General features: G+C 72.1%; 51 protein-coding genes. 24 read left to right on the forward strand and 27 right to left on the reverse strand.

The genetic code is table 11. The features are described 5' to 3' along the window. The 3 genes from AB0E88_RS31825 to AB0E88_RS31835 all read right to left on the reverse strand — a co-directional run. The coding region (locus AB0E88_RS31825; RefSeq protein WP_361637857.1) for a DUF2637 domain-containing protein at positions 1-365 on the reverse strand (365 nt) is incomplete at its 3' end. Positions 366-536: 171 nt separating this feature from the next. Continuing rightward, positions 537-1,460, reverse strand: coding sequence for a DUF3558 family protein (locus AB0E88_RS31830; RefSeq protein WP_361637859.1), 924 nt, complete (start codon positions 1,458-1,460; stop codon positions 537-539). A 118-nt stretch (positions 1,461-1,578) separates the two neighbouring features. Next, entirely contained in the window at positions 1,579-2,430 is an 852-nt protein-coding gene (locus tag AB0E88_RS31835; RefSeq protein ID WP_361637861.1) for a DUF3558 domain-containing protein, read from the reverse strand. 201 nt (positions 2,431-2,631) lie between these two features. Here AB0E88_RS31835 and AB0E88_RS31840 point away from each other — a divergent pair, with 201 nt between their 5' ends. Next, positions 2,632-3,825: an RtcB family protein gene (locus AB0E88_RS31840; RefSeq protein ID WP_361637863.1), complete on the forward strand. Its 1,194-nt coding sequence runs from the start codon at positions 2,632-2,634 to the stop codon at positions 3,823-3,825. Here AB0E88_RS31840 and AB0E88_RS31845 read toward each other — a convergent pair. The 4 genes from AB0E88_RS31845 to AB0E88_RS31860 form a co-directional block, all read right to left on the reverse strand. After that, positions 3,815-5,086 carry a GNAT family N-acetyltransferase gene (locus tag AB0E88_RS31845; protein ID WP_361637865.1) on the reverse strand — a complete coding sequence of 424 codons (1,272 nt, stop codon included), beginning with the start codon at positions 5,084-5,086 and terminating at the stop codon, positions 3,815-3,817. The genes AB0E88_RS31840 and AB0E88_RS31845 overlap by 11 nt on opposite strands. A 14-nt stretch (positions 5,087-5,100) precedes the next feature. Continuing rightward, complete coding sequence (locus AB0E88_RS31850) at positions 5,101-5,256, reverse strand: hypothetical protein (RefSeq protein ID WP_361637867.1); 156 nt, start codon at positions 5,254-5,256, stop codon at positions 5,101-5,103. Further along, on the reverse strand, positions 5,256-6,032 hold the full coding sequence (locus AB0E88_RS31855; RefSeq protein ID WP_361637869.1) for an SDR family NAD(P)-dependent oxidoreductase: 777 nt from the start codon (positions 6,030-6,032) through the stop codon (positions 5,256-5,258). Before AB0E88_RS31855 ends, AB0E88_RS31850 begins: the two co-directional genes overlap by 1 nt. Before the next feature lie 74 nt (positions 6,033-6,106). Beyond that, on the reverse strand, positions 6,107-6,445 hold the full coding sequence (locus tag AB0E88_RS31860; RefSeq protein WP_361637871.1) for a YnfA family protein: 339 nt from the start codon (positions 6,443-6,445) through the stop codon (positions 6,107-6,109). Between the two features lie 254 nt (positions 6,446-6,699). Here AB0E88_RS31860 and AB0E88_RS31865 point away from each other — a divergent pair, with 254 nt between their 5' ends. After that, positions 6,700-7,257 (forward strand): hypothetical protein, encoded by a 558-nt coding sequence (locus AB0E88_RS31865; protein WP_361637873.1) that lies wholly within the window; start codon positions 6,700-6,702, stop codon positions 7,255-7,257. A gap of 109 nt (positions 7,258-7,366) precedes the next feature. Next, positions 7,367-7,840 (forward strand): MarR family transcriptional regulator, encoded by a 474-nt coding sequence (locus AB0E88_RS31870; RefSeq protein ID WP_361637875.1) that lies wholly within the window; start codon positions 7,367-7,369, stop codon positions 7,838-7,840. Between the two features lie 12 nt (positions 7,841-7,852). Here AB0E88_RS31870 and AB0E88_RS31875 read toward each other — a convergent pair whose 3' ends face one another. The 3 genes from AB0E88_RS31875 to AB0E88_RS31885 form a co-directional block, all read right to left on the reverse strand. Continuing rightward, positions 7,853-8,557 carry a class F sortase gene (locus tag AB0E88_RS31875; protein WP_361637876.1) on the reverse strand — a complete coding sequence of 235 codons (705 nt, stop codon included), beginning with the start codon at positions 8,555-8,557 and terminating at the stop codon, positions 7,853-7,855. A 101-nt stretch (positions 8,558-8,658) separates the two neighbouring features. Continuing rightward, on the reverse strand, positions 8,659-9,750 hold the full coding sequence (locus AB0E88_RS31880; RefSeq protein ID WP_361637878.1) for a hypothetical protein: 1,092 nt from the start codon (positions 9,748-9,750) through the stop codon (positions 8,659-8,661). A 171-nt stretch (positions 9,751-9,921) separates the two neighbouring features. Next, positions 9,922-10,338 carry a helix-turn-helix domain-containing protein gene (locus tag AB0E88_RS31885; protein WP_361637880.1) on the reverse strand — a complete coding sequence of 139 codons (417 nt, stop codon included), beginning with the start codon at positions 10,336-10,338 and terminating at the stop codon, positions 9,922-9,924. 124 nt (positions 10,339-10,462) lie between these two features. On the opposite strand from AB0E88_RS31885, the gene AB0E88_RS31890 reads away from it, so the two are divergent. The 9 genes from AB0E88_RS31890 to AB0E88_RS31930 all read left to right on the forward strand — a co-directional run bounded on the left by AB0E88_RS31890 (position 10,463) and on the right by AB0E88_RS31930 (position 20,406). Continuing rightward, positions 10,463-11,347 carry an NADP-dependent oxidoreductase gene (locus tag AB0E88_RS31890; RefSeq protein WP_361637882.1) on the forward strand — a complete coding sequence of 295 codons (885 nt, stop codon included), beginning with the start codon at positions 10,463-10,465 and terminating at the stop codon, positions 11,345-11,347. Positions 11,348-11,487: 140 nt separating this feature from the next. Further along, a complete protein-coding gene (locus AB0E88_RS31895) occupies positions 11,488-12,825 on the forward strand; it encodes an MFS transporter (protein ID WP_361637884.1) in 1,338 nt (445 codons plus the stop codon). Positions 12,826-12,836: 11 nt separating this feature from the next. After that, positions 12,837-13,499, forward strand: a complete 663-nt coding sequence (locus AB0E88_RS31900; protein ID WP_361637886.1) for a response regulator transcription factor — start codon at positions 12,837-12,839, stop codon at positions 13,497-13,499. Positions 13,500-13,515: 16 nt separating this feature from the next. Next, positions 13,516-14,919 carry a HAMP domain-containing sensor histidine kinase gene (locus AB0E88_RS31905; RefSeq protein ID WP_361637888.1) on the forward strand — a complete coding sequence of 468 codons (1,404 nt, stop codon included), beginning with the start codon at positions 13,516-13,518 and terminating at the stop codon, positions 14,917-14,919. Next, entirely contained in the window at positions 14,916-15,962 is a 1,047-nt protein-coding gene (locus AB0E88_RS31910; RefSeq protein WP_361637889.1) for a TAXI family TRAP transporter solute-binding subunit, read from the forward strand. The genes AB0E88_RS31905 and AB0E88_RS31910 overlap by 4 nt, the downstream gene beginning before the upstream one ends. A gap of 261 nt (positions 15,963-16,223) precedes the next feature. Next, complete coding sequence (locus AB0E88_RS31915; RefSeq protein WP_361637891.1) at positions 16,224-17,336, forward strand: LLM class flavin-dependent oxidoreductase; 1,113 nt, start codon at positions 16,224-16,226, stop codon at positions 17,334-17,336. Then, the gene (locus AB0E88_RS31920) at positions 17,333-17,938 is read left to right on the forward strand and encodes an FMN reductase (RefSeq protein ID WP_361637893.1); all 606 of its coding nucleotides are present in this window, start codon (positions 17,333-17,335) and stop codon (positions 17,936-17,938) included. The genes AB0E88_RS31915 and AB0E88_RS31920 overlap by 4 nt, the downstream gene beginning before the upstream one ends. Before the next feature lie 289 nt (positions 17,939-18,227). Next, on the forward strand, positions 18,228-18,938 hold the full coding sequence (locus AB0E88_RS31925) for a response regulator transcription factor (protein ID WP_361637949.1): 711 nt from the start codon (positions 18,228-18,230) through the stop codon (positions 18,936-18,938). A 1-nt stretch (position 18,939) separates the two neighbouring features. Then, complete coding sequence (locus AB0E88_RS31930; protein ID WP_361637895.1) at positions 18,940-20,406, forward strand: HAMP domain-containing sensor histidine kinase; 1,467 nt, start codon at positions 18,940-18,942, stop codon at positions 20,404-20,406. Here the strand turns inward: AB0E88_RS31930 and AB0E88_RS31935 are convergent. Then, the gene (locus AB0E88_RS31935) at positions 20,397-21,017 is read right to left on the reverse strand and encodes a CGNR zinc finger domain-containing protein (protein ID WP_361637897.1); all 621 of its coding nucleotides are present in this window, start codon (positions 21,015-21,017) and stop codon (positions 20,397-20,399) included. The two genes, AB0E88_RS31930 and AB0E88_RS31935, sit on opposite strands and share 10 nt — an antisense overlap. A 93-nt stretch (positions 21,018-21,110) precedes the next feature. Between AB0E88_RS31935 and AB0E88_RS31940 the strand changes: the two genes are divergently transcribed. Both AB0E88_RS31940 and AB0E88_RS31945 read left to right on the forward strand, forming a co-directional pair. Continuing rightward, positions 21,111-21,884 carry an MBL fold metallo-hydrolase gene (locus AB0E88_RS31940; RefSeq protein WP_361637899.1) on the forward strand — a complete coding sequence of 258 codons (774 nt, stop codon included), beginning with the start codon at positions 21,111-21,113 and terminating at the stop codon, positions 21,882-21,884. Between the two features lie 201 nt (positions 21,885-22,085). Next, positions 22,086-22,625 (forward strand): flavoprotein, encoded by a 540-nt coding sequence (locus tag AB0E88_RS31945; protein ID WP_361637900.1) that lies wholly within the window; start codon positions 22,086-22,088, stop codon positions 22,623-22,625. Positions 22,626-22,692: 67 nt separating this feature from the next. On the opposite strand, the gene AB0E88_RS31950 is transcribed toward AB0E88_RS31945, so the two are convergent. The 3 genes from AB0E88_RS31950 to AB0E88_RS31960 all read right to left on the reverse strand — a co-directional run bounded on the left by AB0E88_RS31950 (position 22,693) and on the right by AB0E88_RS31960 (position 24,957). Then, positions 22,693-23,877, reverse strand: coding sequence for an SPFH domain-containing protein (locus tag AB0E88_RS31950; protein ID WP_361637902.1), 1,185 nt, complete (start codon positions 23,875-23,877; stop codon positions 22,693-22,695). A gap of 11 nt (positions 23,878-23,888) precedes the next feature. Then, positions 23,889-24,140 carry a hypothetical protein gene (locus AB0E88_RS31955; protein WP_361637904.1) on the reverse strand — a complete coding sequence of 84 codons (252 nt, stop codon included), beginning with the start codon at positions 24,138-24,140 and terminating at the stop codon, positions 23,889-23,891. 163 nt (positions 24,141-24,303) lie between these two features. Then, positions 24,304-24,957 carry a hypothetical protein gene (locus AB0E88_RS31960; RefSeq protein WP_361637906.1) on the reverse strand — a complete coding sequence of 218 codons (654 nt, stop codon included), beginning with the start codon at positions 24,955-24,957 and terminating at the stop codon, positions 24,304-24,306. Between the two features lie 293 nt (positions 24,958-25,250). Here AB0E88_RS31960 and hemL point away from each other — a divergent pair, with 293 nt between their 5' ends. The 7 genes from hemL to ccsB all read left to right on the forward strand — a co-directional run bounded on the left by hemL (position 25,251) and on the right by ccsB (position 33,100). After that, positions 25,251-26,567, forward strand: coding sequence for a glutamate-1-semialdehyde 2,1-aminomutase (gene hemL / locus AB0E88_RS31965; RefSeq protein ID WP_361637908.1), 1,317 nt, complete (start codon positions 25,251-25,253; stop codon positions 26,565-26,567). Between the two features lie 35 nt (positions 26,568-26,602). Further along, on the forward strand, positions 26,603-27,250 hold the full coding sequence (locus AB0E88_RS31970; protein WP_361637951.1) for a histidine phosphatase family protein: 648 nt from the start codon (positions 26,603-26,605) through the stop codon (positions 27,248-27,250). A 240-nt stretch (positions 27,251-27,490) separates the two neighbouring features. Beyond that, positions 27,491-28,744: a hypothetical protein gene (locus AB0E88_RS31975; RefSeq protein ID WP_361637910.1), complete on the forward strand. Its 1,254-nt coding sequence runs from the start codon at positions 27,491-27,493 to the stop codon at positions 28,742-28,744. Positions 28,745-28,855: 111 nt separating this feature from the next. Next, positions 28,856-29,488, forward strand: a complete 633-nt coding sequence (locus tag AB0E88_RS31980; RefSeq protein WP_361637911.1) for a TlpA disulfide reductase family protein — start codon at positions 28,856-28,858, stop codon at positions 29,486-29,488. 1 nt (position 29,489) lies between these two features. After that, entirely contained in the window at positions 29,490-30,269 is a 780-nt protein-coding gene (locus tag AB0E88_RS31985; RefSeq protein ID WP_361637913.1) for a cytochrome c biogenesis protein CcdA, read from the forward strand. 3 nt (positions 30,270-30,272) lie between these two features. Continuing rightward, positions 30,273-32,024, forward strand: a complete 1,752-nt coding sequence (locus tag AB0E88_RS31990; RefSeq protein ID WP_361637915.1) for a cytochrome c biogenesis protein ResB — start codon at positions 30,273-30,275, stop codon at positions 32,022-32,024. Next, on the forward strand, positions 32,021-33,100 hold the full coding sequence (gene ccsB, locus AB0E88_RS31995) for a c-type cytochrome biogenesis protein CcsB (RefSeq protein WP_361637917.1): 1,080 nt from the start codon (positions 32,021-32,023) through the stop codon (positions 33,098-33,100). The genes AB0E88_RS31990 and ccsB overlap by 4 nt, the downstream gene beginning before the upstream one ends. Positions 33,101-33,282: 182 nt before the next feature. Here ccsB and AB0E88_RS32000 read toward each other — a convergent pair whose 3' ends face one another. Continuing rightward, positions 33,283-35,211 carry an AMP-binding protein gene (locus AB0E88_RS32000; protein ID WP_361637919.1) on the reverse strand — a complete coding sequence of 643 codons (1,929 nt, stop codon included), beginning with the start codon at positions 35,209-35,211 and terminating at the stop codon, positions 33,283-33,285. Positions 35,212-35,698: 487 nt separating this feature from the next. Between AB0E88_RS32000 and AB0E88_RS32005 the strand changes: the two genes are divergently transcribed. Next, the gene (locus AB0E88_RS32005; protein ID WP_361637921.1) at positions 35,699-36,553 is read left to right on the forward strand and encodes a MaoC/PaaZ C-terminal domain-containing protein; all 855 of its coding nucleotides are present in this window, start codon (positions 35,699-35,701) and stop codon (positions 36,551-36,553) included. A 20-nt stretch (positions 36,554-36,573) separates the two neighbouring features. Here AB0E88_RS32005 and AB0E88_RS32010 read toward each other — a convergent pair whose 3' ends face one another. The 11 genes from AB0E88_RS32010 to AB0E88_RS32060 form a co-directional block, all read right to left on the reverse strand. After that, entirely contained in the window at positions 36,574-37,227 is a 654-nt protein-coding gene (locus AB0E88_RS32010; protein WP_361637923.1) for a TetR/AcrR family transcriptional regulator, read from the reverse strand. A gap of 87 nt (positions 37,228-37,314) precedes the next feature. Then, the gene (locus AB0E88_RS32015) at positions 37,315-38,622 is read right to left on the reverse strand and encodes a dicarboxylate/amino acid:cation symporter (protein ID WP_361637925.1); all 1,308 of its coding nucleotides are present in this window, start codon (positions 38,620-38,622) and stop codon (positions 37,315-37,317) included. 64 nt (positions 38,623-38,686) lie between these two features. Next, positions 38,687-38,788 (reverse strand): putative leader peptide, encoded by a 102-nt coding sequence (locus tag AB0E88_RS32020; protein ID WP_361637927.1) that lies wholly within the window; start codon positions 38,786-38,788, stop codon positions 38,687-38,689. Between the two features lie 133 nt (positions 38,789-38,921). Next, entirely contained in the window at positions 38,922-39,233 is a 312-nt protein-coding gene (locus tag AB0E88_RS32025; RefSeq protein ID WP_361637928.1) for a DUF4229 domain-containing protein, read from the reverse strand. Between the two features lie 87 nt (positions 39,234-39,320). After that, positions 39,321-39,845 carry a GNAT family N-acetyltransferase gene (locus AB0E88_RS32030; RefSeq protein WP_361637930.1) on the reverse strand — a complete coding sequence of 175 codons (525 nt, stop codon included), beginning with the start codon at positions 39,843-39,845 and terminating at the stop codon, positions 39,321-39,323. 16 nt (positions 39,846-39,861) lie between these two features. Next, positions 39,862-40,509, reverse strand: a complete 648-nt coding sequence (locus AB0E88_RS32035; RefSeq protein ID WP_361637932.1) for a UdgX family uracil-DNA binding protein — start codon at positions 40,507-40,509, stop codon at positions 39,862-39,864. 84 nt (positions 40,510-40,593) lie between these two features. Further along, a complete protein-coding gene (gene mqnE, locus AB0E88_RS32040; protein ID WP_361637934.1) occupies positions 40,594-41,757 on the reverse strand; it encodes an aminofutalosine synthase MqnE in 1,164 nt (387 codons plus the stop codon). 38 nt (positions 41,758-41,795) lie between these two features. Beyond that, the gene (locus tag AB0E88_RS32045) at positions 41,796-42,251 is read right to left on the reverse strand and encodes an Lrp/AsnC family transcriptional regulator (protein ID WP_361637936.1); all 456 of its coding nucleotides are present in this window, start codon (positions 42,249-42,251) and stop codon (positions 41,796-41,798) included. 58 nt (positions 42,252-42,309) lie between these two features. Further along, positions 42,310-42,978 carry a UbiX family flavin prenyltransferase gene (locus tag AB0E88_RS32050; protein WP_361637938.1) on the reverse strand — a complete coding sequence of 223 codons (669 nt, stop codon included), beginning with the start codon at positions 42,976-42,978 and terminating at the stop codon, positions 42,310-42,312. 52 nt (positions 42,979-43,030) lie between these two features. Next, a complete protein-coding gene (mqnP, locus tag AB0E88_RS32055; protein ID WP_361637940.1) occupies positions 43,031-43,933 on the reverse strand; it encodes a menaquinone biosynthesis prenyltransferase MqnP in 903 nt (300 codons plus the stop codon). Then, the gene (locus tag AB0E88_RS32060; protein ID WP_361637942.1) at positions 43,930-45,381 is read right to left on the reverse strand and encodes a menaquinone biosynthesis decarboxylase; all 1,452 of its coding nucleotides are present in this window, start codon (positions 45,379-45,381) and stop codon (positions 43,930-43,932) included. The genes mqnP and AB0E88_RS32060 overlap by 4 nt, the downstream gene beginning before the upstream one ends. Before the next feature lie 88 nt (positions 45,382-45,469). On the opposite strand from AB0E88_RS32060, the gene AB0E88_RS32065 reads away from it, so the two are divergent. Then, entirely contained in the window at positions 45,470-45,865 is a 396-nt protein-coding gene (locus AB0E88_RS32065) for a PLD nuclease N-terminal domain-containing protein (RefSeq protein WP_361637944.1), read from the forward strand. Next, complete coding sequence (locus tag AB0E88_RS32070) at positions 45,865-46,746, forward strand: LysR family transcriptional regulator (protein ID WP_361637946.1); 882 nt, start codon at positions 45,865-45,867, stop codon at positions 46,744-46,746. The genes AB0E88_RS32065 and AB0E88_RS32070 overlap by 1 nt, the downstream gene beginning before the upstream one ends. Here the strand turns inward: AB0E88_RS32070 and AB0E88_RS32075 are convergent. Next, complete coding sequence (locus AB0E88_RS32075) at positions 46,643-47,731, reverse strand: EamA family transporter (protein ID WP_361637948.1); 1,089 nt, start codon at positions 47,729-47,731, stop codon at positions 46,643-46,645. The two genes, AB0E88_RS32070 and AB0E88_RS32075, sit on opposite strands and share 104 nt — an antisense overlap. Positions 47,732-48,072: the final 341 nt, after the last annotated feature.

Below are 48,072 nucleotides of genomic sequence, written 5' to 3' on the forward strand. Positions count from 1 at the left end.
TCGACGGAGACGACGAACAGGATGGGGATGACCGCGTGCATGCCGACGCCGAGGGGGTCGGGCCAGGCGGCGGCGCCGTTGAAGGCGATGGTGGCCGCGGTGAGCAGCCAGGCGGTCTGGCGCAGCAGCGGGAAGGGGATGCGGATCCAGGTCAGCAGCAGGTCCAGGGCGAGCAGGACACAGATGCCGGCGTCGATGCCGATCGGGAAGACGTAGGAGAAGTTCCCGAAGCCCTTCTTGATCGCCAGTTCCCGCACGGCGGCGTAGGAACCGGCGAAGCCGATCCCCGCGATGATCAGGGCGCCGGACACGACCACACCGATCAGAATCCGGTGCATCCGAGTCAGCTGCGGTGGCGCGGCCACGCGTACTCCCCTCCCCTTGCCTGCTGTTGCGCGCAACAGGGTGGCACATGTGTACGGCGAACGTGGCGCCGGTACCGCCGGAGCCCGGCCCCGCGGAGGGCCGGGCTCCGGCAAACAGGCCCGAACCGGGCCCTGTTGACGTCGCACGGAGGCGGCGGTCTTTTCTCGCCGTCAGTCCTTCTTCGCCGCCGAAGCGGACGGGGACGCGGACTTCGACGCGGAAGCGGACGGGGAGGCCGGCTTCGACGCGGAGGCCGACGGGGCCGACGGGGACGCGGGGGCCTTGCCGCCGCCCGTGCCGCCGCCGTCGCCGTTCGCGGACGACACCGAGGCCACGGCCTCCTTCACCGCCTGCTCCGCGGCCTTCGTCAGCTCGCCGGCGTCGGGCGCCTTGTCACCGGCGAGGCCGGCGCCGTTGTAGTCCAGGGTGACGACCACGTTCTCGACCCGGGCGACGACCGTCTGCTGCTTGAAGTCGCCCTCCTTCTTCTTCAGGTCGTAGCGCACCGTCGTCGCCTCGTCGCCCGTCCCCGCGACCGGCTGCGACGCGGTGTTCTTCGCGCCCGTCGTCGACTTCGCCTCCTGCACCTGCTTCAGGAAGTACGCGTGGGCCTGCTCGTTGCCCGAACCGCGCGAGACGTCCGACTCGAAGCGCAGCAGGGAGACGTTGAGCCAGCGGAACTGCGAGCCCTTCACGCCCTTGTTGTCCAGGCTGTTCCAGGAGCAACTGGCCCGCGTGGCGAGGTCGCCGGAGCTGCCCTCCTTGCCCTTGGTGCCCTTGGGCACCAGGTCCTGGAGCGTCTTGTTCGACAACACCCCGCACGCCTGCGGCAGCTTGGCGTACGCCGCCGCCTGCACGGTCGGCGACGCGCTCGCCGACGACGACGAGCTGCTCGCGCTCGCGCCGGAGCCGGCCTTGGCCTGGTCGTCGGAGCCGGAGTCCGAGGAGGAGCACCCGGCGGCCACCAGCATCACGGGGACGGCGGCCGCGCAGACAAGGACGCGGTTCAGCCGCGCCGCGCGCTGCGGGCGCTTCGTACGCATCTCGGGCTGGTCGTCACGCTGGGCTCGTCGCTGCATGGTTCCTTCACTCATGTGGCTCGTGGTTCCTGCGGTCGGAACGGGTCCGAGGGGCCACGGTACGCGGTGCCGACGCCACGCGGCCGTGCTTCGTCCGCTCCCCGGACACGCGCGGCGGGGAGCGCGGGGCGGGTCAGCCGGACAGCGAATCGTCCAGCTGCGCCGCCAGTTTCCGGGCCCTGTCCTGCATTTCCTTGCTGTCCGGGACCGCCGTGACGGACGTCGGCTGCTCCTCGTACCGGATGGTCACGATGACGTTCGACGTGCGGAACGCCACAGTCACCGTGCGCTGCTTGGCCGTCGAACCGGGGCCGCCCAGCTGGTCGTCGAGGAACGCCTCGTCGCCGACGTCGTCCAGGGTGCGGGGCTGCAGATCGGTGGTGGCGGAGGCCGACGGCGAGGGGGAGACGGAGCCGGAGGCGGCCCCGGACGGCGTACCGGACGGCGACGCGGAGGGCGCGGTGGACGGCGCTGTCGTGGACGGCGTCCCGGACGGGCTCGCGGTGTCGAAGTCCGCGGTGGCCGAGGTGCTCGGCGCCGGCAGGTCGGCCGCCGTCTGCAGGCGCGCGAAGAGCTGCTCGGCCTGGGCGTCGTCGCTGACGGCGCTGTCGTAGGAGACGACCCGCTCGAAGTCCACGGAGAGATGGTCGGTGGCGGCCGCGGACTCCACCTTCCAGCGGCAGCCGACCTTGCGGTCGGTGCTGTAGGTCAGCTCCGCCTCGCCCTGGTAGGCCTTCTGTCGCTGCACCTCGTCGGCGATCTCCCGGATGCCGGGCAGCAGCGCGTCGAGCGTGTCGTGGCCGACCACACCGCACGGCTGGGGCAGCGTGCGGTACTTGCCGGGCTCGGCGACCGCGGTGGCCGAGCCGGCCGCGCCGGGGTTGGAGTTGTCGGTGCGGCCGCCCTCGTCGGAGCCGCTGGTGCAGGCGGCCAGCAGCGCCGCGAGAAGGGCGACGGTGCCGGGTACGAACGCCTTGCGCTGCACGGGTGAGGCTCCTCTCGACGGTGCGCGGACGATCGTGTCCGCGCTGGTTATTCGCTTGCCGCACGGGGGCGCCCCCTGCGCACCATGTGTATCGCACGCACGACCGTGGATGCCGGTCCGTTGTCTCTTTCATCGACCTTGGCTCCGGTTTTTGCGATACAGGTCTTTTGTTCTGTTTTCCGGGGGAATGAGGAAGTAGAGATGTCGTACGTGGAGATGCCGGGCGCCAAGGTGCCGATCCGTCTGTGGACGGATCCGGCGACGGTCGAGGACGTGGCGCTGCAGCAGCTGCGCAACGTGGCGACCCTGCCCTGGATCAAGGGCCTGGCCGTCATGCCCGACGTCCACTACGGCAAGGGCGCGACGGTCGGCTCGGTCATCGCGATGCAGGGCGCGGTGTGCCCGGCGGCGGTCGGCGTGGACATCGGCTGCGGGATGTCGGCGGTGCGGACGTCACTGACGGCGAACGACCTGCCGGGCGACCTGTCACGCCTGCGCTCGAAGATCGAGCAGGCGATCCCGGTGGGGCGCGGCATGCACGACGACCCCGTCGACCCGGGACGGTTCCACGGCCTGGCGACCGCCGGCTGGGACGACTTCTGGGGGCGGTTCGGTGGTGTCGCCGAGGCGGTCAAGTTCCGTGCGGAGCGCGCCACGAAGCAGATGGGAACGCTCGGATCGGGCAACCATTTCGTTGAAGTATGCACCGATACGACCGGTTCCGTCTGGCTCATGCTGCACTCCGGCTCCCGCAACATCGGCAAGGAACTGGCCGAGCACCACATCGGAGTGGCCCAGAAGCTCCCGCACAACCAGGGCCTGGTCGACCGCGACCTGGCGGTCTTCGTCGCGGACACCCCGCAGATGGCGGCGTACCGCAACGACCTGTTCTGGGCGCAGGAGTACGCCAAGTACAACCGCACGATCATGATGGCGCTCCTGAAGGACGTGATCCGCAAGGAGTTCAAGAAGGCGAAGCCGGCCTTCGAACAGGAGATCTCCTGTCACCACAACTACGTGGCGGAGGAGCGGTACGACGGCATGGACCTGCTGGTGACCCGCAAGGGCGCGATCCGGGCCGGCTCCGGCGACTACGGGATCATCCCCGGCTCGATGGGCACGGGGTCGTACATCGTGAAGGGCCTCGGCAACGACAAGTCCTTCAACTCCGCCTCGCACGGCGCGGGACGCCGGATGAGCCGCAACGCGGCCAAGCGGCGCTTCACGACCAAGGACCTGGAGGAGCAGACCCAGGGCGTGGAGTGCCGCAAGGACTCCGGCGTCGTCGACGAGATCCCGGGTGCCTACAAGCCGATCGACCAGGTCATCGACCAGCAGCGGGACCTCGTCGAGGTCGTGGCGAAGCTGAAGCAGGTCGTCTGCGTCAAGGGCTGAGCCGCTTCTCCATCAGGGTCACCGCGTACGGGCTGCCGCCGCCGTCCGTCTTCGCGGGCTGTTCGCCGACGACCCGGTAACCCGCCGACTCGTAGTAGGCGCGCAGGCGGGGGTTGGTGGAGAGGCAGTCGAGGCGGGCGTGGGGGCGGCCCTTCGCCGTGATGCGGGACTCCGCCTCCGCCAGCATGGCCCGGCCCGCGCCGGGCGGGGCCGTGTGCGGCACGGTCATCAGGCGGTGGATGTAGCCGGCGTCGGCGGGGCGGGGGCCCCAGGCCGCCTCGTCGGTCCACCAGAGTTCCCAGGCGCCGACGAGGGCGGTGCCGGCGTACGCCAGCCAGACCTCGCCCTCGTGCATCCGGCGCACGAAGTGGGCCTCGTCCTTCTCGCCCGGCTTCCACTGGTCGATGCCGCGCGCCAGCTGCCACAGGGCCGCGCTGTCGCGCAGGCGGACCAGCAGCGGGGCGTCCGCCTCGGTGGCCTCGCGGAACGTCAGCGCGGGCCAGGCCGTGGGGCGGGGCTCCAGCAGGGCGTCGCGCAGGGTCGCCGCGAGGGCCGCCGCGTCCATGCCGAGGGCCTGGCCGACGTACGCCTCGACGCTGCCGTACCGCTCCTTCAGGGCGGTCAGGAACAGGCGCATGACCGCGGCGGGGGCGCGGCCGTAGCCGGGCCAGGCGGGGGACGCGCCGCCGTTGCGGGTGCGCCAGTCCGCGAGCAGGGCCCCGGTGGCCAGTTCCGTGAGGCTGAAGTCCTCGACGATCGTCGGCTCGTCGATGCCGAGGAGGGCGAGGACGAGGGCGGCGATCTCACCGGTGCGGTCCTTGCCGGAGGCGCAGTGGAAGACGACCGGGGTGTCGCGCCGGGCCGAGTCCGCGATGGTCTCCAGAGCCTCGCGGATCTCCTTCACGCCGTCCTCCGCCACCTCCATGAACCGTTCGGCCAGATAGGGGCCAGGGTCGATGTCGGCGGTCAACGCGGCCTGGTCGTACGGGCGGTGCTCGATGCTCAGGTTGCGGTAGGTGAGCGAGGGGTGCTCGGGGACGCGGCCGGTGCGCTCGATCTCCCACGGATAGCGCAGGTCGATGACGGTGCCGACGCCGAGGGACAGGAAGCGGTCCCAGTCCGCGGTTCCCTCGGCGAGCTTGCCGAGGGAGTCGGAGCGGTAGAGACGGCCGGGGCGGACGCGGTGAGTGCCGTCCGGGGTCGGATAGCCGCCCAGATCGCGGAAGTTGCGCAGGGCGTCGAAGGGTATGTGTCGGTCCACCCGCCTATTGAGCCCTACTTGGCGTGCCGGACGGCGTAGATCATGACGAACGCCACGATGTGGATGCCGAAGAGGAAGTACGCCAGGAAGATCCACACCTGGCGTTCGTCCTTCGTCTCCTGGGCCAGCCGGCGCTGCTCCGGCGACAGCTCCTTCTCGTCGTCGGCCATCAGCCTTCCCGGTGCACCTTGGTGTTCGACGCCTGCGCGCGCGGACGGACCACCAGCAGGTCGATGTTGACGTGGCTGGGGCGGGTGACGGTCCAGGTGATGGTCTCGGCGACGTCGTCGGCGGTCAGCGGCTCGGCGACGCCCTGGTAGACCTTCTCCGCCCGCTCCCGGTCGCCGCCGAAGCGGGTGAGGGCGAACTCGTCGGTCTTGACCATGCCGGGGGCGACCTCGATGACGCGGACCGGCTTGCCGACGATCTCCAGGCGCAGCGTCTCGGCGAGGACGTGCTCACCGTGCTTGGCGGCGACGTAACCGGCGCCGCCCTCATAGGTGCCGAGCCCGGCGGTGGAGGACACGACGACGACCGTGCCGTCACCGCTCGCCTCCAGCTTGGGCAGCAGGGCCTGGGTGAGGTTGAGGGTGCCGATCACGTTCGTCTCGAACATCGTGCGCCAGTCGTCCGGGTCGCCGGTGGCGACCGGGTCGGCGCCGAGGGCGCCGCCGGCGTTGTTCACCAGCACGCCGATCGTCTTGAACGCGCTCGCGAACTCGTCGACGGCGGCGCGGTCCGTGACGTCCAGCGGGTACGCCGTCGCGGAGTGCCCGGCGGCGTTGATCTCCTCGGCGATCGCCTCGATGCGGTCCTTGCGGCGGGCGGTGAGGACGACGCGGTAGCCGGCGGCGGCCAGCCGGCGGGCCGTGGCGGCGCCGATGCCGCTGCTCGCCCCGGTGACGACGGCGATGCGGGAGGCGGCGGACGGTACGGCGGTGGCCATGGGCTGCTCCTCGGACGTCTGTGCGCTGGTCCGGCCCAGGATAGGCGGCGGCGCCGGCGTACGGGCGGGCACGGTCAGCCGTTGCCGCGCGGCGCCCACATGATCAGCGCCATGCCGGCCAGGCAGACGAGGGCGCCGGCCACGTCCCAGCGGTCGGGCCGGTAGCCGTCCGCGACGGCGCCCCACAGCAGGGAACCGGCGACGAAGATCCCGCCGTAGGCGGCGAGGACCCGGCCGAAGTGGGCGTCGGGCTGGAAGGTGGCGACGAACCCGTACGCGCCGAGGGCGAGGACCCCGCCGGCGGCCCACCACCAGCCGCGGTGCTCGCGCACGCCCTGCCAGACCAGCCAGGCGCCACCGATCTCCAGGATCGCGGCGAGGACGAAGAGGGCGGCGGACCGGACGATGAGCATGCGCGCAGCTTGGCACACGGCCCTGGGCGGGGGCCGGGACCGGGCGGGGTGCCCTCTGTGGGGCGAGTGGGGCGCGTGGGGCGCGTGGGGCGGGTGGGCGTCCGCGCGGGCCGCGCGGTGGAGCGGACGCCGGGACCGGAGTGCGGGATGGCGTGGGGCGCGGGTGGTGTCACCCGCTGGACGGCGCCTGGGGCGGGGCCGGTGGGGGATACATGGCAGCGATGTGCCGGACGGTCGGGTGAGGAGTGGGTGGCGTGCGTGGGCTTGCGATGTGGGGTACGGCACTGGCGGCGCTCGGTGCGGTCGCGGTGGGCGGGCCGGCGGGTGCCGCGGTCGCACTGACCGGGCCGGAGGACGGGCAGGGGGTGCGCCAGGCGGTGCCGGAGGACGGGCCGCAGGCCGGGCAGGGGGTGCGGGAGGCGGGTCGGGAGGCGGACCTCGTGTATCACGGGTCGGTGGTGCTCGGCGGGGGCCGGGTCCATGTCGAGCTGACGCCGCGGAACCTCGGTCCGGCGGCGGTGCCGGAGGCGGCCGTGCGGCTGCGCTGGTCGGTGCCGCTCGCCGACAGCGGGCAGCGGCTGCCGGGCGGGTGCGTGCGCACCGCCGAGCGCGACCTGGTGTGCCGCACGGGCGCGCTCACCGCGGGCGAGGTGGGCGAGCGGATCGACCTCGACCTGCGGCTTCGCGGCCGGCCGGCTCAGGTGCGGCTGGAGCTCGGCACGGTGTGGCGCGGCGGTGTCCCGGACCACAACCGGGCCAACGACAGCTACCAGGTGCTCGTGCTGGACACCGGGGACGCGTACTCGTTCTGACGGCCCGGGTCCCGGTCCTGACGGCCGGGGTCCGGTCCGCGCCGGGGGCCCGGCGCACCGTCGCTGCGTCGTACGCTTTCTGCATCACGCAAGCGAAGGGGTGCGGCGGATGGCGCGGGACGGGCGGGCGCGGCTGCTGGAGGAACTGTCGGGCGTGTCCCGGCGGTACATGGCGTCGTACGCGTTGTTCAACCAGGCCGTCGCCGACCACCTGCGGCTGCATCCCACGGATGTGCAGTGCCTGAACCTCCTCGCGCTGGAGGAGGGGCCCGTGACCACGGGCCGGATCGCGGAGCTGACGGGGCTGACGACCGGGTCGGCGACCCGGCTGGTGGACCGGCTGGAGAAGGCCGGCTATGTGCGCCGGGAGCGGGACGCGACGGACCGGCGCAAGGTGCTGGTGGTGACCGTGCCGGAGCGCATCGCCGAGTTCGGCCGCATGTGGGACCGGCTCGGGGGCGGCTGGTACGCCCTCTTCGACGATCTGGACGAGTCGCAGCTCGGCGTCATCGTCGACCACATGCGCCGTACGACGCGGTTCGGCGCGGAGCAGGTGGCGCGGTTGCGGGCCGGGGACGTGTAGCCGCCGCACGGCTCAGCGCGCGGACGTCCGGACCAGGTCGGCGTACAGGATGATGTTGTCCGGGCGGTGACCTGCGCGCAGGTCGCCGCCGCAGGTGATGACGCGCAGTTCGGGGCGGGTGGTGTCGCCGTACACCCGCTGGGTGGGGAAGTGTCTCTTGTCCACCTGTTGCAGGGAGCGGACGGCGAAGACGGCGGTGGAGCCGTCGGCGCGGTCGACGGTGATGGTGTCGCCGGGACGCACCCGCGCCACGTCCTTCAGGACCGCGGGGCCCTTGACCGTGTCGAAGTGGCCGATGAGGACGGCCGGTCCCCTCTGGCCGGGGGTGACGCCCTCCCGGTACCAGCCGATGCGGTCCGCCTGGGCGACGGAGGGCACCTGGACGGTTCCGTCGGCGGCCAGGCCGAGTTCGAGGACGGGCGAGGTGTCGACGCCGGCGGCCGGGATGCGGACCCGCACGGGTTCGGCGGCGGGGAGCGGTCCCGGTGCGGGCGTGGACGCGGCCGGGGTGGGCGTTGTGGGCGTCGCCGGCGGCGGGGTGGAGGCGGTGATGTTGGCGGCCGGACCGTGCGCGGCCGGTGCCGGGGCGTCGGCGTTGAGTGCGGTGACCGTCATCCAGCCACCGGCGGACAGCGCGACCGCCGCCGTGAGCGTGATCCAGCGCAGGCGGTGGCGGGAGGGCGGGGGCGGGGCGTCCTGGCCGGTGGGCGCGTTCATCGGGTTCCTCGGGACGTTCTCGGATCGCGCCGGGGGAGACGCGGACGGCGGGCCGCCGGTGACGATCGGCGGCCCGCCAGGAGTGCGGTGGTGACGGGGGATCAGACGCCCGCGCCGGTGCGGCGGCGACGGACCACGTAACCGAGGCCGATCACGCCGGCCGCGGCCACGGCGACGCCGCCGGTCAGCATCGCGGTGTTCTGCTCACCGCCGGTGCCCTCGGCACCCGCGGCCACACCGCCGGCCGGGACGACCTTGGTCTGGGTGGTGGTCTGGGTGGTGCCGGTGTTCTGCGTGGTGCCGCTGCCCGCGTGCTTCGAGGTGCCCTTGTCCGTGCCGGTGCCGGTGCCCGGGTTCAGGCACTTCTTGGGGAGCTTGGGGAAGGGCGTCTCGCGCCAGGGGGCGTCGCCGCCCTGGTTGTTGTCGAGGAAGACCGGGCTGGTGCTGAAGGCGTTCTTGATCTTCAGACCGTTGACGGTGTCCTCGAGGTGGTTGCGGTCCACGGTGGACACCGCCTTGCCCTTGCCGTCCTTCAGGACGGCCTTCGGGCCGGCCGAGAGGCTGTTGGTCAGGTCGACCGTCCAGCCGCCGAAGCGGGAGGGGATCGTCTGCATCACGGTGCACTTGCCGAGGACGGTGATCGGGCCGGTGCCGGCGGGGACGCCGGAACCCGTCCCCGTCCCGGAACCCGTCCCCGTGCCGGAACCCGTGCCCGTCCCGGAACCCGTCCCCGTGCCGGAACCCGTGCCGGACCCGGAACCCGTCCCCGTGCCGGACCCGGACCCCGTCCCCGTCTGCACGCAGTCCTGCGGCAGGGCCGGGAACGGCCTCTCGCGCCACGGCGCCGGGTCGCCCTGGGAGCGGTCGAGGAAGAGCGGACTGGTGGAGTCCGCGTTCTTGATCTTGAGGCCGTTGGCCAGGTCCTCGGGGTGGGCGCGGTCCACGGTGGACACCGCCTTGCCCTTGTCGTCCTTGAGCACGGCCTTCGGGCCGGCCGAGAGGCTGTTGGTCAGGTCGACCGTCCAGCCGCCGAACGCGGAGGGGACGGTCGTCGTCGCGGTGCAGTGCGCGGTGGTCCCGCCCTGGCCGTCGGCGGCGAAGGCGACGGCCGGCGTGAGCAGGGCGCCGGCGAGAGCGGCGGTGGCGACGGCGGCGCGGAGTGCGACGCGGTGGCGCGAGAACACAGCAGACATGGTGATCCCCCCAGGGACGGCAAGAGCGGTGAAGGCAAGGAGATCGCCCCGCGCGGTTCTTCCGTCCGGCCCCCCGGTTTCGGCCCCTGCGCTGTGCGATGCCTCAAGTCTGCTGATCACATGACCTTGATCGATGCGGGAACCGTCACCACCGTGTAACACGGCGACGGCTCACTTCTCCGGCCGCCCGCCGTTCTCCGCGTCGTAGCGCTCGCGGGCCCTGTGCACCTCGTCGAAGTGGGTCTCCGCCCAGTCCTTCACGGCCGTCAGCAGGCAGGCGAGGCTGCTGCCGAGCGGCGTCAGCGCGTAGTCGACGCGGACCGGCACGGAGGGGGTGACGGCACGGCTGACGATGCCGTCGCGTTCGAGGGCGCGCACGGTCTGGGTGAGCATCTTCGGGCTCACGCCGGCGATCTTGCGGCTGAGGTCGCTGTAGCGCATGGGCCCGGCCGACAGGGCGGCGACGACCAGGCTGACCCACTTGTCGCTGAGCCGGCCGAGGAGCTGGTTGGTGGGGCATTCGCGCAGGAAGGCGTCGTACTCGAAGCGGGCCTGTTCGCGGCGCTGGGCCGCGGTGGTCGTCGCCATGGCTCTCCTCCCGGTGCGGTAGGCACCTTCAGGTAACTACTTCCCATTGGATAGTAGCTCTCTTTACGGTTGTCCACATCGCAAGCCAGGCGAAGCAAGTAGCGGGACGACAAGGAGAGTTGAGATGCGTGCAGCAGTGGTGAGGACCTTCGGCGGACCCGAGGCCGTGGAGGTCGTGGAGACGGCCCTGCCGGAACCGGGCGCGCGGCAGGTGCGGATCAAGGTCGCCGCCAGTGCGCTGAACCCCGTCGACGCGGGGGTGCGCGCCGGCGCGTTCGGCGGTGCCGGCCGGCAGATCGGGCTGGGCTGGGACGTCGCCGGGACGGTCGACGCGACCGGTGTCGCCACGGCCTGGAACGCCGGCGACGCGGTCGTGGCGCTGGACTACGGCATGGCCGAGCCGCTCGGGGCGCACGCCGAGTACGTCGTCGTCGACACCGACGCGGTGGCCAAGGCTCCGGCCACGGCCGACGCGGTGCACGCGGCGACGCTGCCGCTGAACGGGCTGACGGCCGTACAGGCCCTGGACGGTCTGCGGTTGACGCCGGGGGACACGCTGCTGGTGACGGGCGCCGCCGGGGCGGTCGGCGGGTACGCCGTGCAGCTCGCAGCGCACCGGGGGGTGACCGTGACGGGGCTGGCCCGGGAGAGCGACGCGGAGCTGGTGCGCTCGCTGGGCGCCGCACACGCCACCACCGCCCGGGCGGGCGCGTTCGACGCGGTGCTGGACGCGGCGGTTCTCGGCGAGACGGCACTGGCGTGGGTGCGGGACGGCGGTGCGTACACCGGGGTGATCCCGCAGGCCCAGCCCGCCTCCGTGCGCGGGGTGCGCACCGCGGCGGTCGAGGTGAGCGCCGACGGGGCGCGGCTGGCGGAGCTGGTGCGGCTGGTGGACGAGGGGGTGCTGACCCTGCGGGTGGCCGAGACGTTCGCGCTGGACGACGCGGCCAAGGCGCACGCCCGGCTCGCCCAGGGCGGGGTGCGCGGGCGCCTGGTGCTGGTGCCGTAGCGGCACGGGCCCCACTGCCGCCTGGGCCGCCCCCGCGACCGTGCGCCCTAAGGGACTGTTAGGACTTCGTTCCCGATGTTGAGCGGCCCTCTCCCCGCCGTCGACTCTGTGTCTCCCGGGCCGCAGACAAGGGAGTTCCGATGGCCACACAGCCCACGACCGAGCGCGTGCGCGACCCGCGCCGCGGTGAACGCAGGGTCGTCAGCAACATCCTGCGCGGATCGATCGGCAACCTGATCGAGTGGTACGACTGGTACGCGTACACCGCGTTCAGCGTCTACTTCGCCGCGACGTTCTTCCCCTCCGGCGACCAGACCGCCCAACTGCTCAACACCGCCGCGGTGTTCGCCGTCGGGTTCCTGATGCGGCCGATCGGCGGCTGGCTCCTCGGCCGCTACGCCGATCGCCGGGGCAGGCGCGCGGCACTGACGTTGTCGGTGACGCTCATGGCGGCCGGTTCGCTGATCGTGGCGCTGACCCCGTCGTACGGCTCGATCGGGGTCGCCGCGCCGGTGCTGCTGGTGACCGCGCGGCTGCTCCAGGGCCTCTCGGTGGGCGGCGAGTACTCGACCTCGGCCACCTACATGTCCGAGGTGGCCTCGCCCGGCCGCCGCGGCTACTACTCCAGCTTCCAGTACGTCACCCTCATCGCCGGCCAGCTCACCGCGCTCGGCCTCCAGATCATCCTGCAACAGGTCCTCACCTCCGCGCAGATGGAGGCGTGGGGCTGGCGGATCGCGTTCGTGGCCGGTGCCGCGGGGGCGCTCGTGGTCCTGTGGCTGCGGCGCGGCATGGACGAGTCGGAGAGCTACGAGCGGGCCGCGGCCGGAGCGGGCGACGGACCGGCGCGCGGCAGCGTGCGGCTGCTGCTGAACTACCCGCGGCAGTGCCTGGTCGTCGTCGGGCTGACCATGGGCGGCACCCTCTTCTTCTACACGTACACCACCTACCTGCAGAAGTTCATGGTCAACACCAGCGGCATCGCCAAGCCGACGGCGGCCTGGATCAACTTCTTCGCGCTGATCGTGTTCGTCGTCCTGCAGCCGGTCATGGGCCTGCTCTCCGACCGGCTGGGGCGGCGCCCGATGCTGATCGCGTTCGGCGTGCTCGGCACCGCCGTGACGGTGCCCTCGCTCACCCTGCTGTCGCACACCGACGACCCGGTGTACGCGTTCCTGCTCATGGTCGTGCCGCTGGCCGTCAGCTCGCTGTACACGTCGATCAGCGCGGTGGTGAAGGCCGAGCTGTTCCCGGTCTCGATCCGCGCCCTGGGGGTCGGCCTGCCCTACGCGCTGACCGTGGCCCTGTTCGGCGGGACCGCGGAATACGTCGCCCTGTGGTTCAAGAACGCCGGCCACGAGAGCTGGTACTTCTCCTACGTCACCGCCTGCGTGCTGGTCTCGCTGCTCGTCTACATTCGGATGCGCGAGACGTCGGACGGATCGCCGCTGGAGACGGAGTCCCGGGACCCGAGGTGAGGGAGGCGACCGTGCGCGTACTGCTGGCCGAGGACGACGACGGTGTGGCCGCCGCGCTCACCGAGGCCCTGTACGAGCACGGTCACCTGCCGACCCGGGTGCGGCGCGGCGAGGAGGTCCTGACCCGGCACCGCCGGGCCGACCTGCTGCTGCTCGACCTCGGCCTGCCCGACCTCGACGGCCTGGAGGTGCTGCGCAAGCTGCGCGCGGTGAGCGGCCTTCCGGTGGTGGTCCTCACCGCGCGCGGCGACGAACGGTCGGTGGTGCGGGGCCTGCGCCTGGGCGCCGACGACTACCTGGTCAAGCCGGTACGGCTGGCCGAGCTGCTGGCCCGGATCGAGGCGGTCACCCGGCGTGCCGCGACGCCCGCCGCCCCGGAACAGCCGCGCACGGTCCGCGCCGGTGACGTCGAGGTGGACCTCGACGCGCGCCGGGTCCTGGTCGCCGGCGCCGAAGTCCGGCTCACCACGAAGGAGTTCGAGGTCCTCGCGGTGCTGGCGGCGCGGGCGGGCACGGCCGTCAGCCGCCAGCAGCTGATGGACGAGGTGTGGGGCGACGCGTATCTGGCGGTGTCCCGCTCGCTCGACGTCCACCTCACCCAGCTGCGGGCCAAGCTCGGCCGCCCCGAGGCGCTGACCACGATCCGCGGCTTCGGCTACCGGTTCGGCGGCTGAGCCGGCGGCGACCCGTATGCGTACCCGCGTCCTGACCGTCGTCCTGGCCTTCGTCGTGCTCGCGGTGGCCGGTTTCGCCGTACCCCTGCTGGGCGTCACCGCGTCCCAGCGCACCCAGCAGCTCCTCGCGGCCCGCTCCGGTGACCTCGACCGCTTCGCCGCACTCGCCGAGCAGGCCGCCGAGAGCGGCGACACAGGTGCGCTGGCCGCCGAGGTGACCCGGTACACCGAGCTGTACGGCGAGGCGGTCGTGGTGGTCGACGCCCGCCGCGTCCCGGTCGTGCAGACGGGCGGCCTGCGCGCGGCCGACCCGGCCGTGGCCCGGCTGATCGACGCGGCGCTGCGCAACCAGCGGGTCTCGCCCGGGGGCACCCTGCGCCCCTGGTCCCGCCGTGCCGAGCTGCTCGCCCGTCCGGCGGGCACCGGCACCCGGGTGTCCGGTGCCGTGGTGCTGCGGGCCTCGGTACGGGCCGCAGCCGACGACATCACCCTGCGCTGGGCGCTGGTCCTCGCGGGCGCGGGCCTGTTCGCCGTGGCCTGTGTGGTCCTGGCGAGGACGGCCACCCGCTGGGTCGTACGCCCCCTGCACCGCCTCGACCGCGCGGTGGCCATGCTGGCGGCCGGGCTCCCGGCCGGGATCGCGGCGGGACACCTCCAGGTCGGGGGGCCGCCCGAACTGCGCCAGCTCGCCACCGGGTTCCACCGCATGGCCGACGCGGTGACCACCGCCCTGGAGCAGCAGCGGCGCCTGGTGGCCGACACCTCGCACCAGCTGCGCAACCCCCTCGCCGCGCTGCGGCTGCGCATCGACTCCCTCCAGTCCCGCCTGCCCGCCTCCGCCACCCGCACCTACACCGGCGTGACCTCGGAACTCGAACGCATGGAGGAACTCCTCGACGACCTGCTGACCCTGGCGAACGCCGAACACCGCGCCGGCGAGCTGTCCGTCACGGCCGGGCGCGGTGCGTGCTGCGACGCGACGGCGGTCGTCGCCGCCCAGTGCCAGTGGTGGCAGCCGGTGGCCGAACGAGCCGGAGCGCGCCTGAGGTTCGTCCCCGGCCCCACGGTCCTGACGGCCTGCGCGGACAGCGAACTGGCCCAGGTGGCCGACATCCTCCTGGACAACGCGATCAAGTACGCCGGGAACGGCGCCCGGATCGAGACGCGCTGCCTCACCGAGGGCCCGGACGCGGTGGTCGAGGTCCGCGACGACGGGCCGGGGCTCGCCCCCGGCGAACTCACCTGCGCGGGCACCCGGTTCTGGCGCTCGGAGCGCCACCGCGGCGTACGTGGCAGCGGTCTGGGCCTGGCGATCGCCGAACAGCTGGTGGCGGGGCGCGGCGGGCGGGTCGAGTTCGCGGCGGCCGAGCCGCACGGCCTGCGGGTCAGGGTCGTCCTGCCGAAGGGGTACGAAGTATGACGGGCCCGCCGGCGCCCGGCCTGCCCGGCCCCCTCACCGGCCCCGCCCGCCGTACCGCCCGCCCTCCCGCCCGCCGCACCGCCCTGCGGGCGGCCCTCGGCGCGGCGTGCGCCGGCCTGGTCGCGGGAAGCGCGACAGCCGACGCACGGCACGCGGACCGCGGCCCGCGGGGCGTCCTGCGGATCGCGACCGGCGAGCCCGACGGTTTCTACGCGGCCTTCGGCCGGCTGCTCGCCGCCCAGGTGGAGGCGGCGAACCCCGGGCTGTCCTGCCGGGTGATCAACAGCGAGGGCAGCGTGGCCAACGTCGGGCTGCTCCAGGCGGGCCGGGCCGAGGCGGCGCTCGCCCTGGCCGACATCGCGTGGGCCGCGTACGGCGGCTCGGCACCCTTCGGCCGCCGGGTTCCGCTGCGCGCGATCGGCCGGGTCTACGAGAACTACATCCAGCTGGCCGTGCGCGCCGACGCACCGATCCGCACCGTCACCGACCTGGCGGGGCGCACCGTCTCCCTGGGCGCGCCCGGCTCCGGGGGCGCGGTGCTCGGCCACCGGCTGCTGCGGGCCGCCGGCCTGACCCCGGGCACCGACGTGGCGGTCCGCCATCTGCTGATGCCGCAGGCGGCGCGGGCGATGGGGGCGGGCGCCATCGACGCCCTGCTGGTGGCGGGGGGCGTACCGCTGCCGGTGCTGTCCGCGCTGGACGTCCGGCCGGGGATCCGCCTGCTGCCGCTGGCCGGCCTGCTGCCCCGGCTGCGCGCCGGGCAGGCGGGCTCCGCCCTGGAAGCGGTGACGGTGCCGTCGGGCGCGTACCGGGGAACACCCGAGGTGGCCACCCTGGGCGTGGCGAACCTTCTGCTGTGCCGTCCCGGCCTGCCGGCGTCCGCCGCGGCGGCCCTCACCCGGGTACTGGTCCGCAGGGCGGCCCGTCTCGTCCCCGCAGCGGCGCTCGGCACCCAGTTCCTCGACGCCCGCAGCCTGATCTCCACCGGAGCCGTCCCGCTGCACCCCGGAGCGGTCGCCGCCTACCGCGCACTGCACGGCTAGGCGGTGCGTCCGCCCGCGAAGGCCGGGGCGTGGCGCCCAGCGTGACGCGAAGGCCGGGGCCTGGCGCCGCGCGTGACGCGACGGCCGGGGCGTGGCGCCGCGGATGGTCCGAAGGCCGAGCCCCCGGCGCTGCGGTGATCCGTAGGCCGGGGCCCCGGGGCTCGACGTACGGCCCGCGTGCGCCGGTGGGCGGAATACGGGAGGCGGGGTGGTCGTTGGGCGGTATAGTTCAACAATCAACTAACTGGAGGGTGAGCGACCATGCAGTTCGGTATCTTCAGCGTGGGCGACGTCACGCCGGACCCCACCACCGGCCGGACGCCGACCGAACGCGAGCGCATCAAGGCCATGGTCGCGATCGCGCTGAAGGCCGAGGAGGCCGGGCTCGACGTGTTCGCCACCGGGGAGCACCACAACCCGCCGTTCGTGCCCTCGTCCCCGACGACCATGCTCGGTTACATCGCCGCGCGGACGGAGCGGCTGATCCTCTCCACGTCCACGACGCTGATCACCACCAACGACCCGGTGAAGATCGCCGAGGACTTCGCGATGCTCCAGCACCTGGCCGACGGCCGCGTGGACCTGATGATGGGCCGCGGCAACACCGGACCGGTCTACCCCTGGTTCGGGCAGGACATCCGCCAGGGCATCAACCTCGCCATCGAGAACTACGCCCTGCTGCACCGTCTGTGGCGCGAGGACGTGGTGGCCTGGGAGGGGAAGTTCCGCACCCCGCTGCAGGGCTTCACCTCGACGCCGCGCCCGCTGGACGGCGTACCGCCGTTCGTCTGGCACGGCTCCATCCGCTCCCCGGAGATCGCCGAGCAGGCCGCGTACTACGGCGACGGGTTCTTCCACAACAACATCTTCTGGCCGGCCGATCACACCAAGCGGATGATCGAGCTGTACCGCAACCGGTACGCCCACTACGGGCACGGCACGCCCGAGCAGGCGATCGTCGGCCTCGGCGGGCAGGTGTTCATGCGCAGGAACTCCCAGGACGCGGTGCGCGAGTTCCGGCCCTACTTCGACAACGCGCCGGTCTACGGCCACGGGCCGTCCCTCGAGGAGTTCACCCGGGACACACCGCTGACCGTCGGCTCCCCGCAGCAGGTCATCGACAGGACGCTGTCCTTCCGCGAGTACGCCGGCGACTACCAGCGCCAGCTGTTCCTGATGGACCACGCCGGGCTGCCGCTGAAGACCGTGCTGGAGCAGATCGACCTGCTCGGCGAGGAGGTCGTGCCGGTGCTGCGCAAGGAGTTCGCCGTGGGCCGCCCGGCCGGCACGCCCGAGGCGCCGACCCACGCCTCACTGCTCGCGACCGCCCGCAGGGAGAGCGCCGCCACGAACGCCGAGGAGGCCGCCGTATGAAGCTCGTCGTCGTCTCCGCGGGGCTGAGCGTGCCCTCCTCCACCCGGCTGCTCGGCGACCGGCTGGCCGCCGCCACCGCCGAACGCACCGGGGCCGAGGTGCGGGTGATCGAGCTGCGCGACCTCGCCGTCGCGATCGCCCACACCTTCACCAGCGGCTTCCCGGGCGCAGAGCTGTCCGACGCGTTCGACGCGGTGAGCGGGGCGGACGGGCTGATCGTGGTCACGCCCGTGTTCTCCGCCTCCTACAGCGGACTGTTCAAGTCCTTCTTCGACGCGCTCGGCGCGCACGACCAGGACGCGCTCGCGGGCAAGCCGGTGCTGATCGCCGCGACCGGCGGCACCGCCCGGCACTCCCTGGTCCTGGACCACGCCCTGCGGCCGCTGTTCGCCTACCTGCGGGCCGTCGTCGTCCCGACCGGCGTCTACGCCGCCTCCGAGGACTGGGGCGCGGAGGGCCTGCCGGAGCGGATCGAACGCGCCGCGGGCGAGCTGGCCGCGCTGACGGCCGGTCCGTCCACGGCCCGGCCCCCGGCCCAGCGGGACGCCTTCGACGTCGTCCCCTTCGAGGCCCAACTGGCCGCACTGCGCCCGACGGGCTGAGCGGACGGGATGAGTGGGCCGGGGGCTCCACGGGGAGCCCCCGGCCAGCGGCCCGGGCGGGGGCTCCCGGGTGGTCCGGGTGGCTCCACCCGGGAGCCGCCGCCCGGCGGGCCGCGCCGCGAGGGGCAGTGAGCGTCCGCCCGGGGCGTCACCCCGGTCGGACGCAGGTCAGGGAGGTCTCAGGCCAGGGGTCCCGGACGGTGAGATCCGAGTAAGAAGGGTGATCGTCGGACCGCCCGCTCGGCCGGGGCGTCCCCGGGCTTGGCAGACTGGTCGGGTGCCCCAGACAGTGCTCCTCGCCGAAGACGACCGCGCCATCCGCCACGCCCTGGAACGCGCCCTCACCCTGGAGGGCTACCAGGTGACGGCGGTCGCCGACGGCGTGGAGGCGCTCGCGCAGGCCCACACCTCGCCGCCGGACGTGCTCGTCCTGGACGTGATGATGCCCGGCATCGACGGACTCCAGGTCTGCCGGGTGCTGCGGGCCGAGGGCGACCGCACGCCCATCCTCATGCTGACCGCGCTGGTGGAGACCGCCGACCGGATCGCCGGGCTCGACGCCGGCGCCGACGACTACGTCGTCAAGCCGTTCGACGTCGAGGAGGTCTTCGCCCGCCTGCGCGCCCTGCTGCGCCGCACCAGCCCCGACACGCCCGCCCCCGCCCCCGCGCTGACCCGCGAGGAGCCGCAGCTGTCCGAGCGGCACATCGAGGCCGCAGGCATCCGCATGGACCCCCAGGCCCGCCGGGCCTGGCGCGGCGGGCGCGAGCTGGAACTCACCCGCACCGAGTTCGAGCTGCTGGAACTGCTCGTGCGCAACGCGGGCATCGTCCTCGACCACTCCACGATCTACGACCGGATCTGGGGCTACGACTTCGGCCCCGGCTCCAAGAACCTCGCCGTCTACGTCGGCTACCTGCGCCGCAAGCTCGACGAGCCCGGCGCCCCGCAGCTGATCCACACGGTGCGCGGCGTGGGTTACGTGCTGCGGGAGGACTGACATGGGGCGCGGGCGCCTGCGCCGCCTGGTGTCCGGGCGGCGCCCCGGGCTGGTGTCGCTGCGGACCACGTTCGCCGTGTCCTTCGCGGCCGTCACCGCCGCCGTCACCGTCCTGGTCGGCATCCTGTCGTACAACGCGGCCGCCCGGCTGGTGCGCGTCGACCAGCAGTCGGTGTTCGACGAGGTCGTGCAGGACGTGCGCAGCGAGGTGCGCCAGCACCGGATGTCCCCGGAGGACTTCTCCTCCTCCGCGCCCGGCCACGACGTCGTCCGGCCGGCCCGCACCAATGTGCAGGTGCTCGGCGCGGACGGCGCGGTGTCCGACAGCGGCAGCCCCGCGCTGCCGGTCGGCGAGGCCGACCGGACGATCGCGGCCGCGGGCAGCGCCGGGCGCATGGTGCTGCACAAGGACGTCGACGTCGGCAGCGACGTGTACCGGGTGGCCACCGTCTCCCTGGGCGGGCGGCGCGGCGCGGTGCAGGTGGCGCAGGAGTTCAGCGACACCGAGGACCTGCTGCGGGCGCTCCAGCAGCGCACGCTGATCCTGATGGCGGCGGTCGTGGTCGCCGCCGGGCTGTTCGGCTGGTGGCTGGCCCGGCGCATCACCCGACGGCTGATCGTCCTGACCGCCGCCGCCGAGGACGTCGCCCGCACCCGCCGGCTCGGCATCCAGGTCCCCGTCACCGGCTACGACGAGGTCGGGCGTCTGGGCCGCGCCTTCGACCGGATGCTGGGGCGGCTCGCCCAGTCCGAGGAGGACCAGCGGCGCCTGGTCCAGGACGCCGGGCACGAGCTGCGCACCCCGCTGACCTCGCTGCGGACCAACATCTCGCTGCTGAAGCGGATCGACGAGCTGCCACCGGAGTCGCGCGAGGACCTGGTCGCCGACCTCGGCCAGGAGGCCCGCGAACTGACCGACCTGGTCAACGAGCTGGTCGACCTCGCCGCCGGCCAGTCCGACAGCGAGCCGCCGCAGCGGGTGGACCTCGCCGACGTCGCCGAGGACGTCGCGGGCCTGGCCCGGCGCCGTACCGGCCGCGAGATCGTGCTGCGCGCGAGCGGCGACACGACGACGTACGGCCGGCCGGGCATGCTCCAGCGGGCGGTGTCCAACCTGGTGGAGAACGCCACCAAGTTCGACCGCGACGGCACCGCGCCCATCGAGATCAACGTGGCCGGCCCGGCCCGCCCCGGCACGGTGCGCGTCGAGGTCCTGGACCGCGGGCCCGGCATCACCGACAGCGACCTGCTGCGCGTCTTCGACCGTTTCTACCGCGCCGCCGACGCGCGCTCCCTGCCCGGCTCGGGCCTCGGCCTGTCCATCGTGCGGGAGGTGGCCCTGGTCCACGGCGGAGCGCCGTTCGCGCAGCACCGCGAGGGCGGCGGCTCGGTGATCGGCTTCACGGTGGCGGGCGCACCGGCACGCCGCGACGAGGACGGCGGAGCCGGGCCGCGGCGTCAGCCCTGAGGCTCCCGGCCGGTGCGGCGGGCGTACGCGCGGGCCGCTCGGACGCGGTCGCCGCAGCGTGTGGAGCACCACTGGCGGCGGCCGTGCCGCAGCAGGTAGCGGGTGCACGGGGGTGAGCCGCAGGCGGTGAGGCGGTCGGCGTCGGGGCCGGTGAGCAGGTCGGCGGCGTCGGCGGCGAGGGCCGCGAGGGCGTGTTCGAGGATCTGGGTGGTGGGGTGGGCGGCGGCGCGGTGCAGTCCGCGCGTGGCGTCCCAGTGCAGCAGCGCGGTGGCCGGGGCCTTCGTCATCGCCTCGTTGACCGCCGCCACGGCGCCGGCCGGCGCGGGCTGTCCCTCGACGCGGGAGGCGATCAGCGCGCGGATCTGCTCGCGCAGTGAGCGCAGTTGCGCCGCGCACATCTCCCGCAGCCCGGCGTCGGCCGGGGCGAGGCCGCGCTCGGCCAGCCAGCGGTTGGCGTCCGCCGGGCTGGACAGCAGGTCGAGGGTGTGGCCGCCGGGCAGGGCCGGCGCGCTGTTGGCGAGGTCGAGCGCCAGGTACTGCTCGGCGCCCGGCGCGGGTGTGGGGGCCGGTTCCAGAGGTTCGGCGGGCGCGGTCTCCGTCATGCGTCTCATGGTACGGCTTGCGTGCATCCGTGAGAAACGGCTAGGTTCTCTCACGGATAACCAAACGGCTATCCGTGAGACTCATCTGTGAGGTGCTGCTTCGTGTCCGCTTCCCTCTCGCCCGAGCTCCCCGTCCACCGCTACGGCGGCCCCACCGCCCTCTTCGAGTACGGCGGCCTGCGTTTCCTCACCGACCCCACCTTCGACGAGCCCGGCGTCTACCCGATCGGCGGCGGCCGCTCCCTGACCAAGCTCGCCCCGTCCCGCACCACCCCGGCCGCGCTCGGCCGCGTCGACGTCGTCCTGCTCTCGCACGACGAGCACCCCGACAACCTCGACCACTCCGGCCGTGCCCTGCTCGCCGATGTGCCGCTCACGCTCACCACGACCGGCGGCGCACGGCGGATCGGCGCCGGCGCCACGGGTCTCGCGGACTGGGAGTCGGTCGATCTCGACCGGCCCGGCGGCGGCACGGTGACGGTCACCGGCGTTCCCGCCGTGCACGGCCCCGGCACCAAGGAGCAGGTCGAGCCGGTCAGCGGCCAGGTCATCGGGTTCGTCCTGACCGGCGAGGGGCTGCCCACGGTGTACGTCAGCGGCGACAACGCGTCCCTGGACGCGGTCCGGGAGATCGCCGACCGGTTCGGCCCCGTCGACACCGCGGTGCTGTTCGCCGGAGCGCCCCGCACGGGCCTCTTCGACGACGCGCTGCTCGTCCTGGACGGCGCCGGCGCCGCCGAGGCCGCCCGCCTGCTCGGCGCCCGCCGGGTCGTGCCCGTCCACTGCGACAGCTGGGCCCACTTCACGGAGGGCCGCGAGGACGTCGTCAAGGCCTTCGCCGCGGCCGGGATAGGCGACCGGCTCGCCGAGGACTGACACCGCGCGGGACGGCCCGGCGCGGCACCGGCCCGCCCGGCCGGCGGGACGCGAGGCGCCGGCGCCGGCCCGGAACCGGCGGGAGCCGTCCGGGTCCGCGACGGTCCTGTCGTGTGCCGGGGGCGGCCGTGTCCCGGCCCCGGCCGCTCCCCGTACGCTGCCACAACCGCACGACGTCGGCCGACCCCCGGGAGAGCACGCGTGACCACGCCCCAGAAGCAGCCGTTCCTCTACGTCGTCGTCTGCGCGGGCGGGGTCGCCGGTGACGTCGGCAAGCTGATCACGGCCGCGCAGGGGAGGGGCTGGCAGGTCGGTGTCGTCGCCACCCCGCAGGGTCTCGGCTTCATCGACGCCGAAGCGGTCGAGGCGCAGACCGGCCATCCGATCCGTTCGGCCTGGCGGCGCCCGGGGGACCCCCGCCCGCTGCCCCCGGCGGACGCGATCGCCGTCGCCCCGGCCACCTTCAACACGATCAACAAGTGGGCCGCGGGCATCTCCGACACCCTCGCCCTGGGGATCCTGTGCGAGGCGTACGGCATGGGCACACCCATCGCCGTCCTGCCCTGTCTGAACGCGGCCCAGGCCGCCCACCCCGCCTACCGGCAGAGCCTGCGGCGGCTACGGGAGATGGGCGTCCGGATCGGCGGCGGGGAGCCGTACGGGGGGACCGAGGCCGGGCACGCCGCGTTCGCCTTCCGCTGGGAGGAGGCGCTGGAGCTGCTGGAGCCCGGGCGGGCGTGAGCGTCGGCGGCCTTCCCGTACCGGGCCGTCGTACGGACCACCCGGACCCGCGGCGGTCCCGGTGGGTTCAGTCGAGGTCCACCCGGCCGTCGTTCGGCTTCTGCTCCTTGCCGGCGGCCAGCCGGAGCAGGGCGTTGTCCTCGTTCTTCTCGGGGCCCCGGCCGTCGGATTCCTGGCCGTTGAGGTTCTGCCGGACCGAGTCCAGGATCGTCAGGCCCTGGGACACCAGACCGGCGGCGATCTCGCCGAGGCCGTCGGCGCCGTTGAGGACGTTGACGTTGGCGCCCGCGAGACCGCCGGCGGCCTCCTTGACGATCTGCGGGAGCTGGTCGATCAGCATCCGGTCGAGTGCGACCCGGTCGTACGACGCCGCCGCCTCCGCCTGGATCTTCATCCGCTGCGCCTCGGCGGCCGCGAGGATCCTGACCCGCTCGGCCTCGGCCTCGGCGGGCTTCACGATCTCGGCCACCAGCTGCTGCTGACGCAACTCCGCCTGCCGCTGGGCCAGTTCCGTCTGCGCGGCGAGCACCTCCTGCTGGGCGTCCGCCAGCGCGAGCGGTCCGGCCTGGGCGGCTTTCGCCTGGGCGCGGTCCACCTCGGCCGAGAACTCGGCCTTGACGATGGCGGTCTGCCTGGCGTACTCGGCCTGCGCGCGGGCCGCCGCCTGCTCCGCCTGCGCCGCGGCCTGGGTGGCCTGGGCCTGGGCGATCTGGGCCTGCCGCTGGATGGCCGCCTTGTGCGGCGCGGACATCGCGTCGATGTAACCGGTGTCGCCGTCGTCGATCGACTGGATCTGAAGGGAGTCGACGGTCAGGCCGATCTTCGCCATCTCGGTCTTGGAGGTGTCCAGGACCTCCGCGGCGAGCTTCTGCCGCTCGGTGACGATCTCCTCGACCGTCATCGAGCCGATGATGGCGCGCAGATGGCCGGCGAAGATCCGGCCGGTGAGCACCGACATCTGCTCCTGGTCGGAGAGGAAGCGCTGGCCCGCGTTGATGATGCTCTCGTGATCGTTGCCGACCTTGAAGGCGATCACCGCGCGGACGTGCAACGCGATGCCCTGCCGCGTCACACAGGTCTCGGTGACCTCGGACTCGCACATGGACAGGGTGAGGAAGCGGACCTTGCGGAAGACCGGGAGCACGAACTTGCCGTGCCCCGTCACCACGCGGAACGGCGCACCCCCCAGGCCCCGCCTGCCTCCCGAGATCAGCATCGCCTCGTCGGGGGCGGGGACGCGGTAACCGAACATGCCTGTACTCCTCAGCCGGCGTCGGCGGTGTCCTCGCCGAGCGCGTCCAATGGATCCACCCACTCGATGACACCGACCTCACGGCATCCCCGTGATTCGATCACGAGCACCGTCGCGCCCGCGGACAGGGGGTTCTCCGACCAGGCGAGGAAGGTCTCGGAGCCGCCTCTGACCCGGACCAGGATCTCGCCGGGACCCGCGGATCCGCGCGTTCCGATGAGAACCGTCCCTGTGCAGCCGACCACGGCCTCGTCCTGTGGCATCACCGGCCGTCCTCCTCGTCCTGGCCCCGTGATTCCGACGATAGACCCACCCCGGCCGGGACCCAACGGGCACGAGTGCCGCGCGACGCCGCTCGCCGGGACCCAACGGGCACGAGTGCCGCGCGACGCCGCTCGCCGGGACCCCGCGAACGTCACCGCCGGCTCAGGGCCACACCAGGCAGTACGGCTGGTGCCCCGCCTCGTGCAGCCGGTGGGAGAAGTCCTGCCACTCGTGCAGCAGCTGGTACACGTTGAACGCGTCCCGCGGGCCGCCGCGGTCGGGGACCGTGGACCAGATGAACGCCGCCGCGCCGACCGCTTCCTCGCCGATGTCGCGCAAGGGGTCGACGACCGTCATGGGGAGCTTCACGACCGCGTAGTCGGGGTGCAGGACGACCAGCTCCAGGGGCGGGACCTTGTGCAGGGGGACGCCCTCGATGCCCGTCAGGACCATCGCGGCCATCGTCTCCGGCTTGATCTTGGTGAACATGCCGTTCATGCCGAGCTCGTCGCCGCCGAGTTCCTCGGGGCGCATCGAGATCGGGACGCGGGCCGCCGTCGCACCGTCCGGCGCGCCGAAGTACTTGTACGTCACCCCCACCCGACCACCATTCCTGCTCCCCGCCCCGAGGCGGTCCACCCGGCTCAGCCGGTCCAGCCGCTCCGGGCCGATCGGCCGCTCGGGCTCGTTCGGTGCACCCTGTGCCTGCTGACGTGCGTCGTTCGCTGCCTCCGCGTCGCGCCGGTGCCTTCCCCGCCGGGCGCGTCGAGGACCCAGGTCGTCGGTCCCCTCGCCCAGTCCGCCACCGCGATGCATATCTCCACCCGACTGCTTTTCTAGGCTGCGTGCCCGGGGCCGCGCAACCCGATCATCGTGTCAGTGACCTCCCCCACGGTCACACGCCGAAACGTGCACTGGAACAGCTGTCCGCAGGTTTTGCCGAAAGCCCCCGACACGACCCTTCGTCATGTCCATACGTATGCGAGGACCAGTTTCTCAGATGGGCGGGGTGCGGATCTCTCGTATCGGTGTGGTCGGCCTACCCTGAGGAGGTCACCCGGCAGCCCAGCCGGAGAAGGTCCCGGAAGAGGTCGGAGAAGCCGCACGTCATGAGCGAACTGCCCTATCCCTACGAAGCGCCTGCCTCGCAGGCACTGTTCGACCGTGCGGCGGTCGTCACGCCGGGTGGCGTGAACTCGCCGGTGCGGGCCTTCCGCGCTGTCGGCGGCACGCCCCGGTTCATGGTGTCCGGCAAGGGCCCGTACCTCACCGACGCCGACGGACGCGAGTACGTCGACCTGGTCTGCTCCTGGGGCCCCATGATCCTCGGGCACGCGCACCCCGAGGTGATCGCCGCCGTGCAGGAGGCCGTCGCCCGCGGTACGTCCTTCGGCACGCCCGGTGAGGGCGAGGTCGCGCTCGCCGAGGAGATCGTCGCCCGGGTGGAGCCCGTCGAGCAGGTGCGGCTCGTCTCCAGCGGCACCGAGGCGACCATGTCGGCCATCCGGCTGGCCCGCGGGTTCACCCGGCGGTCCAAGGTGATCAAGTTCGCCGGGTGCTACCACGGGCACGTCGACTCCCTCCTCGCCTCCGCCGGCTCCGGTGTGGCGACCTTCGCGCTGCCGGACACCCCGGGTGTCACCGGCGCGCAGGCCGGCGACACGATCGTGCTGCCGTACAACGACCTGGAGGCCGTGCAGGAGGCCTTCCACCGGCACCCCGGCGAGATCGCCTGTGTGATCACCGAGGCGTCGCCCGGCAACATGGGTGTCGTGCCGCCGCAGCCCGGCTTCAACCAGGGCCTGAAGGACGCCTGCCAGAAGAACGGCGCGCTGTACATCTCCGACGAGGTCATGACCGGCTTCCGCACCAGCCGCGCCGGCTGGTACGGCATCGACGGGGTCAAGCCCGACCTGATGACCTTCGGCAAGGTGATGGGCGGCGGCTTCCCGGCCGCCGCGTTCGGCGGGCGCGCCGACGTCATGGCCCACCTCGCCCCCGCCGGCCCGGTCTACCAGGCCGGCACCCTGTCCGGGAACCCCGTCGCCACCGCCGCCGGCCTCGCCCAGCTGCATCTCCTCGACGACGCCGCCTACGACCGGGTGAACGCCGTGTCGGAGCAGATCCGGACCCTCGTCACCGAGGCGCTGGCCAAGGAAGGCGTCGCGCACCGGCTGCAGACCGCCTCCAACATGTTCTCCGTGTTCTTCACGGACCGGGAGGTCCGCGACTACGAGGACGCGAAGAAGCAGGAGTCGTTCCGCTTCACCGCCTTCTTCCACTCCCTGCTGGAGAACGGCGTGTACCTGCCGCCGTCGTCCTTCGAGTCGTGGTTCGTCTCCACCGCGCACGACGAGCGCGCCATCCAGAAGATCGCCGACGCCCTCCCGGCGGCGGCCCGAGCCGCGGCGGAGGCCACCGCGTGAGCGACAGCAGCAAGGACATCACCGTCGTCCATCTGATGCGGCACGGCGAGGTCGCCAACCCCGACGGCATCCTCTACGGCCGGCTGCCCGGGTACCACCTGTCCGAGCTGGGCCGGAAGATGGCCGAGCGGGTCGCCGACCACCTCTCCTCCCGGGACGTCACCCATGTGTGCGCGTCCCCGCTGGAGCGGGCGCAGGAGACGGCGACGCCGATCGCCAAGGCGCACGGGCTGGACCTCGCCACCGACGAGCGGCTCATCGAGGCGGAGAACGTCTTCCAGGGCAAGACCTTCGGCGTCGGCGACGGCGCGCTGCGCAAGCCGGACAACTGGAAGCACCTGTTCAACCCGTTCAAGCCGTCCTGGGGCGAGCCGTACGTCGACCAGGTGGTGCGGATGATGGGCGCGCTGCACTCCGCGAAGGACGCCGCGCGCGGCCACGAGGCGGTGCTCGTCAGCCATCAGCTGCCGATCTGGATCGTGCGCAGTTACGTCGAGCGGCGCCGGCTGTGGCACGACCCGCGCAAGCGGCAGTGCACGCTCGCCTCGCTGACGACGTTCACGTTCCAGGGCGACCGGATCGTCTCCGTCGGTTACACCGAGCCCGCCCGCGACCTGGTCCCGGCCCATCTGCTGGCCGGCGCCAAGCCGGTGAAGGGCCAGGGCAAGGCCTTCGGCGCGTAGCACTGCCGTGGGCCGGGGGCTCGGGGGCGCGTTGTCGGCTGCGGGTGCTTCGTGGCCGGTCGCGCAGTTCCCCGCGCCCCTGGGTGGGGCTTCTCGGCCCATGCCGTAGAGCTGACGGCATGTCAGTTGGCACAGTTTTATTACATTCGTGGCGTAACGCATACGCGCTCGCGGAACCCCCCGGATCGTCGCGCCCTCTGACTGGGTGACCACCCAAGGACGTGACGAATCGGGGAACTCATGCGCACCTTCTCCCGCAGGGGAATGCTCGGCCTGGGCGCGGGCGCCGCGGCGGCCGCCTCACTCGCGGGCTGCGGCACCTCGTCGGGCGGGTCGGGCCACGGGTCCGGCTCGGGCGGCGGCGACGGTTCCGGGAAGGACCCCTCCGGCGCCCCCACGACCGCCGCCCGCCCGATAGGGGACGGCTCGACGGCGTACAGCGGCAAGCAGCCGCACCAGCCGGGCGCGCCGCAGCCGCTGGAGCCGGGGCAGCAGCCGCCGCAGTTCGTCATCTTCTCCTGGGACGGCGCCGGCGAGGTCGGCAACGGCCTGTTCCCGCGCTTCCTGGACCTCGCCAAGGAGCACGGGGCGAGCATGACCTTCTTCCTGTCCGGGCTGTACCTGCTGCCCGAGTCCAAGAAGCGCCTGTACGACCCGCCGAACAACCGGCGCGGCGCGTCCGACATCGGCTACCTCACCGACGCGCACATCCGCTCCACGCTGGAGAACGTCCGCCGCGCCTGGCTCGAGGGCCACGAGATCGGCACCCACTTCAACGGCCACTTCTGCTCCGGGCACGGCACGGTCGCCAACTGGACGCCGCAGCAGTGGCGCAGCGAGATCGACCAGGCGAAGTCGTTCGTGAAGCAGTGGAAGACCAACACCGGCTGGAGCGACCTGCCGCCGCTGCCGTTCGACTACGACAAGGAGCTGGTCGGCGGTCGTACGCCCTGTCTGCTGGGCCAGAACAACCTGCTGCCCACCGCCCGCTCGCTCGGCTGGCGCTACGACGCCTCCTCGCCGGGCGGCCGGCAGATGTGGCCGGACAAGAAGCAGGGCATCTGGGACCTCCCGCTCCAGCAGATCCCGTTCCCCGGCCGCCGCTTCGAGGTGCTGTCGATGGACTACAACATGCTGGCCAACCAGTCCGTGAACTCCACGAAGGCCCCGCCCGCCAACTACCCGGGCTGGCGGCAGCAGTCCGCCCAGGCGTACATATCCGGCTTCCAGCGGGCATACGAGACAAACCGGGCGCCGTTCTTCATAGGCAACCACTTCGAGCACTGGAACGGCGGCATCTACATGGACGCCGTCGAGGAGGCGTTCAAGCACATCGCGCGGGAGAAGGAGAAGGGCGCGGACGTGCGCCTCGTCTCCTTCCGGCAGTTCGTGGACTGGATGGACGTGCAGAAGCCCCAGGTGCTCGCCAAGCTGCGCACCCTGGAGGTCGGGCAGCGGCCGGCCGGCGGGTGGAAGCAGTTCCTGGCGGCGTGAGCGGTGCGCGAAACGCCCTCCGGGCGCTCGCGAAACGCCGCCTGAAATGCGGGTTTCCACCCGCAAGGGGGGTGCCCAAGATCCCCGATACGGACATGCGAAACTTTTCACATGAGTGCCGCCAGCCGCGCCCCCCAGCGCTCGTCCCGCACCCGGACCGCCCGTAGCCGCGCCGCCGTGTTCGCCGCGACGGCCGCGGCGGCCGCGCTGACCCTGTCCGCGTGCAGCTCCGGCGGCACCTCCGGCGGGGGCGGCCAGACCAACTTCGTCATGGGCAAGAACGGCATCGCCACCGCCGACAAGGGCGAGCGTGCCGACGCCCCCGACCTGTCCGGCGAGACCGTCGACGGCAAGCAGCTCGACGTCGCCGGCTTCAAGGGCAAGGTCGTCGTCATCAACGTGTGGGGCTCCTGGTGCCCGCCCTGCCGCGCCGAGGCGCCCGGCTTCGAGAAGGTGTACCAGGAGCTCAAGGGCCAGGGCGTGCAGTTCGTCGGCATCAACACGCGCGACACCTCCACCGGCCCGGCCCGCGCCTTCGACGAGGAGTTCGGCATCAGCTACCCGAGCCTGTACGACCCCACGGGCAAGCTGATGCTGCGTTTCAAGAAGGGCACGCTCAACCCGCAGTCCATCCCGTCCACGCTCGTCATCGACCGCACCGGGAAGATCGCGGCCCGCACGCTGCAGCCCCTGTCGGAGGACAAGCTGCGGACGATGATCAAGCCGGTCCTGGCGGAGAAGTGACGTGACCGAAGTCACCACCCTCGCTGCGGCGGCGGTCTCCGACCCCAACGGCACGGTGCTCAACGGAGCCCTGCTGGTGGCCCTGCCCATCGCGCTGCTCGGCGGGCTCGTCTCCTTCTTCTCGCCCTGTGTCCTGCCGCTCGTCCCCGGCTACCTCTCCTACGTCACCGGGGTCAGCGGCACCGACCTCGCCGACGCCCGGCGCGGGCGGATGGTCGCCGGCGCCTCCCTGTTCGTCCTCGGCTTCACCGCCGTCTACGTCTCCACCGGCGCCTTCTTCGGCTACTTCGGCCAGAACGTCCAGCAGCACAAGGACATCCTGAGCAAGGTCCTCGGCGTCGTCATGATCCTCATGGGCGTCTTCTTCATGGGCCTGATGCCCTGGCTGACGCAGCGCGAGTTCCGCTTCCACACCCGGCCGGTGGCCGGACTCGTCGGCGCGCCGGTGCTCGGCGCGCTGTTCGGCATCGGCTGGACCCCGTGCATCGGCCCGACCCTCGCCGCCGTGCAGGGGCTGGCCATGGACCAGGCGAGCGCGGGCCGCGGCGCCCTGCTGACCGTCGCCTACTGCCTCGGCCTCGGGGTGCCCTTCGTGCTCACCGCGGTCGCCTTCCGCAAGGCGCTCGGCGCCTTCGGCTGGATCAAGCGCCACTATGTCTGGGTGATGCGCGTCGGCGGAATCATGATGATCGGGACCGGTCTGCTGCTGCTGACCGGCGCCTGGGACCGCCTCGTGCAGGACATGCAGACCTGGTCCGACGGCTTCACTGTGGGGATCTGACCGATGAGCAAGACCACAACCGACCCGACCCCGTCCGACGCCGAGGACCTCGGAGCGGCCGGCTCCCAGCTCTCCACCGCGCCCCAGGAGGAGCTGTCCGCTCCGCCCTCGCTCGGTGTCATCGGCTGGACCCGCTGGTTCTGGCGCCAGCTCACCTCCATGCGGGTCGCGCTGCTGCTGCTCCTGCTGCTGTCGCTGGGCGCCATCCCCGGCTCCCTCATCCCGCAGACCGGCATCGACGCCACCAAGGTCGAGCTGTTCCGCCGCAACCACTCCACGCTGGCGCCGGTCTACGACAAGCTCGGCCTGTTCCACGTGTACAGCTCGGTGTGGTTCTCCGCGATCTACATCCTGCTGTTCGTCTCCCTCATCGGCTGCATCGTCCCGCGCACCTGGCAGTTCGTCGGCCAGCTGCGCGGCCGGCCGCCGGGCGCGCCCAAGCGGCTGACGCGGCTGCCCGCGCACACCACCTGGCGCACCGAGGCCACACCCGAGCAGGTCCGTGAGGCCGCGCTCGCCCTGCTGAAGAAGCGCCGCTTCCGCGCCCATGTGGCCGGGGACGCCGTCGCCGCCGAGAAGGGCTATCTGCGCGAGCTGGGCAACCTGGCCTTCCACATCGCGCTGATCGTGATGCTGGTCGCGTTCGCCGCGGGCCAGCTGTTCAAGTCCGAGGGCGACAAGCTCATCGTCGAGGGCGGCGGTTTCTCCAACACGCTCACCCAGTACGACGACTTCAAGTCCGGCAGCCTCTTCTCCTCCGACGACCTGGAGCCGTTCAGCTTCAAGCTGGACGACTTCAGGGGGACGTACGAGGTCACCGGCCCCAACCGGGGCACGCCGCGCACCTACGAGGCGCACCTCACCTACAGCGTCGGCGCCTACGGCAAGGACACGAAGACCACCGTCAAGGTGAACGAGCCGCTGGAGATCGGCGACTCCAAGGTCTACCTCGTCAGCCACGGGTACGCGCCCGTCGTCACGGTCCGCGACGGCAAGGGCAACGTCGTGATGAAGGACGCGGTGCCGCTGCTGCCGCAGGACGGCAACGTCACGTCCTCCGGCGCGATCAAGGTGATGGACGGCTACCGCAACGCGCAGGGGCAGAAGGACCAGCTCGGTTTCCAGGCCGTGTTCATCCCGACCTTCGCCGGTGAGGGACAGGGCACGATGCTCTCCCAGTTCCCGGCGCTGCTGAACCCCCGGCTCGCGCTGAACGCCTACCACGGCGACCTCGGCGTGAACGCGGGCATCCCGCAGAGCGTGTACCAGCTCGACACCCAGCACCTGAAGCAGTTCAAGAAGGCGAACGGCGACCCGCTCGCGGAGCGCCTGAAGCCCGGCCAGACCATGCAGCTCCCGAACGGCGCCGGTTCGATCACCTTCGACGGCGTCAAGGAGTGGGCGGGCTTCCAGGTGACGCGGCAGCCCGCGAGCGGCTGGGCCCTCGGCGGAGCCATCGCCGCGATCTTCGGACTGGCCGCGTCGCTGTTCATCCAGCGCCGCCGCGTCTGGGTGCGCGCGGTCCGCGGCGCCGACGGCGTCACGGTCGTCGAGATGGCCGGGCTGGGCCGCAGCGAGTCCGCGAAGGTGCCCGAGGAACTCGGACAGCTCGCCGGAATCCTCTACGACCAGGCACCGGGCGCCCCCGAGCCCGAAACCGGCCCCGAGCCCGAAAGCGGTCCCGAGTCCGACCCCGGCCCCGCAGCCGACCCCTCAGAAGTCTCCGTACCCGCCGAAGGGGCTGAGAAGAAGTGACCCTCGCCGCCGCCACCAACGAACACCTCGCGAACATCAGCAATGTGCTGATCTACTCCTCGATGGCCGTCTACACCCTGGCCTTCTTCGCCTACATCGCCGAGTGGCTCTTCGGCAGCCGCAGCAAGGTCGCCCGCACCGCGGCCGCGCTCACCGCCGAGCCGAAGGCGGCGAACGCCCCGGCCGTCACCGTCACCCAGGCCGGCGGCACCGCCGTACTGGAGCGCCCCAAGGTCACCGTGCGGTCCGCCGCGGGCTCGCGCGACGTCCCCGACGGGCCGGGCGCGCACGGCGGGGACGCGCAGGGCGACCTGTACGGCCGGATCGCCATCTCCCTGACCGTGCTCGCCTTCCTGGTGGAGTTCGCCGGGGTCCTCACGCGCGCGCTGTCGGTGCAGCGGGCGCCGTGGGGCAACATGTACGAGTTCAACATCACCTTCTCCACCGTCGCGGTCGGCGTGTACCTCGGCCTGCTGGCGCTGAAGAAGAACGTCCGCTGGCTCGGCCTGTTCCTGATCACCACGGTCCTGCTCGACCTGGGCCTGGCCGTCACCGTGCTGTACACGGCGAGCGACCAGCTGGTGCCCGCGCTGCACTCGTACTGGCTCTACATCCACGTCTCCACCGCGATCTTCTGCGGCGCGACCTTCTACGTCGGCGCGGTCGCGACGATCATGTACCTGTTCAAGGACGCGTACGAGAACAAGCTCGCGACCGGCGGCAAGCCCGGCACCTTCGCCCGCTCCGTCCTGGAGCGGCTGCCGTCCTCGTCCTCCCTGGACAAGTTCTCCTACCGGATCAACGCGGCCGTCTTCCCGCTGTGGACGTTCACGATCATCGCCGGCGCCATCTGGGCCGGAGACGCCTGGGGCCGCTACTGGGGCTGGGACCCGAAGGAGACCTGGTCCTTCATCACCTGGGTCGCCTACGCCTGCTACCTGCACGCCCGCGCCACCGCCGGCTGGAAGGGCCGCAAGGCCGCCTACCTGGCCCTGCTGGCGTTCGCCTGCTGGCTGTTCAACTACTACGGCGTGAACCTCTTCGTCACCGGCAAGCACTCCTACGCCGGAGTCTGAGCGGCGGCAACCCCGTGGCCGGTCGCGCAGTTCCCCGCCGTGACCACCGGCCGCAGGCGAGACCGCAACCGGCCACCGGACGGCAACGGGCCGCCGCAGGCACAAAGGGGCGCGGGGAACTGCGCGACCGGCCCCCACCGGTCCGCAGACGAACGACCGGCCCCCAAACAACCGCCGGCTGCTCAGCCGTGCTCCGTGTACAGGTCCTCCACCACGTCCGCGAACGCGGTCAGGATCGCCGCGCGGCGGAGTTTCATCGACGGCGTGAGGTGGCCCGCCTCCTCGGTGAAGTCCACCGGAAGGACGGCGAAGCGGCGGATGGACTCGGGGCGCGAGACCATCCGGTTCGCCTCGTCGATCGCGCGTTGCAGGAGGGCGTACAGCTCCGGGTCGCCGATGAGCAGTTCGGCCGGCACCGGGTGCTTGCCGTTCATCCGGCGCCAGTGGCTGACGCCGTCCATGTCGAGGGTGATCAGGGCCGAGACATAGGGGCGGCCGTCGCCGACCAGCATGACCTGCGAGATCAGCGGGTGGGAGCGCAGCCAGTTCTCCAGCGGCGCCGGGGCCACGCTCTTGCCGCCGGCCGTGATCAGCAGTTCCTTCTTGCGGCCGGTGATCGTCAGATACCCCTCGTCGTCCAGCTCGCCGAGGTCGCCGGTGGCCAGCCAGCCGTCCTGCGCGGCCGGGACCACGCCGCCGGCCGCCGGGTCCCAGTAGCCGCGCAGCACGTGGTCGCCGGCGACCAGGATCTCGCCGTCGGCGGCGATCCGGATGCGGGTGCCCGGCAGGGGCCAGCCGACCGTGCCCAGGCGCGGCTTGAGCGGCGGCGTCACCGTCGTCGCGCCGGTCGTCTCGGTCAGGCCGTAGCCCTCGAAGATCTCGATGCCCGCGCCGGCGTAGAACGCGGCGAGGCGCCGGCCGAGCGGGGAGCCGCCGCAGATCGCGTACCGCACCCGGCCGCCCATCGCCTGCCGGATCTTGCGGTAGACCAGCGGGTCGTACAGTGCCCGCCCCGCCTTCAGCGCCGCCGCCGGGCCGCTGCCGCTGCCGGTCTGCCGGTCCTCGACGGCCTCGCCGTAGCGCCGTGCCACGGCCACCGCCCGGTCGAAGGCTCCCAGCTTGCCGCCCGACTCCGCCTTGGCGCGGGCGGAGTTGAAGACCTTCTCCAGCATGTAGGGGATGGTCAGCAGGCAGGTGGGCCGGAACGCCGCCAGGTCGGGCAGCAGGTCGTCCGGCTTCAGGCTGGGGGCGTGGCCGAGCCGGACGCGGGCGCGTACGCAGGCGATCGCCACCATGCGGCCGAAGACGTGCGACATCGGCAGGAACAGCAGCACCGACGGCTCGTCCTCGCTCTTGGCCCGGAACACCGGGTAGAGCAGTTCGATCGCGTTGTCGACCTCGGCGAAGAAGTTGCCGTGGCTGAGCGCGCAGCCCTTGGGGCGGCCCGTGGTGCCGGAGGTGTAGATCAGTGTGGCGAGGGTGTCGGGCCCGAGCATCCCGCGCCGTACGTCCACCTCCTGGTCGGGGACGTGCGCCGCCCCGACCTCGGCGAGCTGCTCCACGTGCCCCTTCTCCATCACCCACACATGCCGCAGGTCGGGCAGGTGCGCCCGCTCGGGGCCGATCGCCGCGGCCTGGGCGACGGTCTCGGTGACCAGGGTGACGGCGCCGGAGTCCTGGAGGATCCAGCGGGTCTGGAAGGGCGAGGAGGTGGGGTAGACCGGCACGGTGACCAGGCCGGCCGCCCACGCGGCGAAGTCGAGCAGGGTCCACTCGTACGTCGTGCGCGCCATGATCGCGATGCGGTCGCCCGGCGCCAGGCCCTCCGCGAGCAGCCCCTTCGCCACGGCCCGGACCTCGGCGGCGAACGCGGCCGCCGTGACGTCGGTCCACCGGCCGGAGGGGTCGCGGCGGCTGAGCACCACGGTGTCCGGTGCGGCGTCGGCGTTGTCGAAGGGCAGGTCGGCGAGCGAGCCGTGGCGGACGGGCTGGGCGAGGGGCGGTACGTACGCCTCGCGCACCGCCCCGCCCAGCCGCTTGGTCTCCGGTGCCACCAGGACGGGGCCCCGGGGAGCGGCGTAGTCGGCGGAGGTGGGGTACGGCGTGGACACGGGCGGCTCCTGGGGCGTGCAGCAGCGGCACTGCTTGCTGCAAGACGTACGTGCCTCGCCCGGCGGGGCGTTCACCGGCGGCGGCGTGGGCGGACGGTCACCGGCGGTTGGGCAGGGGAATCGTACGGGGCCCCTGTGGGGGCCTTGTGCGGGTTCCAAGGGGGTCCGGGGCCGGGGCTGTGCAGCGTCGGGAACTGTGTGAGAGAGGCTCACGTTGCCCAGGTCACACGGCTGTTGGCCGGTCGGCGGCCGGGGGCGGGGTGCCCTTGGGGCGCCTTCCTCGGGGCAGGCCCCGGTGACGCGTCGGGGGCTCGTATCGATCCGCTCCTCCCCGGTGCCCTAGATTTACCGTCGGTAACCTTACTCCAGAGTAAGCAGATTCGGACCCCGCGAGGAGAGGTCTCCCCATGGCCGACCGCTGTCTGATCCTCACCGCCACCGCGCCCGGCCGTACCCTCACCCGGCGGCTCACCTCCCGGCTCGGCCGATGAGCGGGACGACCCTCACCCGGCCGCCGGCCCTCGCCCCCCTGCTGGCCCGCGGTGCGCTGCTGTCCCCGCTCAAGCGGCCGCGCCCGGACGCGCCCGTCCCCACGGGCCGGCTGCTGCTGCCCGGACTGCGCGTCGACCTCGCCCGCCTGGCCGCCTACGAGCGGGTGTGCGGCTTCGCCGCCGCCGACGACACCCTGCCGGTCACCTATCCGCACGTCCTCGGCTTCCCGCTCGCCATGCGGCTGATGAGCGCCCGCGCCTTCCCGCTGCCGCTGCTGGGACTGGTCCACACGTCGATCGGGATCACCCGGCACAGGGCACTCGCCGCCACGGGCACGTACGACGTGGGGGTGCGCGTCGAGCGGCTGGCACCGCACCGGCGCGGGACCGAGGCGTTCGTGGTGACCGAACTGCGGGAGGACGACACCGTCGTCTGGGAGTCGACGAGCACGTATCTGGCACGGCACCGCACGGCGTCGGCGGCCGGCGGGCGGAGCGAGGACGCACCGGAGCCGCCCGTGGTCGGGGAGTGGCGGCTCGGCGGGGACCTCGGCCGCCGCTACGGCGCCGTCTCCGGCGACCGCAACCCCATCCACCTGCACCCGCTCACCGCCCGGCTGTTCGGCTTCCCGCGAGCCATCGCGCACGGCATGTGGAGCGTGGCGCGCTGCCTGGCCGCGCACGGCGTGCCCGACGCGGCCTTCGTGCGGGCGGAGTTCCGCGCACCGGTGCTGCTGCCGGGCACGGTCCGGTACGCCCAGGACGGGGAGGGGCGGTTCGCGCTGCGCGGCGACGACAGGGTGCACCTGACGGGACTCGCGGTGCCGCTCGGCTCACGCGGACAGGAGTGACGCGAAGGGGGGGGCTCGGCTCAGGCCGGCGGTGGGGGCGACCAGCGGTGTCCCGCCATCAGGTTGCCGAGGCCGGACCAGGCGAAGTTCATCAGGGTCGCGGCCGACTGCCGGGCCGTGACACCGTCGGCGGCGTTGCCCCACGCGGCCAGGGCCTCGGCGGCGCCGACCAGGGCCTCGGCCAGCCCGGCGACCTCGCGCTCGGCCAGGTCGGGATCACCGTGGGCCTCGCGGGCGGCGACGAGGATCAGCCGGGTCACGAAGGTGACGAGTTCCGCGCGCAGTGCGGCGACCTCCGTGGCGAACGGCTCACCGTGCGTGCGGGCTTGGAGATGCAGCACCGCCCACGCGTCCGGGTGCCGCGCGGTGTGCGTGAAGAACGCCAGTAATCCTTCCCAGAGTTGGCGGTCTGCGGGCGAACCCGGGTCGACGGCCACGCGGACGGCCTCGGTGAGCGCGGCGGCCTCCCGGCGTATGACGGCCGTGAAGAGGTCTTCCTTGGAGTTCAGGTACAGATACACCAACGGCTTGGAGACACCGGCGAGTTCGGCGATGTCGTCCATGGACGCGGTCATGTAGCCGCGCTGCCCGAAGACGCGCACGGCCGCGTCCAGCATCTGCCGCTCACGGACCGCCCGAGGCATCCGCTTGGTCTTCACCGAACCCGAACCCATGCGCACTAGCGTACGGGCCGCGTGCCGCCCCGCGGATACGCCGAGGGCGGCGAGGCGCAACGCCACGCCGCCCTTCGGGACGATCGGTCAGGCCGCGGCCGTCACCGGCTCCGGCCGGTGCTCCGGCTCGTCGACCGGGGAGGCGCCGCCGACCGCGTCGTAGGCCGCGCGGTCCAGCAGGTTCTCGCGGGCCGCGACGATGACCGGGACCAGGGCCTGGCCGGCCACGTTGGTGGCGGTGCGCATCATGTCCAGGATCGGGTCGATCGCGAGGAGCAGACCGACACCCTCCATGGGCAGGCCCAGCGTGGACAGGGTGAGCGTCAGCATGACCGTCGCGCCGGTGAGGCCGGCGGTGGCGGCGGAGCCGACCACGGAGACGAACGCGATGAGCAGGTAGTCGCCCGCGTTCAGGTCGATGCCGAAGATCTGCGCGACGAAGATCGCGGCGATCGCCGGGTAGATCGCGGCGCAGCCGTCCATCTTCGTGGTCGCGCCGAACGGCACCGCGAAGGAGGCGTACTCCTTCGGCACACCGAGGCGCTCGGTGACCTTCTGCGTCACCGGCATGGTGCCGACCGAGGAGCGGGAGACGAACGCGAGCTGGATCGCGGGCCAGGCACCCTTGAAGAACTGCAGCGGGTTGGCCTTGGCGACGGTGGCCAGGAGCGTCGGGTAGACGACGAACAGGACGAGCGCGCAGCCGACGTAGATGTCGGCGGTGAAGGTGGCGTACTTGCCGATCAGGTCCCAGCCGTAGCTGGCGATGGCGTTGCCGATGAGGCCGACGGTGCCGAGCGGGGCGAGCCGGATGACCCACCACAGCGCCTTCTGCAGCAGCTCCAGCACGGACTCGCTCAGGGTGAGGATCGGCTGGGCCTTGTCGCCGAGCTGGAGCGCGGCGATACCGGCGACGGCCGCCATGAAGACGATCTGCAGCACGTTCAGCTCGGTGAACGGGGTGATCACGTCGGTCGGGACGATTCCGGTGAGGAAGTCCAGCCAGGAGCCGGTGTGCTTGGGCTTGCCGCCGTCCGCCGGGGTGAGACCGGTACCGGCGCCGGGGTTGGTGAGCAGGCCGATGGCCAGGCCGATGCTGACCGCGATCAGCGAGGTGATCATGAACCACAGGAGGGTCCGGGACGCCAGGCGTGCCGCGTTGTTGACCTTCCGCAGGTTGGTGATCGAGACGAGGATGGCGAAGAAGACGAGCGGGGCGACGGCGAGCTTCAGCAGGCCGATGAAGGTGTCGCCGATCTTCTCGAGCGTGGTCACCAGCCAGGACACGTCCTGGCTGCGGGCGATCCAGCCGAGCAGGACGCCCAGGACGAGACCGGCGACTATCTGGGCCCAGAAGGGCAGCTTGAAGGACTTCGTGTTCGAGGACACGGACATGCTCCGTTGGGGACGCGTAGGGGCTGACGTGGACGGGGGGTCGCGAGACGAGGGTCGCGAGACGTCAGGGGCGACAGATCCCGGACGCGCACCGGCAGAGGTCCACGTGCAGGCGCGCCACGAGCAGAAGGCTCGGGAGATGAGGGGACGCGGCTGCTGACTTCACCCTAAGACGTTAACACTTGAACTTTGAGAATCTCAAAGCCTTGCTTTGAGAGGCTGGAACACGTATCCACCCATACAACGCAAAGCGCCCCGGCGACCGAGGTCACCGGGGCGCTCGCAGCGCACGCAACGCCTTACGACGGCTGCCCCTGCGCGCGGGCGGCGTCGTCGGCGCCGTCCTCCTGGCTCTGGTTCGCCTTCAGGTTCGCCTGCATGTTGGCGCGCATGCGGTCGACCTTCGGCGCGATCTTCTGAGACGCCCGGTCCCGCTCCCCGCGCAGTGCGACGAAGCTGATCGGCGCGGAGATCACCAGCGAGAGCAGCACGACCCACATGCCGTTGGACGAGCCGAGGCCGCGCGGCACGACACCGGAGTAGACGAGACCCCAGACCACCACGAGGCAGCCCACGAAGATCCCGAGGCGCATCAGCGTGTAGCGGAGCATCTCAATCCACTCTTCCGATTCCAAACAGGGGCAGTCTCCAGTGAAGCACGCCCCCTTGCCGATCACCGACGGGGGTGCCCCCGCGCGTCAGAGCAGCGGCAGCAGCATGGTGATGTCGTCCCGGTCGTCCCCCGGTGCCACCCGGATCGCCCCGGGCACCCGGCCGACCTCCTTGTAGCCGCAGGAGCCGTAGAACCGCTCCAGGCCGAGGCCGCCCCGGCAGGTCAGCCGGATCGCCTCGATGCCCTCGAAGCCGCGGGCCTCGTCCGCCGCGGCCGCGAGCAGGTCACGGCCGTAGCCCTTGCCCTGGTGCCGGGGGTGCACCATCACCGTGTACAGCCACACCCAGTGCGTCATCAGCCGGTGGCTGTTGAAGGAGAAGAAGGCGGTCGCCGCCACCTGCCCGTCCTCGTCGTGGCCGACGAGCAGCCGGGTGCGGCCCTCGGCCATGGCCGCGAAGTGCTTCACCAGTTCCGGCCGGATCGTCTCCCGCGCCACCGGCGCGACGAAGCCGACGGCCCCGCCGGCGTTGGAGACGTCCGTCCACAGGTCGAGGAGGCCGTCGCGCAGACCGGCGTCGACGGTCGGGTCCAGCGTGAAGGTAAGGGGCATGACCCCATCGTATCTATTACGCCAGTGCGCGCGCCGCCGTTTCGAGATCCGAGACGAGCCCGCGGTACGCCGACTCCCGGTCGTCCGCGCGCAGCACCGACGACGGATGCACGGTCGGCACCAGCCGCTCGCCGCGCCCGTGGATCTCGCGCTCCAGGACCGTCCCGCGCACCTCGGTCACCCGGAACGACGACCCGAGCAGCGCCTTGCCCGCCGTCGCCCCGAGCACCACGATCAGTTCCGGCTCCACGACCGCCAGCTCGGCGGCGAGCCACGGCCCGCACGCCGTCATCTCCCGCAGGCTCGGCGCCTTGTGGATGCGCCGCTTCCTCGGCTCGGCCTGGGTGAACTTGAAGTGCTTCACGGCGTTCGTGACATACGCCTCGGCCGGATCGATCCCGGCCTCGGCGAGAGCCCGGTCCAGCAGCTTCCCGGCCGGCCCGACGAACGGCTTGCCCTGCCGGTCCTCCTGATCGCCCGGCTGCTCCCCGACGAGCATGACCCGGGCGTGCGCGTCTCCCGAGCCGAAGACGGTCCGGGTCGCGGCGAGGTGGAGGGGACAACCGCGACAGCCTGAGGCAGCCTCCCGCAGCTCGTCGAGGCCGGCACCGTCCGGAACGAAGGGCTCGGCGGTGTACTGGTCCTCGGGTGCCTTGGTAGCCATGCGCGGCGAGTACCCACCTCAGGGGCGCCAGGAACTGTGCGACCAGCCCCCACGCACCGGCACCCGAAAGACGACCCGAACCTCTCAGACCCTCATCGGCTGAGGCGACTCCCGGCGCCCGGCGTCGGGCCCGTCGTACTCCCGGATGATCTCGTAGCGCGTGTTCCGCTCCACCGGCCGGAATCCCGCGTCGCGGATCAGCTCCAGCAGATCCTCACGCGTGAGCTTGTTCGGCGTGCCGAAGTTGTCCGCGTCGTGCGTGATCTTGTACTCGACGACCGAGCCGTCCATGTCGTCCGCACCGTGCTGGAGGGCCAGCTGGGCCGTCTGCACACCGTGCATCACCCAGAACACCTTCACGTGCGGCACGTTGTCGAACAGCAGCCGGGAGACGGCGAACGTCTTCAGCGCCTCCGCGCCCGTCGCCATCTGCGTCCGTGCCTGAAGGCGGTTGCGGATCTTGCCGTCCTTCATGTCCACGAAGTCGTGCTGGTAGCGCAGCGGGATGAAGACCTGGAAGCCGTTCGTCTCGTCCTGGAGTTCACGCAGGCGCAGCACGTGGTCCACCCGGTGCCGGGGCTCCTCGATGTGCCCGTAGAGCATGGTGCACGGGGTCTTCAGACCCTTCTCGTGCGCCAGGCGGTGGATGCGGGACCAGTCCTCCCAGTGGGTGCGGTGGTCCACGATGTGCTGCCGGACCTCCCAGTCGAAGATCTCCGCGCCACCCCCCGTGAGGGACTCGAGCCCGGCGTCGATCAGCTCGTCGAGGATCTCGGAGGCGGTCAGCCCCGAGATCGTCTCGAAGTGATGGATCTCCGTGGCCGTGAACGCCTTCAGCGACACGTCCGGCAGCGCGGCCTTCAGCTCCCGCAGCGAACGCGGGTAGTAGCGCCACGGCAGGTTCGGATGCAGCCCGTTGACGATGTGCAGCTCGGTGAGGTTCTCCGACTCCATCGCCTTGGCGAGCTTGACGGCCTCCTCGATGCGCATCGTGTACGCGTCCTTCTCGCCCGGCTTGCGCTGGAACGAGCAGTACGCACAGGAGGCCGTGCACACGTTGGTCATGTTCAGGTGCCGGTTGACGTTGAAGTGGACGACGTCACCGTTCTTCCGCGTCCGCACCTCGTGCGCCAGACCGCCGAGCCACGCCAGGTCGTCCGACTCGTACAGCGCGATGCCGTCCTCGCGGGTCAGCCGCTCACCGGAGCGGACCTTCTCCTCCAGCTCGCGCTTGAGCCCGACGTCCATGCCAACACCTTTCTCCGACAGCACCGCCAACGGTATCCCTAGACCTCTTCGGGAAGCTCCCCGACCCGGTTCTCCCACTTCGTGGACAGCACGATGGTGGTCCGGGTGCGGGAGACGCCCCTGGTCCCGGACAGCCGCCGGATGATCTTCTCCAGGCCGTCCACGTCGGTCGCGCGCACCTTGAGCATGTACGAGTCGTCACCGGCGATGAACCAGCAGTCCTCGATCTCCGGAAGCTCCTTCAGCCGCTGCGCCACGTCCTCGTGGTCGGCGGCGTCGGACAGCGAGATGCCGATCAGCGCCGTGACCCCGAGACCCAGCGACGCCGCGTCGACGGTGGCCCGGTAACCGGTGATGACACCGGCCGCCTCCAGCCGGTTGATACGGTCCGTGACGCTGGGGCCCGACAGACCGACGAGGCGCCCCAGCTCCGCGTACGAGGCCCGGCCGTTCTCCCTCAGGGCCTGGATGAGCTGCCTGTCCACCGCGTCCATGCGATTGAAAGCCTTCCGCTGAAGAGTTCTGGGAGTTCGAGAAAGTCGCTCGTTGCGCTCAGCCGTTCCCACCGCGCAGTTCGCCCTTCCAGCGGCGGTACAGCCCGTGTTCGACGCCCGCGGCGTCGAGGACGCGGCCGGCGACGAAGTCCACCAGGTCCTGGATGTGCGTCGCCCCCGCGTAGAACGCCGGAGAGGCGGGCACCACACTCGCGCCCGCGTCGTCCAATGCCACCAGGTGCCGCAGCGTCTGACCGTTCAAGGGGGTCTCCCGTACGGCCACGACCAGCGTCCGGCGCTCCTTGAGGGTGACGCTCGCCGCCCGCTGGAGCAGGTCCTTCGACAGCCCGAGCGCCACGCCCGCGACACAGGCCGTGGAGGCCGGCACGATCAGCATGCCCTTCGCCGGATACGACCCCGACGACGGCCCGGCGGCCAGGTCGCCGGCGCTCCAGTACCGCACGTCGGAGACGTCCGCGGTGAAGCTGTCCGGCTTGCCGTCGGCGCCCCGCGCCAGCCACTGCGTGAGGTCGTCACGCCAGTGCGCGTCCCGGAAGGAGATGCCGGTCTCGTCGAGCAGCGTGAGCCGCGAGGCCCGGCTGACCACCAGGTCCACACTCTCCCCGGCGGCGATCAGCGCCCGCAGCACGGCGGCCGCGTACGGCGTCCCGGATGCCCCGGACACCCCCACGATCCAAGGCGTGCGCTGCGATTTCCCTGCGTTCACATCTTGAGCGTACCGGTGAACGGAGCGTTGTTCCGGACCGGTACCGCTCGCGCTAGACGGTGAGCCCCCGCACGAGCAGGTCGAGCAGCGCGCACACGAACAGCGCGATGCCGATGAAGCCGTTCACCTGGAAGAACGCCCTGTTCAGCCGGGTCAGGTCATGGGGGCGCACGATCGTGTGCTCGTAGACGAAGGCCGCGGCCACGATCAGCAGGCCCAGCCAGAAGAAGAAGCCCGCGTGCGTGATGACCGCGTACCAGGCGAAGAGGGCCGTGGTGACGGTGTGGCAGGCCCGCGCGCCCCAGATGGCCGCCGGGATGCCGAAGCGGGCCGGGACCGACATCACGCCGATCTCGCGGTCGGTCTCGACGTCCTGGCAGGCGTAGATCAGGTCGAAGCCGCCGATCCAGACGCCGACCGCGAGACCCAGGACGACCGCCGTCCACGACCACTCGCCGCTGATCGCCAGCCAGCCGCCGATCGGGCCCATCGCCTGGGCGAGACCCAGGATGGCCTGCGGGAAGTTCGTGAACCGCTTGCCGTAGGGATAGACCACCATCGGGATCACCGCGACGGGAGCCAGCGCCAGGCACAGCGGGTTCAGCAGCGCGGCCGCGCCCAGGAAGACCACCAGGGCGACCAGCGCGCCGGTCCACGCGTGGCGGACGGACATCGCGCCCGTGACCAGCTCGCGGTGCGCCGTGCGCGGGTTCCGGGCGTCGATCTCACGGTCGATGATCCGGTTGACGGCCATCGCGAAGGTGCGCAGGCCGACCATGCAGACCGTGACCAGCAGCAGCCGCGCCCAGTGGATGTTGCGGTCCCACTCGTACATCGCCGTCAGCGAGGCGATGTAGGCGAACGGCAGGGCGAAGACCGAGTGCTCGATCATCACCAGGCGCAGGAAGGCCTTCGTGCGTCCCGGCTGAGGGATCGCGGCGGACGCGCTGCTCACAGGCCGTACTCCTTCCAGCGGCGGTCCACCAGGGCCGCCGTCGCGGGGTCGGACTCGACCATGTCCGGCCAGCCGCCGTCGCGCGTGTAGCCCTCCTCGGGCCACTTCTTCGTGGCGTCGATACCCGCCTTGCCGCCCCAGAACTGCTGGTAGGAAGCGTGGTCGAGATGGTCGACGGGGCCTTCGACGACCGTGAGGTCACGGGCGTAGTCGGTGTTGCCGAGGGCGCGCCAGGCGACCTCGTGCAGATCGTGCACATCGCAGTCGGAGTCCACGACGACGATCAGCTTGGTCAGGGACATCATGTGCGCCCCCCAGATCGCGTGCATCACCTTCTGCGCGTGCTTGGGGTACTTCTTGTCGATCGAGACGATCGCGCAGTTGTGGAAACCGCCGGCCTCGGGCAGGTGGTAGTCCACGATGTCCGGGACGATGATCTTGAGGAGCGGGAGGAAGAAGCGTTCCGTCGCCCGGCCCAGCGGGCCGTCCTCGGTCGGCGGGCGGCCGACCACGATCGACTGGAGCAGCGGGCGCCGGCGCATCGTCACGCAGTCGATCGTCAGCGCCGGGAAGGGCTCCTGCGGCGTGTAGAAGCCGGTGTGGTCGCCGAACGGGCCCTCCGGCAGCATCTCGCCCGGCTCCAGCCAGCCCTCCAGCACCACCTCCGCCTGCGCCGGCACCTGCAGCGGAACCGTCTTGCAGTCGACCATCTCGATCCGCCGGCCCGCGACGAACCCGGCGAAGAGGTACTCGTCGATGTCGCCGGGCAGCGGGGCCGTCGAGGCGTACGTCACGGCCGGCGGACAGCCGAAGGCGATCGCGACGGGCAGCCGCTCACCGCGCCGCGCGGCCACCTGGTAGTGGTTGCGGCTGTCCTTGTGGATCTGCCAGTGCATGCCGATCGTGCGCCGGTCGTGGCGCTGCAGGCGGTACAGACCGAGATTGCGGACGCCCGACTCGGGATCCTTGGTGTGGGTCAGGCCCAGGTTGAAGAAGGAGCCGCCGTCCTTCGGCCAGGTGAACAGCGCGGGCAGCTGCTCCAGGTCCACGTCGTCGCCGGTGAGGACGACCTCCTGGACCGGGGCGTCCTTCACCTTCTTCGGCGGCACGTGGGCCATCGCGCCGAGCTTGCCGAACGCCTCGCGCACCCCGACGAACCCGTGCGGCAGCTCCGGCTTCAGCAGACCGCCGATCCGGTCCGAGATCTCGCCGTACGACTTCAGGCCGAGCGCCTTCAGCAGACGGCGGTCGGTGCCGAAGACGTTCATCGCGAGGGGCATGGAGGCGCCCTTCACGTTCTCGAAGAGGAGGGCGGGGCCACCGGCCTTGTTCACCCGGTCGACGATCTCCCCGACCTCCAGGTACGGGTCCACCTCGGCCTTGATGCGCTTGAGGTCGCCCTCGCGCTCCAGCGCCCTGAGCAGGGAGCGAAGATCGTCGTAAGCCATGCGTCCCAGTATCGGCCACGGGCTAGTCTGAGCCCGTCACCGGGGCCCTCCGTGCGCCCCTCGCCGTCTCCTGGGGGATGTCCCGTCCATGCTCAGGTATCTGCCGTACCTGCTGGTGCTGGCGCTGTGGATCTACGCGTTCATCGACTGCCTGAACACTCCGGAGGAGGAGGTGCGGGGGCTGCCGAAGGTGGTGTGGGTGATCATCATCCTGCTCTTCGGCGAGGTGCTGGTCGGACCGGTCGCCTGGCTGGCGGCCGGGAAGCAGCGCGGGCCGCGCCCGGCGGGCGGCTCCACCCCCTCTCAGTGGCACCGCGGCCACCGCACCGAGTGGGTCGCCCCCGACGACAACCCCGACTTCCTGAAGTCGCTGAAGGAAGAGAACAAGAAGGACGAGGCCCTGCTCAAGGACTGGGAGGCCGACCTGCGCCGCCGCGAGGAGGAGCTGCGCCGCAAGGAGCGCGGCGAGGACGACCAGAGCTGATGGAACTGCGGCTGCTCGTCACCTTCGAGAAGGTCGCCACCGTACTGAGCTTCACGCGGGCGGCGGCCGAGCTGAACTACGCCCAGTCCAGCGTGACCTCCCAGGTCCGCGCCCTGGAGGACGCGCTCGGCACCCAGCTCTTCGACCGGCTCGGCAGCCGCATCCGGCTCACCGAGGCCGGTGAGCGGCTGCTGCCGTACGCCCGGCAGATCATCGAGCTGACCGAGGAGGCCCGCGCGGCGGTCGCCGGCACCGAGGAGCCCTCCGGCACGCTCGCCGTCGGCACGATGGAGTCGCTGACCAACTACCGCCTGCCGCTCCTGCTGGAGTTCTTCCACCACAGCTACCCGAAGGTCCGCCTCACCCTGCGCCCCACCCTCGGCGACGAGACCCGGCAGGCGCTCCGGCAGGGCACCTACGACCTGGGCTTCCTGATGGAGGAGGCGACCGACCACCCGGGCCTGGAGAGCGAGGTGCTGGCCGTCGAGCCGCTGGCGCTGGTCGCGGCGCCCGGACACCGGCTGTACGGCGCTGAGGTCACGGTCGCCGACCTGGTGCGCGAACCGCTGCTGGCCACCGAGCCCGGCTGCGCCTACCGGGACCTCTTCGAGCGGGAGCTGACCGCCGCGGCGGCCGTGGAGTTCCGGGAGTTCGGCACGATCGAGGCCACCAAACGCGCGGCGGCGGCCGGCCTCGGGATCTGCCTGCTGCCCGAGGTGACGGTCGCCGCGGAACTCGCGGAGGGCTCGCTGGTACGGCTGGAGTGGCAGCCGCCGTTCACGCTTTCGACGCAGCTGGCCTGGCGGGCCGGGAAACGGCTGCCCGCGCACGCCCGGCTGTTCCTGGAGCGGGCACGGCGGCTGGTGTCCGAGCAGGGGTGAGCTTGCGGGTGGCCGGGGTGGCCTCGGCTGTCCGGGCCGGGGTGGTCTTCGGGGTTTCGGCCGCGGTGGTCTTCGGGGTCTCGGCCGGGGTGGTCTTCGGGGTCTCGGCCGCGGTGGTCTTCGTTGTCCGGCTCAGGGTGACCTTCAGGCTCGCCAGGACGATCAGCGGGACGCCGAGCGCCTGCACCGGTCCGATGTGGTGGCCGTACACCACCCAGTCCGCCACCATCGCGACCACCGGGTAGACGAAGGCCAGCACCGCGATCTTCGAGGTGGGGAGCTGGGCGTAGGCGGCGTACATCAGGACGTACATCACGCCGGTGTGGAGGAGCCCGAGGCCGGCCAGCCAGCCCCAGTCCCAGCCGGTGCCGGACATCGCGCCGAAGTCGGCGAAGGGCAGCAGCAGCGGGATGCCGACGAGGACCTGGACGAGGGCGATCAGATGCGGGCGGACCCCTGAGATCCGCTTGGTGACCAGCGTCGACAGTGCGTACAGCAGCGCGGCGAGCAGCGCCTGGCCGACGCCGAGGACGTACGTGCCGCCGCTCGCGAAGTCGGCCGGGGTGACGCCGGAGACGAGGACGAGCCCGGCGAAGGCCAGGGCGACCCAGCCGACCTTGGCGGCGGTGAGCCGCTCGCGGAAGAGGAGGGCGCCCAGCAGCACCACGTAGAACGGCTGGGTGTGGTAGACGACCGTGGCGACCGAGATCGAGGTGTTCTCGTACGCCTCGAACAGGAACACCCAGTTGAAGACGATGAACACCCCGCCGAGGACGGCGAGCCCGAGCGTGCGCGGGGTGAAGCCGTGGTGGCGCAGCCAGCCGCGGGCGGTGACGTAGCCGCCGAGGGCGAGGGCGCCGAACAGGACGCGGAAGAAGACGACGTTGAAGGGCGAGGCGCCCGACTCGACGACGAAGACGCCGAGGGTGCCGGAGAGCACCATCGCGGTCGTCAGCTGGGCCGTGCCCCGTTGCGATGAGGTCATGTCCACGACGCTACGGAGGGGGTGGGGCGGTGGTCCACGGGCCAGTGGGGGGTTCTGCCGATGGGGGTATCGGCGGTGCCGATGGCTGTGCGGCGGGGTGCTCTGGTGGGTTCGTTTTCGTCTGCGGGTGCGTGGGGGTTGCTCGCGCAGTTCCCCGCGCCCCTTATATGCCTGCGGCGGCCCGTTGCGGTCGCGTCGTGGCGTGCGTAGCGCCTACCGGCGGTTTCTGAGGCGGGGCCGGGGTGGGGGGTGTCCGTCCTCGGTCCGGCCGCCCGTCACTCGATACGGCGCCGTTGCCCGGTGCCGGCCGCTGCGGGCGGACACCCCCCACCCCGTCCCCT

It is taken from the genome of Streptomyces sp. NPDC028635, from assembly GCF_040637635.1.
GTDB lineage: Bacteria > Actinomycetota > Actinomycetes > Streptomycetales > Streptomycetaceae > Streptomyces.

What these genes read in the sequence shown, in the direction of transcription:
- AB0E88_RS31830 (WP_361637859.1), bottom strand. Translation starts at nt 1,460, where the DNA reads ATGAGTGAAGGAACCATGCAGCGACGAGCCCAGCGTGACGACCAGCCC.
- AB0E88_RS31840 (WP_361637863.1), top strand. Translation starts at nt 2,632, where the DNA reads ATGTCGTACGTGGAGATGCCGGGCGCCAAGGTGCCGATCCGTCTGTGG.
- AB0E88_RS31850 (WP_361637867.1), bottom strand. Translation starts at nt 5,256, where the DNA reads ATGGCCGACGACGAGAAGGAGCTGTCGCCGGAGCAGCGCCGGCTGGCC.
- AB0E88_RS31855 (WP_361637869.1), bottom strand. Translation starts at nt 6,032, where the DNA reads ATGGCCACCGCCGTACCGTCCGCCGCCTCCCGCATCGCCGTCGTCACC.
- AB0E88_RS31860 (WP_361637871.1), bottom strand. Translation starts at nt 6,445, where the DNA reads ATGCTCATCGTCCGGTCCGCCGCCCTCTTCGTCCTCGCCGCGATCCTG.
- AB0E88_RS31870 (WP_361637875.1), top strand. Translation starts at nt 7,367, where the DNA reads ATGGCGCGGGACGGGCGGGCGCGGCTGCTGGAGGAACTGTCGGGCGTG.
- AB0E88_RS31875 (WP_361637876.1), bottom strand. Translation starts at nt 8,557, where the DNA reads ATGAACGCGCCCACCGGCCAGGACGCCCCGCCCCCGCCCTCCCGCCAC.
- AB0E88_RS31880 (WP_361637878.1), bottom strand. Translation starts at nt 9,750, where the DNA reads ATGTCTGCTGTGTTCTCGCGCCACCGCGTCGCACTCCGCGCCGCCGTC.
- AB0E88_RS31885 (WP_361637880.1), bottom strand. Translation starts at nt 10,338, where the DNA reads ATGGCGACGACCACCGCGGCCCAGCGCCGCGAACAGGCCCGCTTCGAG.
- AB0E88_RS31890 (WP_361637882.1), top strand. Translation starts at nt 10,463, where the DNA reads ATGCGTGCAGCAGTGGTGAGGACCTTCGGCGGACCCGAGGCCGTGGAG.
- AB0E88_RS31895 (WP_361637884.1), top strand. Translation starts at nt 11,488, where the DNA reads ATGGCCACACAGCCCACGACCGAGCGCGTGCGCGACCCGCGCCGCGGT.
- AB0E88_RS31905 (WP_361637888.1), top strand. Translation starts at nt 13,516, where the DNA reads ATGCGTACCCGCGTCCTGACCGTCGTCCTGGCCTTCGTCGTGCTCGCG.
- AB0E88_RS31910 (WP_361637889.1), top strand. Translation starts at nt 14,916, where the DNA reads ATGACGGGCCCGCCGGCGCCCGGCCTGCCCGGCCCCCTCACCGGCCCC.
- AB0E88_RS31915 (WP_361637891.1), top strand. Translation starts at nt 16,224, where the DNA reads ATGCAGTTCGGTATCTTCAGCGTGGGCGACGTCACGCCGGACCCCACC.
- AB0E88_RS31920 (WP_361637893.1), top strand. Translation starts at nt 17,333, where the DNA reads ATGAAGCTCGTCGTCGTCTCCGCGGGGCTGAGCGTGCCCTCCTCCACC.
- AB0E88_RS31930 (WP_361637895.1), top strand. Translation starts at nt 18,940, where the DNA reads ATGGGGCGCGGGCGCCTGCGCCGCCTGGTGTCCGGGCGGCGCCCCGGG.
- AB0E88_RS31935 (WP_361637897.1), bottom strand. Translation starts at nt 21,017, where the DNA reads ATGAGACGCATGACGGAGACCGCGCCCGCCGAACCTCTGGAACCGGCC.
- AB0E88_RS31950 (WP_361637902.1), bottom strand. Translation starts at nt 23,877, where the DNA reads ATGTTCGGTTACCGCGTCCCCGCCCCCGACGAGGCGATGCTGATCTCG.
- AB0E88_RS31955 (WP_361637904.1), bottom strand. Translation starts at nt 24,140, where the DNA reads ATGCCACAGGACGAGGCCGTGGTCGGCTGCACAGGGACGGTTCTCATC.
- AB0E88_RS31960 (WP_361637906.1), bottom strand. Translation starts at nt 24,957, where the DNA reads ATGCATCGCGGTGGCGGACTGGGCGAGGGGACCGACGACCTGGGTCCT.
- hemL (WP_361637908.1), top strand. Translation starts at nt 25,251, where the DNA reads ATGAGCGAACTGCCCTATCCCTACGAAGCGCCTGCCTCGCAGGCACTG.
- AB0E88_RS31970 (WP_361637951.1), top strand. Translation starts at nt 26,603, where the DNA reads ATGCGGCACGGCGAGGTCGCCAACCCCGACGGCATCCTCTACGGCCGG.
- AB0E88_RS31975 (WP_361637910.1), top strand. Translation starts at nt 27,491, where the DNA reads ATGCGCACCTTCTCCCGCAGGGGAATGCTCGGCCTGGGCGCGGGCGCC.
- AB0E88_RS31980 (WP_361637911.1), top strand. Translation starts at nt 28,856, where the DNA reads ATGAGTGCCGCCAGCCGCGCCCCCCAGCGCTCGTCCCGCACCCGGACC.
- AB0E88_RS31990 (WP_361637915.1), top strand. Translation starts at nt 30,273, where the DNA reads ATGAGCAAGACCACAACCGACCCGACCCCGTCCGACGCCGAGGACCTC.
- AB0E88_RS32005 (WP_361637921.1), top strand. Translation starts at nt 35,699, where the DNA reads ATGAGCGGGACGACCCTCACCCGGCCGCCGGCCCTCGCCCCCCTGCTG.
- AB0E88_RS32010 (WP_361637923.1), bottom strand. Translation starts at nt 37,227, where the DNA reads ATGGGTTCGGGTTCGGTGAAGACCAAGCGGATGCCTCGGGCGGTCCGT.
- AB0E88_RS32015 (WP_361637925.1), bottom strand. Translation starts at nt 38,622, where the DNA reads ATGTCCGTGTCCTCGAACACGAAGTCCTTCAAGCTGCCCTTCTGGGCC.
- AB0E88_RS32025 (WP_361637928.1), bottom strand. Translation starts at nt 39,233, where the DNA reads ATGCTCCGCTACACGCTGATGCGCCTCGGGATCTTCGTGGGCTGCCTC.
- AB0E88_RS32030 (WP_361637930.1), bottom strand. Translation starts at nt 39,845, where the DNA reads ATGCCCCTTACCTTCACGCTGGACCCGACCGTCGACGCCGGTCTGCGC.
- AB0E88_RS32035 (WP_361637932.1), bottom strand. Translation starts at nt 40,509, where the DNA reads ATGGCTACCAAGGCACCCGAGGACCAGTACACCGCCGAGCCCTTCGTT.
- mqnE (WP_361637934.1), bottom strand. Translation starts at nt 41,757, where the DNA reads ATGGACGTCGGGCTCAAGCGCGAGCTGGAGGAGAAGGTCCGCTCCGGT.
- AB0E88_RS32045 (WP_361637936.1), bottom strand. Translation starts at nt 42,251, where the DNA reads ATGGACGCGGTGGACAGGCAGCTCATCCAGGCCCTGAGGGAGAACGGC.
- AB0E88_RS32060 (WP_361637942.1), bottom strand. Translation starts at nt 45,381, where the DNA reads ATGGCTTACGACGATCTTCGCTCCCTGCTCAGGGCGCTGGAGCGCGAG.
- AB0E88_RS32065 (WP_361637944.1), top strand. Translation starts at nt 45,470, where the DNA reads ATGCTCAGGTATCTGCCGTACCTGCTGGTGCTGGCGCTGTGGATCTAC.
- AB0E88_RS32070 (WP_361637946.1), top strand. Translation starts at nt 45,865, where the DNA reads ATGGAACTGCGGCTGCTCGTCACCTTCGAGAAGGTCGCCACCGTACTG.
- AB0E88_RS32075 (WP_361637948.1), bottom strand. Translation starts at nt 47,731, where the DNA reads ATGACCTCATCGCAACGGGGCACGGCCCAGCTGACGACCGCGATGGTG.